The organism is Tahibacter aquaticus (assembly GCF_004363655.1).
Lineage (GTDB): Bacteria > Pseudomonadota > Gammaproteobacteria > Xanthomonadales > Rhodanobacteraceae > Tahibacter > Tahibacter aquaticus.
Genome location: NZ_SNZH01000022.1, coordinates 1 through 57671 on the forward strand (window position 1 = coordinate 1; position 57671 = coordinate 57671).

Below are 57671 nucleotides of genomic sequence, written 5' to 3' on the forward strand. Positions count from 1 at the left end.
GCGCCGATGGTAGTGTGCATCCGCATGCGAGAGTAGGTCACTGCCAGGGCCTTACACCTCAAAACGCCATCCCGATAGGGATGGCGTTTTGTTTTGTGCGAAATTTGATGCTCGCGCAACGAGAATCTTCTAAACAGCAAAAAATCTTTGTGGATCTCAGTGTCTGTAGAGGTGCGACTCCAGACCTGCTCAGGTCAAGCTCAGGACTGAACGGCACTTTGCCGTTTTCCTTATCGGCCATAGCGCGGCCGACAAACTTTTGAGTAGCCAGGCCAAGCGTCTTCCTGCTTTGCTCCGTTTCGCGTTATCTCCGGGCAAGTGCTGTTGCCAGAACTGCATGGTCGATGCGTTGCAATAGTCGCGACGGTTTTTCTTCTGAAAGCCGATTTCGCTTTCGGCCCACCGAGTGATTGTTGCGGCAGCAAGCTCGATTGAATAGATATCGCTGGACGAGGTCGCGGGTGAGAGCGTAAAGCCCAGGCGATCGTCGTCAGGACTGAAACGCAGCGAGTCGATCACGCGCGTCGGAAGCGTCGGCAACGACAGCTGCTCGCGATCGTGCAGACGCGCCAGCGGTCACGCATGGGCAACGTGTGCCAGCGTTTCCTAGCCGCGTTTGGCCAGCAGCAGACTGCGCAACTCGGCCTTCTCTGCATCATCCAGGCTCGCCTCGCCCTGGCGTACAACAAGGTCGTCTATGCGTTGTTGCATGGTTTGCAGTTCCAGCCGGCGCAGAGAATCGGTGAACTCCTGGCGCATCGTTTTGGCGTCGCCATGCAGGTCGAGCACGGCAAGCTTGCGCAGTGCGGCGGCCTCTTCCCTGTCCCGGTAGTGTTCCAACAATGTGGCGCTGTTGGCGTTCGGTCGTGCGCGGCAAACGCCCAGCAACTCCACCAGCAGCGCGATGCCGGGTTTGCGCAGCGCGACAAAGGTATACGGCGGCTGGAAGTTCTCGGCGAAGGAAGGGTTCTGCAGCAGCAGTGCGACGGCCTGACGCACAACGCTGCGCTGGCCATCGCCGGCGGTGGCCGCGTTACGCGTAAGCGGCGCAGGGCTAGCCGTCGGTGCGACGGGGCCGCGCAGCTGCGCCACACGTTCTTCCAGCATTTCCTCGACACCTTCGCGCATCTGCGGGGAAAGGCTGGCGGCAAGCGACCAGCGGATCGCGGTCTTGTCGGTCAGGATTTCCTGCATGCGGTCACGGAACGCGCCCTCGGGGATGCCGGCGATCAATTCCTTGCAGCGCTCGGCGAGGCGCGCACGACCGTCGGCGGTGCGCAGGTCAGTGCCGGCTTCCTGGTGGGCGAAGAAAAACTCGCTTAGCGATGTGGCGGCGAGCAGGCGTTGCTCGAAACCGCTATGACCTTCCTGGCGCACCAATGAATCGGGATCTTCGCCGTCAGGCAGAAACAGGAAGTGTGCCTGGCGTCCATCGCGCATGCGTGGCAACACAGACTCTACGGCACGCCAGGCAGCCTGGCGTCCGGCACGGTCGCCATCAAAACAGAAATATACATCGGCACAATTCCGGAAAAGGATTTCCGCATGCTCCCGCGTCGTGGCGGTACCCAGTGTGGCTACTGCTTGCGGCAGGCCGTGCTGATGCAAGGCGATCACGTCCATGTAGCCTTCGACTACAAGAATGCGACTGATCTTCTGCTGCGACTGACGCACCTGCCACAGGCCGAACAATTCGCGACCCTTGTGAAACAGCGGTGTTTCCGGCGAATTCAGATACTTGGGGCCGTCGCTTTTCTCCAGTACGCGGCCACCGAAGGCGATGACGCGACCGCGTCTGTCCTGGATCGGAAACATCACCCGATCGCGGAAACGATCGTACGGCGAGCCGCGTTCACCACGTATCAGCATGCCGGCCTTTTCCAGCAGCGCAATGCGCTGCGGCGTATTGCCCAATGCGTTGCGCAGGCCCTCGTAGGTATCCGGCGCGTAGCCCAGGCCGAATGCGTTCTGTGTGGCAGGGTCCAGGCCGCGACCGTCGAAATACGCCCGCGCCGTGGGGCTGTCGTTGAGTGCATGCTGGAAATAACGCGCGGCCTGGTCCAGCACGGTGTACAGATCGGCCGTATCGGCCTGTACCGGCGCGGCCTGGCGACCGCCTTCGTAGGGAACCTTGAGGCCGACGCGGCCAGCGAGCTCTTCGATCGCATCGGGAAATTCGATGCGGTCGTAGTCCATCAGAAACTTGATCGCGCTGCCGTGGGCGCCGCAACCGAAGCAGTGATAGAACTGCTTGTTCGGGCTGACGGTGAACGAGGGCGAGCGTTCATCGTGAAATGGGCAGCGGGCGCTGTACTCGCGTCCCGCTTTCTTCAGCGGAATGCGCTCCTGGATCACGTCGACAATATCGACGCGGGCGAGCAGGTCGTCGATGAAGCTATCGGGGATGCGGCCGGCCATTTCGCTAGCATGCCGGAAGCGGGCCGGCTTGGGCAGAAAAAACCGGAGCTGTTGCTCGGCTCCGGTTACTAAGTTTCAGGCCAGGGTGGCCAGCTTGCGCTTGACCAGTTCAGACAGGCTGCCCATGTCGGCGCGGCCTATCACTTTCGGCTTGACCAGGGCGATCACCTTGCCCATGTCCTTGGGGCCGGTGGCTCCGGCCTCGAGCACGCTGTCGGCAATGATGGCGTCGATCTCCGCTTCGCTCAGCTGTGCGGGCATGTAGCCTTGCAGCACGCTGATTTCGTAGCGCTCCACCGCGGCGAGGTCTTCACGGCCGGCAGCTTCGTACTGGCTGACAGAGTCCTTACGCTGCTTGAGCATCTTCTCCAGCGCGGCCAGAACCTGGGCGTCGTCCAGGCTGATGCGTTCGTCGACTTCGCGCTGTTTGATCGCGGCATTGATCAGGCGTATCACACCGAGGCGATCTTTTTCGCCGCTCTTCATCGCGGCCTTCATGTCATCGGTAAGGCGTTGTTTCAGGGACATGGCACGTTTCCCAAAAGTCGGAAAGCACAACGCCGGCACCACTTGCGTGGTACCGGCCGGCGGAGCAACCCGCAGAACGGGGATGTCGGGGCAGGCCGGTTAAGCCTGCCCTGAAAACTCAGTACAGGCGCTGGCGCTTGGTGACGTCGCGGGAGACGCGACGCAGGTGACGCTTGACCGCAGCCGCGCGCTTGCGCTTGCGCTCCTGGGTGGGCTTTTCGTAGAACTCGCGCTTGCGGGTTTCGGCCAGGACGCCGGCCTTTTCGCAGGTGCGCTTGAAGCGACGCAGGGCAAATTCAAAGGGTTCGTTTTCGCGAACTTTCACGTTAGGCATGGGATCTCCGCTGTTACACTTGCGCCCCGTTCTTGGGCGAGCCGCGAAGTTTAGCGTGTCAGACCAGCCGATTGCAAAGCCTGTACTGGGTATCGAGTCATCCTGTGACGAGACCGGAGTCGCGGTCTACGATCTGCAGCGCGGTTTGCTGGCCCACCGGCTGTACAGCCAGGTGCGCCTGCATGCGGACTACGGTGGCGTCGTGCCCGAGCTGGCCAGCCGCGATCACGTGCGCAAACTGTTGCCGCTGGTGCGTGAAACCCTGACCGCGGCGGGACTCAGCGTCGACGATCTCGGCGGCGTGGCCTATACCGCCGGGCCTGGCCTGGTCGGCGCGCTGCTGGTCGGCGCTTGCGCCGCGCGGGCGCTGGCCTGGTCGCTGGAAATTCCGGCGATCGGCGTGCATCACATGGAAGGCCATTTGCTGGCACCGTTGCTGGAGGCAGAGGCACCGCAGCCGCCGTTCGTGGCCTTGCTGGTGTCGGGCGGGCATTCCATGTTGATCGGCGTGGACGCCATCGGCTCCTATCGCCTGCTCGGTGACACGCTGGACGATGCCGCCGGCGAAGCCTTCGATAAAACCGCCAAGCTGATGGGGCTGCCCTATCCAGGTGGACCGGAGCTGGCGCGCCTAGCGGAACAGGGCCAGAGCGGACGCTTCCGCTTTTCCCGGCCCATGACTGACCGGCCTGGCCTGGATTTCAGTTTCTCCGGCCTAAAGACCCAGGTTCTGCTGGCCTGGCAAAACAGCGACAAGACCGTGGCGACGCGGGCTGACATCGCGCGTGGCTTCGAAGAGGCGATGGTCGATACGCTGCGTATCAAATGCCTGCGTGCGCTGGAGGCCAGCGGCGCGAAATCGCTGGTGATTGCCGGCGGCGTCGGCGCCAACAAACGCTTGCGCGCACAGCTGGCCGAGGCGGCGCAGCGCCAGGGCTTCAAGGTGTATTTTCCACGGCCCGAGTTCTGCACCGACAACGGCGCCATGATCGCCCTGGCCGGTGCTCTGCGCCTGGCGGCGGGCCAACTCGACGACGCGCAGATCAGGGTGTTTCCGCGCTGGGACCTGCAGCAGTTGCGTCCGCTCCAGCCGGCAGGCGGCGTCTAAAAAGGGAGAAATACAACGATGGACAGAGTATTCATCGAAGATCTGCGCATCGAAACGGTCATCGGTATCTATGACTGGGAGCGGCAGATCCGTCAGGTCGTCGCGATCGACCTGGAAATGGCGTTCGACAATACCAAGCCGGCGGCCAGCGACAAGATCGACGACACACTGAACTACAAGGCCGTGTCAAAGCGCCTGATCGCGTTTGTCGAAGCCTCGCATTTCGAACTGGTGGAAACCCTGGCTGAGCACTGCGCGCGCATTGTGCGCGAGGAGTTCGGCGTGGGCTGGCTGCGCCTGCGCCTGGCCAAGCCTGGCGCGGTGCGCGGCGCCAAGGCCGTAGGCGTGGTGATCGAACGCGGTACGCGGCCGGACTGAGAACGATGGAATTGGCCTATCTCAGCCTGGGCTCCAATCAGGAGCCGCAGAAAAACCTGTCCGCCGCATTGCGCGAATTGCGCCAGCGTTTCGGCACCTTGCGGGTATCCACGGCGTACCGGTTTCCGGCAGTCGGCTTTGACGGACCGGATTTCGTCAACCTCGCCGCTGTGGTCGAGACCGATCTTTCGCCGCAGGCGCTGAACGACTGGCTGCATGCATTGGAAGACCGCCACGGACGTCGCCGCGATGTGCCGCGCTTTTCTGATCGAACGTTGGACATCGACATTGTTCTCTACGGCGAGCAGATCCTGACCGGCAGCGGCAATCTGCAATTGCCACGCGACGAACTCAGACATGCATTCGTGCTGTTGCCCCTGGCCGAGATTGCACCTGATGCCCGCGTACCCGGCGACGGGCGCAGCCTGCGGCAGTTGTGGCAGCAGCACGCCGATCATTCCGCGCCATTCGCCCCGGTTGCCTTGACCGGCTAGATGCCGAGCGATCGTCCGCCGTCGATGCGGATGACTTCGCCGCTGACATAGGGTGCATCGCGCAGCAACCACAGCACCGCGGCGGCCACATCGTTGGGTGTGCCGGCGCGGCCGAGCGGAACCTTGGCCAGCAAAGCCTGTTGTTCGGTTGTGGTTTTGCCGTTTTCCGGCCAGAGGATAGCGCCCGGCGCGATGGCATTGACGCGCACATGCGGTGCCAGGTCCAGCGCCAGTGCACGCGTCATCATCAGCAGCGATGCCTTGGCCATGCAGTAGATCGGATGGCGCGCCAGCGGCCGCTCGGCGTAGATGTCGACCAGGTTGACGATACCGCCGCGAGACGTCGCGAGAGCAGGCGCGGCGGCCTGGCTGAGGAAAAACGGCGCGCGGGCATTGCTGGCAAACAAGGCGTCCCACTGGGCTGTCGTCGCTGCACCGACCGGGGTCGCCTCGAATGCCGAGGCATTGTTGACCAGTGCATCCAGGCGGCCGAACCGCTCCAGCGCCGCGTCGATCAGGTCGGGCAACATTTCCACTTCGGCCAGGTCGGCCTGCAAGGCCAGCGTGCTGCCTGGGCGCGCCAGTTCCAGTTCTTCGGTCAGCGTATCCAGCTCACGGCGCGAATGGCGGCAATGCAGGGCAAGATCGTAGTTGGCCGTATGCAGGTGCCGCGCAATGGCAGCGCCCACGCGTCGGGCTGCGCCGGTGATCAGTGCGACGGGTCGGGGTTCGGTCATGCGCACCACCTCGGCTATGCTTGCCATTCCGCGATTGCCGCACAAGATACCTGCGAAAGACCACCTTGCGCATCGAATTGCCTGAACCCAGCGCTGCCGAGCGCGAGCATAGTGCGACGCTCGCCGGCTTTATCCGCAACGAGATTACAGCGAAAGGTCCGCTGCCGTTTTCGCGTTTCATGGAACTGGCGATGTATGCGCCAGGCCTGGGCTATTACAGCGCAGGCAAGACCAAGTTCGGCGCCGCTGGCGATTTCATTACTGCACCGGAGCTCGGCAGCGTGTTTGCCCGGTGTGTCGCACGCGCCGCCGCACCGACTTTGCGCGAGCTCGGCCGCGCGGCACAGATGCTCGAACTGGGCGGTGGCAGCGGCGTATTTGCGCGCGACTGCCTGCGTGAACTCGCGGCGCTGGACGCATTGCCGCAGCAGTATCTGCTGCTGGAACCCAGTGCCGATCTGCGCCAGCGCCAGCGCGAATGCATCGCAGCGGAACTGACTGCCGACATTGCCGCGCGTGTGCACTGGATAGAGCGTCCGCCCGAAGACGACTGGAGCGGCGTGCTGTTCGCCAATGAAGTGCTCGATGCGCTGCCGGTCACGCGGTTCAGCCTGCACGGCGGCGAGATCTTCGAAGAGCACGTCATCGACGCGGGCGAACACAGCTTCGCCACTATCGACCTGCCGGCCGACAGTTTCGTTGCCAACGCGGTGCTGCACCTGCGCCGCGACCTGCGTGAGGATCTGCCGGAAGGCTATCGCTCGGAAGTACTGCCGCAGTTGCCGTACTGGATCCAGGCGGTGTGCGGATCGCTGCAGCGCGGCCTGGCCTTGTTCGTCGACTACGGCTATGCGCGCAGCCAGTACTACGATCCGCAGCGTCGCGAGGGCACGCTGATTGCCACTTACCGGCATCGCGCCCATGACGATGTGCTGAGCCGTGTCGGCCTGCAGGATCTCACCGCATTTGTGGATTTTTCCGCTCTGGCCGAAGCCGGCGTGGGTGCCGGTTTCCGGGTTGCCGGAATGGGCACGCAGGCCGATTTCCTTATCGCCAATGGCCTCGACACGGTGTTTGCCCAGGCTTTCGCAGCGGCACCCGACGAGGCTGCACGTTATGCCGTGTCGCAACAGGTCAAGCGCCTGACCTTGCCCGCAGAGATGGGCGAGAAGTTCAAGGTCATGGCGTTCGAGCGCTGAGCGGCGCGCCATGAAAAAGCCCGAATACCGTCGCCACGCCGACAGTGCTCTGCGCGATGCTGCGCGCCTCCTGGTTTCGCCGGAATGTCCATGAAGCTCTCGCCGCGTCCCCTGCGTTATTTCTGGCTATGGCGCGCGATCGGCCGCGCGCTGATCCTGCTGTCCCTGGCCATTGCGCTGGTGCCGGCACCGCGGGTGATCGGCAGTGTGGCGTTCGGCGACAAGATCGGTCACGCCCTCGCGTTTGCGCTGCTGATGCTGTGGTACGCGCAGCTGTATGCCGGCCCTAGCCGCCGCCTTTGTGCGGCCGGCCTGGTCCTGTTCGGGGCCAGCATCGAAGTGCTGCAGACCCTGGTGCCCTACCGCAGTGGCGATCTGTGGGATCTGCTCGCCGACGCACTGGGTGTGGCGCTGGGTTTGCTGCTGGCGCACACACGCCTGGCCGACGTGCTCAGCCGGATCGGGGGTCGGGCGCCGGCTTGAGTGCGGCGATGGCGGCGATACGGTTTTTACGCACGGCCTCGCCGATCGCCGCGCCTTGCAAGCCGCGCGCGACAAAGGGCTTCGCATCGATGGCTGCCGCCGCGGCATAGGCCTGGCGCAGCCAGTCAGCCTGCGGATACGGCGCCTCGCTCAGGCCCAGGCGGCCGCGCTTGTCGGCGCTGCAGACGAGCAGGAACTGTTCCACGCGTTCGCGCTTGCGAAAGCCGTCCAGCTGCTCGAACAGCTCCAGCACGGTGGCCGGACGCAACTCGAACGCACGGTGGGCATTGAGGTGCAGGCGGCAGCACAGCACGGCCAGCTCGACGTATTCGTTGGGCGGGCGATAGCGCTCGGCCAGTGCCCGGATCGGTGCAACACCGCTGGCTTCATGGCCGACATGGCGCGGTAGCTGATCGGCCGGCGTCAGTGCCTTGCCCAGGTCGTGCACCAGCGCGCACCAGCCGATCAGCGTGTCGCCCGGCGCTAGGCGGGCGGCCATGTCGACCACCATTTCGGTATGGATGCCGGTATCGACCTCGGGATGGTATTCGGCCCGCTGCGGCACGCCGTAGAGTGCGTCGATTTCCACAAATAGGCGTGCCAGGGCGCCGCAGTCGCGCAGGATTCGCAGAAACGCCGACGGCTGCGCTTCGCCCAGGGCCTTGCGCGTTTCCGCCCAGACGCGCTCGGGCACCAGGTGGTCGACCTCGCCGTTGCGCACCATTTCCGCCAGCAGTACCTGGGTCTCTGCGGCGAGGTGGAATCCCAGCGGTGCGTAGCGCGCGGCAAAACGGGCAACGCGCAGCAGGCGTACCGGATCTTCGACGAAGGCCTCGGACACATGGCGCAGCACGCGCGCATCCAGATCGCGCTTGCCGTCGAACGGATCGACCAGTTCGCCGGCTTCGCTCTCGGCCATGGCATTGATGGTGAGGTCGCGCCGGCGCAGGTCTTCTTCCAGGGTCACCGTGGCACTGGTATCGAAGGCGAAGCCGGCGTAGCCCCGGCCGCTTTTGCGTTCGGTGCGGGCCAGCGCGTATTCCTCGCCGGTATGCGGGTGCAGGAACACCGGAAAATCCTTGCCGACGGGCTTGTAGCCCTGGGCCAGCATGGCTTCGGGCGTCGCGCCGACCACGACGTAGTCGCGGTCGCTGACCGGACGGCCGAGCAGGCGATCTCGCACAGCGCCGCCAACCAGGTAGATCTGCATTGGTCTCCGTTCCCTGTACCTGTCCAACCATCGAGCTTAGCAGCGCCGCCGGCCGGGCGCGCTAGACTCCCGGACGCTGACGCCTGCCTATGCAACGGGGGAATGCCATGAAGCCAGTGCTGCCTTGCCTGCTCGCCATCCTGTTAGGCGCCTGCGCCTCGACACCACAGCAGGCGTCTGTGAAGAATGACACTTTGTATCAGCGCCTCGGCGGCGCCGCCGGCATCGAGGCAGTGGTCGACGCCTCGCTCAAGCGCGTGCATGGCGACCTGCGTATCAATATCTTTTTCGAAAACACCGATGTTCCCGACTTGCGCCGCCTGCTGATCGAACAGATCTGCGCCGCCAGCGGTGGCCCCTGCGTCTATTCCGGACGCAGCATGGAAGAGGCGCATTCGGGCATGAACCTCAGCGATCGCGACTTCGACATCTTCGTCGAAGACCTGATTGCCGCCATGAACGAGGTGAAGGTGCCTGCGCCGCTGCAGCAGGAATTGCTGGGCCTGTTCGGGCCTATGCGGCCGCAGATCGTCGGCCAGTAGGTTTCAGGCGCCGGGAGCCGCCGCCGCGGCCGGGGCGGCCTGGGCCGTATCGGCCGGCAGCAGCGGGCAGGTGACTGTCTTGCGCGGGGTGTCGCGGCCCGGCGCGGCGTAGTCCTGGCCGTACCGCGGCAGGCGTGCCGCCACCGCCAGGGCCTTGCCGTTCAGGCGCCAGTCGTAGATGACCGAAAAGGCCAGCACGCGCGCGACGTATTCGCGCGTTTCCTTGTACGGAATGCTGGCGATGAAGAAATCCGGTTCCAGCTGGCCGCGCAGGCCCAGCCAGCGCTCGACCGCGCCGGGGCCGGCGTTATAGGCCGCACTGGCCAGCCAGGGCGCACCGTTGTAGCGTTCTGCCATTTGCGACAGATAGCGCGTGCCCAGGGCGATGTTGGTATCGCCGTGGTAGAGGTCTTCGGCGCGGTTGTAGGCGATGCCGGCGTCCTTGGCCACGCGCGCGGCGGTGCCGGGCAGCAGCTGCATCAGGCCGTAGGCGTCGGCACCGGAGCGTGCGTCTTCCACCCAGGCGCTTTCAGCGCGGATGATGGCGTAGGTCCAGGCCGGGTCCAGCCCGGTGTCGTGCGAGGCGCGGCGAATCTGCGGCTCGCGCGCCAGCGGAAAGCGCTGTTCGTACAGTTTCAGTTCCTCGCCCTTGTTCAGGGCGAACACGGCGCGGTCGTACCAGCCTTCGCGGTAAGCCAGATCGGCGGCGAGGCGGCGCCGCGGCAAGTCCAGCTTGGCCAGGGTGTAGTCCCATTCGCGCCGCGCTTCGCGCGGCTCGTCCAGCGCACGCCATTCGAAGGCGCGCGCCAGGCCGGCTTCGTCGAGCAGGCGCTGCTCGGCGGCGCGGTCGCTTTCCAGGCTGGCCGGGCAGATGGCGTAGGGCTTGTCGGTCCAGTCCGCAGCGAGGAAGCCGTAGAAATTGGCTTCGGTCGCGAGCTTGTCCAGGATCGGCGCAGCTTCGCCGGCACGGTCGAGCTTGCGCAGTACGCGGGCGCGCAGATAGCGCCATTCCTCGTCGGCTTTCTGCTTCTCGCTCAGCGCGTCCAGCGCCTTCAGCGAGGCATTCCAGTCGGATGCCGCCAGGGCCACGCGCACGCGCCATTCGCGCGTGGCATCGGTCTGCGCCGCGGCAGGCAGGTCGGCCAGCCGCTTGAGCGCGTCGGCGTCGAACTCGGTGGCGCGGTACAGCGCAAATGCGGCTGCAATGTCGCCGCGTTCGGTTGCGCTCAGCTTGAACTGCCTCGCCAGCGCGGCGTAGTTGGCTTCGGCGCCGGTCGAGTCGCGCCGGGCCTGCCGAGCCAGGGCGATGGCCACGGCGCGGCGATGGCGCGCATCGTCGGGCCAGCTCTTGGCCTGTTTCAGCGCAGCAGGTGCATCTTTCAGTGCCAGCGCAAGGTGGCCGGCGGCGGCGCGGTCAGCGGCGCCCAGTCGCGGCGCCAGGTTCTCGATCATCGCCGGCTTGCCCGCGGCGAGGCCGCGCTCGATGCGCTGCCAGATCCTGGCGGCATCGAGCAATTTGTTCTGCTGCGTCCAGTCCAACGCCGCATCGCAGGCAACCGGCAGCGGCCGGTCTTCGGCCCAGAGCTTTTCCAGGTCTTCCAGCCAGTTCACGGTGCCACCGCCGGCCAGGCGCGCGGCCAGCGCATGACAGCGCAGTTCGCGGTCGCCGGTATCAACGTATACGGCGAGGAAATCTTCCCATTGTTTCTTTTCTGCGCGGGCGATCAGCCAGTTCTTGCGCAATTCCTGCGTCGACAGCGTGTCGGGCCAACGGGCGACGAAGGCGAGCACGTCCGCCTTCTTGAGCTGGTCCAGCTGGCGTAGCAGTTCGCGTGCCTGCAGGGCCGGCAGCAAGGGATAGTCCTGCAATTCGGCGGCTTCGGCTTTCCAGTCGCGGCCTTGTTCGACGGCGGCCAGGGCGCGGCGGAAAACGATGCGCTCCTGCGGGCGGTCGATGGCGGCGGCAACAAGGGGAAGCAGGGCGGCGAAGCCGACCAGCCAACGCGACCAAAGTCGCTGGCCGGGGCGAGAAGACGTACTTGCGCGGGACATGCGCGAATCTTAGTGTCCTGGCGCAGAAGTACCAACAACTAATTGCGCGAAACCATCGTGTTTTCTCGTTTTTTCCGCAGTGCGCCGCGTTTGTCGCGGTCTTGTCGCAGAACTGCCGCGGCCGGCCTGCCGGCGACTGCAAGGAACCCGCATGATTCTGGATATTGCCCTGTATCTCGCCGTTGGCGCCGCCGCCGGCCTGCTCGCCGGACTGCTCGGCGTCGGCGGCGGACTCATCATTGTCGCCGCACTCGCCTGGCTACTGCCGTTGCGCGGATTTCCCGCCGATCACGTCATGCACGTGGCATTGGCGACATCGCTGGCGAGTATCGTGATGACTTCCCTGTCCTCGACCCGCTCGCACTGGAAGCGGGGCAGTGTGCTGTGGCCGTCGGTTGCTGCGCTGGCGCCGGGCATGGTTGTCGGCGGCCTGGCCGGAGCCCAGCTGGCCAGCCATATGCCCAGCGACGTGCTGCGTTACGTGGTGGCCGGCTATTGCCTGATTGCCGCGGCGCAGCTGCGCTACGGCCAGGTCAAGGCTGGCCGCGGCGAAACCGATGCCGCGCCGACCGGTGCGCTGCTGTTTGGCGCCGGCATCGGCATCGGCATGTTTGCTGCCATCGTCGGTATCGGCGGCGGCAGCATGACCGTGCCCTTGCTGGTCTGGCTGGGCGTGGCGCCCGTTCGCGCCGTCGGCACTTCGGCCGCCTGCGGCTTCGCCATTGCCATCGCCAGCGCGGCCGGGTTCGTCTATGGCGGCCATGCCGTCGCGGCCAGCCTGCCGGCGGGAAGTCTCGGTTTCGTCTACCTGCCTGCAGCCGCCGGCATTGCGCTGGCCTCGGTACTGGTCGCACCGCTGGGTGTGCGTCTTGCGCATGCCTTGTCGGGGGCGACGCTGAAACTGGTATTTGCCGGATTTCTGGTGCTGATGGGGCTGATTGTGGCCCTGAGCAGCCAGGTCGCCTGATCGGTCGCACGGCCGGGCATGACTTCCGGCTGAGGGGCCTGGTCTAGTCAAGTCCGGACAAAGTGTTTTACATTCCCTTAACGCCGCGCGGCGACTGGAGTTCCGCGAGGCGTTTTGATGGGAGCGCTGCGCGCTCCTGCCGTGGCCATCGGGGGATGGCGGCGGCAACAGAATCCGGTTTGTCGAAGGCGTGGAGCGCTGCATGGCGCTGTGGGGACTACGTCAGCGGCAAGCCTAGCGTCCACTCGGTTTTCGGGTCACCAATTCTTGGGAGTTACCGATGAAAGTGCTGCAACGTCATAAGCTTGCCCTGAGTATCCACGTCTTCACAGCGGCCTTGCTGGCCGGCGTGGTAGCCCATCCCGCGCTTGCCCAGGGCGACCGTTCTGGCGACGACACGACCAAGCTCGAAGCCGTCGAAGTTACCGGTTCGCGCATCAAGAAGGCCGAACTCGAAGGCCAGACGCCGGTGGTCACCATCACCGCGCGCGACATCGAAGCGACCGGCCTGGGTTCGATCGGCGACGTGATCCAGCGCCTTTCGGTCAGCGGTTCCTCGCTCAATACCAAGTTCAATTCCGCCGGCAACTTCGGCTTTCCGGCCGACGGCGGTGGCGTAGGTTCGGGTTCGACCACGATCTCCCTGCGCAACGTCGGCGCCAAGCGCACCCTGGTGCTGGTCGACGGGTTGCGCTGGGTCGGCGAATCGTCCGGCTCCGGCGTATCCGCCGCGGTCGACCTCAACACCATTCCTGCCAGTGCGGTCGAGCGCATCGAAATTCTGACCGATGGCGCTTCCTCGCTGTACGGTTCCGATGCCATCTCCGGTGTGATCAACATCATCACCAAGCGCAAGCAGGAGGGCATGAGCGCCAACGTCTACTACGGCGACTATTCCAAGGACGGCGGCGAAACCACCAGCGGCAACCTGTCGCTGGGCGGCAGCACCGACCGCCTCGATTTCTTCCTCGACATCAGCCACTACGAGCAGAAGTCGATCAGCTCGGCCGACTGGGCCCAGTCGTCGTTCCCGACGCCGGGTGCCGGCCTGGCCGGCGGCAGCTCGTACATTCCGTATACCCGTACCATTTTCCTGGCACCCGAAGGCGAGACCTACGGCGGCCTCTGCCCCGGCGGGGTCTGCAATATCGCCGCCAATGGCACCACGCTGGGCGTGCAGCCCTTCCCGGGCGGTTTCCATCGTTTCGGTACGCCTGACCGCTTCAACTTCGCACCGTACAACCTGTTGCTGACGCCGAGCACCCGCGACGGCCTGTTCGGCCAGGCGCGCTACAAGGTCACCGACAACATCACCTGGTACCTCAAGGGCAGCTACACCACGCGCAAATCGAAGAACCAGGCTGCGCCGGAACCGATCGGCCTTGGCTCCGCGCTGAACACCAGCGACCTGGGCCTGACCACCGGCGTGGACGTGACCAACCCGTACAACCCGTTCGGCTTCACGCTCGATCCGAACAGCAACCTGCTCGGCCTCGGCCGCCGTCCGATCGAAGGCGGTCCGCGCATCTTCACGCAGGATGTCGACACGCGTTATTTCGCTACCGGCCTGGAAGGCAGCTTCGGCACCGCCGACCGTGACTTCTACTGGGACGTGAACTACGTCAACGCCGTGAACAAGGCGACCCAGACGGTCAACGGCACTTACAACATCGCGCATATCGCGCGTGCACTGGGCCCGGTCGCCGGCTGTACCGCGCCCTGCGTACCGCTGAACATCTTCGGCGGCCCGGGCTCGATCACGCCTGAAATGCTCAACTACATCAGCTTCATCGAAACCGACCGCAGCGAAAACGCGCTGGAAGTCTGGTCGGCCAATATCTCCGGCGACCTGTTCCAGCTGCCGGCCGGTTCGCTTGCCTTTGCCGCCGGTTATGAACACCGCGAGCAGGACGGCTACTACCTGCCCGACGCCATCGTCGTCGCCGGCGAGAGCAACGGTGTGCCGTCGCTGCCGACCACCGGCCAGTTCGACGTCAACGAGTATTACCTCGAACTCAACGCCCCGCTGCTCAAGGACGTTGCCGGTGCCAAGAGCCTCGACCTGTCCGTCGCCTCGCGCTATTCGGACTACTCGACCTTCGGCGGCACCACCAACAACAAGGTCGGCCTGCGCTGGCAGCCGGTCGACGACCTGACCCTGCGCGGTACCTGGGCCGAAGGCTTCCGTGCGCCGTCCATCGGCGAACTGTACGGCTCGCCGGCGCGTTTCGACGCGCAGATCCAGGATCCCTGCAACGGCGCCACCGGCCAGTTGGCGACCAACTGCATCGCCCAGGGCGTGCCTAACCCGGCCACGTTCGAACAGGCCAATCAGCAGATTTCCACGCGCACCGGCGGCAACCTGCTGCTGACGCCGGAAACCTCTACCTCGATCACTGCCGGCGTGGTCTACAGCCCGAGCTGGGCCGAGAACACGGGCTGGTCGTCCAAGCTCGATCTCGACCTGACCTTCTGGAAGATCGAGATCGACGATGCGATCCAGGCGCCGGACGCGCAGACCCAGCTCACCCGCTGTGTCGAACGCAACGACGCCAACTGCGCCGGCATCGTGCGCGGCGTGTCGGGCGACATCGTCAGCTTCAGCAATATCCTGCGTAACCTCGGCACCATCGAGACGCAGGGCTACGACATCGGCCTGAACTGGAACAGCCCGGAATGGGGCTTCGGCACCCTCGGTGCTTCGGTGCAGACCACGTACGTGGACAAGTACAGCTCGATCAACGAAACCGGCGAAGCCGAACCGCTGAGCGTCGGTATCGAGACTGCCGACAAGGCAATCAACAAGTGGCGCACCACCGCCAGCCTGAGCTGGGCCTCGCAGGACTGGAGCGCTCGCTGGACTGCGCGCTACCTGTCCGGCCTGACCGAACGGTGCAACCCCGACCTGACCGAAGCCGGCGCTGTCTGCAGCAGCCCGAATGCGGACCTGTCCGGCGGCTTCAATCACCTGGGCGCCACCACCTTCCACGACGTGCGCCTGAACTGGAAGCTGCCGACCAGCTTCAACTTCACCCTGTCGGCCGGCGTCAACAACATCTTCGGCAAGGATCCGCCGATCTGCGTGTCCTGCTCGCTCAACGGCTACGACGCGGGTACCTACGACCTGCCGGGTCGCTACAGCTACGTGCAGGCCAGCGTGAAGTTCTGATCGATTCAAGCATTGCTGGGGGAATCGGCCGGGCTGCGCAAGCAGCCCGGTTTTTTTCTGCCCGGTGCTGGCGGCCGGCGCAAAAAACCTGCCGAAATCCAGCGCCGCTAGGACATCCGGCCCTTGTCGTGGTTGCCGATTGTGCTAATTTGGCTACAAGCTTTCCCCCGGCAGTGCGGAGGTCGTCATGCGACCGTTGAACCTGCAATTGTCTGTGTTTGCCCTGGCCTGTGCCTTCCCGCTGCTGGCCCCAGCACAACCGGCTGCAAAACCTGCAGCCACGCCGGCAGTCACCGCCGACGAAGCCGAGATTGCCCTGGCTGTGGCCGATCTCGATCTGTATCAACGCGGCCTGCAACTGGAAATCGACGCACTGCGCCTGGCCCAGCAACGCCTGGCCGCCGCGCGCGAAGCCCGCGACGACGTATCCGAAAGCGCAGCCCTGCAACCGGTGCTGACACGCCAGTACGAGCGCAACGCAGCCAAGAGCCTGAATGTCGATCTGCGTCGCTATCGCGCGGTCAAGCAGCGTCTGGGCGACATTCTCGTGCTGGGCGAGTACATCGATCAGCTGAATGCGCAATTGGAACAATTGCACCAGACCGGCGTCAGCGCGAAACAGCGCGCCGACCAGCGCAAGCAGATCGAGGATCTGCGCGCCAAGGCGATCGATCCCTATGCCGTGCTCGACGTCGCCTTGCGCGATGCGTTGAAGCAGCGCGCGGATGCCCTGGTGCGCATGCGCATCAACAACCGCGACCTGTTGCAGGAACTGACCAGCCGCTAGAAAAACCGGCGGCGGCTGGCGCAAGGTCAGGGGCAGTGCCGGCCGCGACGCCTGCTAACACCTGGGCCTGTTGCGCCTGGTGCACGTGCGCTGCGTGCCATGCGACCTGCAGGCCGCGGGCATTGGCGGGCATCGGTAGTCGACGCGCCGGCAAATCCGTTGCTCGGGTTTGCCACGCACCGCTCAGGCTGCGCGGCGCAGCTCCATCTGCAGGCCGCGGGGCAGGGTGACGCTCGCGGCCACTGGCAGGTGGTCGGAGAAGGCCTGCGGCAAAGTCCACAAGCTGTCAATCTGCAGACTTTCCGAAACGAGGATATGGTCGATCGCCCGTCGCGGCCGCCAGCTGGGGAACGTCGGCGGCGGCGCTATCGGCGGGCTCAGCGCAGTCTTGCGATACAGCTCGCGCAGCTCTGCGCTGTCGGCGGCGCAGTTCAGATCGCCCATCAGCACCGCGTGCGGTGCATCGGCCAGCAGTTCGGCAATGAAGCCGAGCTGGCGCATGCGCGCTTCTGGCCCCAGCGACAGATGCGAAATCACCACGGTGAGCGCGTCGCTGCCGCTGCCGAAGCGTGCCAGCAGCGCGCCGCGGCCGGGGATGCGGCCGGGCAGCGGATGGTCGATCACTTCGCTGGGTTCGATCCGGCTGATCAGACCGTTGGCCGACTGGGCCAGGCGCGATACGCGCCGGTTGGGCTGGTGGCTCCAGTAGGGAAAGCCGGCCGATTCCGCCACGTACTGGGTTTGATTGACGAAGCCCGAGCGCAAGGTGCCGGCATCGGCTTCCTGCAGCCCGACCAGATCGAAATCTTCGATGGAGCGGGCCAATGCTTCCAGGTTGGCGCGTTTGCCCGGATGCGGCAGCCAGCTGCGCGTGACGTAGTCGCGATAGCGGCCGACACTGGCTCCGGCGACGATGTTGCAGCTGAGCAGGCGTAGCCGCTCGAAGCTGGTGCTGTTGGCGGAGCCCTGCGGTGCACTCATGGCTGCAGCCTATGTCGGGCGCGGCGGCTACCGCAAGCGGCAAAAGACAGGGCGACTTGCGCCGGCGACGTCGAATCGTACGGTGGCGATGACCGATTCCAGACCGTCGATTCGTGAAGAATCATTGCCGGCGCGGGCTGGCCGCCGCGCCGGCAATGTCTTGCGCGATTTACTTCTTCGCGCTCTTGAGTTCCTTGTCGACCAGCCATTCGGCCAGTGCGATGGCCTGTTCCTGGCCGCCGGCCGAGGACGCATCGAGGCGGTACTTGCCGTTGACGATCAGGGTCGGCGTGCTCTGGATTTCATACGCCAAGGCCAGTTCGCGGCCCTTGTTCAACTGGCCTTCGACCACGAAGGACTGGGCCGTGCTGACGAAGTTCTTCGGGTCTACACCGAGCCCGCCGAAGAAGCCGCCCAGTTCCTCGATCGTACGCAGCGGCTTGTGGTCGCGGTGCAGCGCATCGAAAAGAGCCTGGTGCGACTTGTCCAGCACGCCCAGCGATTGCGCCGCATAGAAGGCGCGGGCATACGGTTCCCAGGACGGGTTGAACACTACCGGCATGTAGGTGAAGGTGACCTGCTTGGGCAGCCTGGCCTTGAGCTGGTCGACGAAAGGCTGGAAATGCGCGCAATGCGGGCAGGCATAGGAAAACACTTCGGTCACGTCGACCTTGCCCGGAGCTGGCGGCTGCGGCTTGGCCAGCACGAAATAGTTCTGGCCTTCCTTCCAGTCGGTCTTGGCCGGGGCGGCCTTGTCCTGGGCGCCGCAGGCGCTCACGGCCACGAGGCCGGCAAGCAGGAACATCAATCGTTTCAACATCGGCTTTCTCCGCAGAGGCTAGGGAAACTCTGAACACGTCGGAATCTGGTTCTGAATCGGCAGCCCGCTTGAGTCAATCGGGCTGCCGAATGCTGGCAATGCATGGGGCCGGCGGGATTGTGGCGACAAGCCATCGGACAGAGGAACGCGCACCCGATACTTGTCCAAACGTTGCAGATGCTACTTGGGCGCCGACTCCTGCTTTACCAGGTACAGCACGATCGCTTCGACGTTTTCCCAGCTGCCGGCGCTGCGGCCGTCGAGGCGGTACTTGCCGTTGACGACGATGGTCGGCGTGGACTCGACCTGGGCCGACTTGATGAAGCCATCGGCGCGTTTCATCTTGGTATTGATCGCAAAGGAGCTGGCCGTGGCCGTGAAGTCAGCCGCCTTGCTGCCGTACTTCTCATAGAACGCGGCCACGTCGTCGATGGTCGGCGCCGGCGTCTTGACCTTGCCGTTCACGACTACAGCGAGCGGACCACCGCCCCAGATGGCCTTGAACATGTCGTCATGGGCCTTGTCGGCCACGCCCAGCGCCTGGGCGGTGAAATAGGCGCGCTGGAACAGCGGCCATTGTTCGGCGGCGTTCCATGCGGCCGGCACGTAAGTCATCACCGCGTTGGCCGGCAGCTTGGCCTTGAGCTGGGCCACTTTCGGCGCGGCCGACGAACAGGCGGGGCAGCCGTAGGAGAACACTTCGGTCACTTCGACCTTGTCCGCCTGCGCAGTGGGCAGGGGCGGCTCGATCTTGAAGTAGTGCGTGCCTTCCTTCCATTGGCCATCCTGGGCCGAGACCACGCTGGCGGCAACAAGGCCGAACGCGGCTAGGGCGAGACGCTGAAACATCCGGATCTCCTGGTTTTGACGCGGCCGCTGGCGGCCGTATGCGACGGGTACGACCGGCAGCCTAAGCGACATTGCCAGAGACCAGGCCGGCCGGACAGCAAAGACACGCCGGACCGGGGCGAGTTCACGCCAGACGGCGCGGCTGCCCCGGCCGGTTCAGGCGTTTACTTGGCGCTGGCCGTGGCGATCGGCTTGGCCGTATGCAGGCCTTCGGCATAAGAGGCCACGGCGTTGATGTCCTGCTCGCTGAGGCGCTTGGCAATCGCCGGCATGATCTTGGAGCGGTCGTCTTCGCCCCAGGTGGTGCCGTTCTGCCAGTCCTTGAGCTTGGCCACGACGTAATCGGTCCACTGGCCGGCGATCTGCGGATAGCCCGATCCCGGGTTGCCGCGGCCGGACGGGCCATGGCAGGACATGCAGGCAGGAATGCCACGCTTGGCGTCACCGCTGCGCCACAGCTGCTCGCCGCGCGCCTTCAGGGCCTGGTCGCCGTTGCCCGCAGTCGCCGCCTTGGTGGCGAAATGCGCGCCGAGGTCGTGCATGTCCTGCTCGGACAGGGTCGAGGCAAAACCCAGCATGATCGGGTTGTTGCGTGCGGTCGATTTGAACAGGGACAGCTGGCGCGCGATGTAATCGGCCTGCTGTCCGGCGATCTTGGGGTACTGCTTGTCGGAGGAATTGCCATCCGAACCGTGGCAGGCGCCACAGGCGGCGGCCTTGGACTCGCCCGCCTTGGCATCGCCGGCGATGGCATGCGTCGCGGCCGTTTCCGCCTGGACCGAACCCACTGCGAGCAAGCCCGCCAGAGCAACTACGTGCCGAAAACTCATTACACTCGACTCCAAAGGCTGGAAACGTGGCTATCCCCCGGGGTTGAGTCGGAGTGGGGGACGGAAACCGCGGAATTGTACCAGCGCCCCCCAGACGGTCAAACCGACCACCGCGCCCCGGCCGCGGTCCGAGCACATGCCATGTCCCCTTCCGTCCTGTTTCGCCGCGCCCGTTTTCGTCTGGCTGCGCATGAATTGCGTCAACTTCCCGATGATACCGGCGCTGAAGTCGCCTTTGCCGGCCGCTCCAATGCCGGCAAGTCCAGCGCCCTAAACCGCATCTGCGACCAGGTCGGCCTGGCACGCACGTCCAAGACGCCCGGGCGTACCCAGCAACTGGTGGTGTTCGACCTCGACGGCGACCGCCGCCTGATCGACCTGCCCGGCTACGGCTATGCCAAGGTGCCCACTTCCCTGCGCGACCACTGGCGCGAGCTGATCGATGCTTACCTGGGCGGGCGCCAGTCCCTGCGCGGCGTGGTGCTGATCATGGACAGCCGCCATCCGCTCAAGGATTTCGACCGCCTGATGCTGCAGTACTGCCGCGACATCGGCCTGCCTTGCCACGTGCTGATGACCAAGGTCGACAAGCTGTCCCGCGGCGACGCCGCCAGCACCCTGCTCGCTACGCGCAAGGAAATGGGCTTGCTCTGCCCCGGCGCGACCATCCAGGCCTTTTCCTCGCTGGACAAGATCGGCATCGACGAGGCACGCCGCGCCATCTATGCGTGGCTGGCCGACGACGCCAGTCCTGGCGAAGCGCACACTGCGTCCTAGCCCGGACGGCGGCGCCGTCTGCGTCGGCCAGGCGCGCTTGCGCAACGTCTGGTCGCGTTCGCCACGATTGGCGGCAATGCCCCCTTTTGATCGCAATGCCTGCCCCCAACCTCGCCTCTCCCTCCTGCCAGCGAGCTTCGTATGTCCGGTCCCAGTGCGGTCAAGGAAGTCCCCATCACGCGGCGCGAGCAGCTGATCGAATACATGGCCAGCGGGGCCCGGCCCAAGGACGAGTGGCGCATCGGTACCGAGCACGAGAAATTCGGCTTTCGCCTTGATGACCTGCGCGCCCCGACCTGGGAAGGCGAGCGTGGCATCGGCGCCTTGCTCGAAGGCCTGACCCGCTTCGGCTGGGAGCCGGTGCGCGAAAACGGTTATCTGATCGCGCTGAGCCGCGGCCTGGCTTCCATCACCCTGGAGCCGGCCGGTCAGCTGGAATTGTCCGGCGCACCGCTGTCCACCGTGCACGAGACCTGCTGCGAGGTCACCAGCCATCTGCGCGAAGTGAAGACCGTCGCCGACGAACTCGGGCTGGGCTTCCTCGGCATGGGCTTCCAGCCCAAATGGGCGCGCGAGGAAATGCCGTGGATGCCCAAGGGCCGCTACGCCATCATGCGCCGCTACATGCCGCTGAAGGGCAACCTCGGCCTGGACATGATGACCCGTACCTGCACGGTACAGGTCAATCTCGACTTCGGCTCCGAAGCGCAGATGGCCAAGATGTTCCGCGTCTCGCTGGCGCTGCAGCCCATCGCCACCGCGCTGTTCGCCGATTCGCCGTTTACCGAGGGCAAGCCGAACGGTTTCCTGAGCTTCCGCTCCAACGTCTGGACCGATACCGATCCTGACCGCACCGGCATGCTCGACTTCGTCTTCGAAGACGGCTTCGGCTACGAGCGCTACGTCGACTACCTGCTCGACGTGCCGATGTATTTCAGCTATCGCGACGGCAAGTACATCGATCTGGCCGGACAGTCCTTCCGTCGCTTCATGGACGGCAAGCTCGACGACCTGCCCGGCGCCACGCCGACGCTGAAGGACTGGGCCGATCACATGACCACCGCCTTCCCCGAGGTGCGGCTGAAGAAATACCTGGAAATGCGCGGCGCCGATGGTGGCCCGTGGAATCGCCTGTGCGCCTTGCCGGCCTTCTGGGTCGGCCTGCTCTACGACGACACGGCGCTCGATGCGGCCTGGGATCTGGTCAAGGATTTCAGCCTGCCCGAACGCCACGCCCTGCGCGACGGTGTGCCGCGGCATGGCCTGAAGCTGCCGTTCCGCAACGCCAGCGTGCGCGAACTGGCGCTGGAAGCGCTGAAGATCTCCGGCCACGGCCTGGCCCGGCGCGCCCAGCTCAATGCCAACGGCGCCAGCGAAGCGGTATTCCTGGAGCCACTGATCGAATTCGCCCAGGCCAACCAGACCCCGGCCGAGCGCAAGCTGGAACTGTTCCACGGTCGCTGGGGCGGCAGCATCGATCCGCTGTTCCGCGAATTCGCTTACTAGCCGAAGCCCGGCAATGACGTAGGGTGCGATGAGCGAATGCGAATTGCACCGCAAGGCGCTGCAGCCGGCCTGCAGCGTCGAAGAAGGCGGCGCAATTCGTTGCGCTTGTCGGCCGCCTGCGTCTGGCGTGACGGAACGTCCGGCGCCGTCGCCAGAAAATTTTCGGCTTGCGTGAGCGTTTTTGCGGCGATTCCGTGCGTGTACCCGCACGGACGCCGGTGTGGATCAACCCGCCGCGTCCCCGACGCCAATCACCGGGGAAATCCACATGCAAACCGCAATGCTCTTCCGCACGACAGTCCTGCTCGCTGCGCTGCTGCTGGCTGGCACCGTCCAGGCGCAATTCGATGCCACTACCGGCACGCCGCCCGACAGGCTCTTCCGCCACGGCATCGACGGCCGTCCGGTCAGCGGCCAGATCGTCGTCAACGGCTATCCCATGCCATTCCCGGCCGGTTCCTACGTCAATGGCGCGCAGCAGGCGTCGCCGGCGGTCTATGGCGGCCAGTTCAGTTTCCCGGCCTCGACCCTGCAGTCCAACGTCAACGGCCTGGGCCTGGTCACTCTGACCACCCGACTGCAGAACATGAGCGGCAGCTACAACCCCCTGGTCGGCGGCAATCTGGCCGGCCTGCAGATCTACGACGTCTATCTGCAGCTGCAGTCGGCCACGGTCAGCGGTATTCCGGTGTCGCTGGGCAGCGACTGCCGCTTCGGCCCGTTCCTGGTCAGCGCACAGGGCAGCTGGAATGCGACAACGGCGACGGTCAGCGAAACCGGCTTCACCATTCCGCCGGTGGCGCCGACAGCCTGCAACGGCTACGGCGCCACCTTGAGCAACTCGATCGCGGGCAGCAACAATTCCATTACCGTGAATATTGCTTTGTAGCCTTATTGCCTGGCCGGCGGCGGCAGCCTTGCGGCGGCTGCGGCGCGCTTTTCCGCCGAGCGCGGCGACAGGCTGCCGTCGCGCTCGAAGGCATCCCAGATGGCGACCGCGGCGCGATAGGCCGCCGCACTGCGCGCGTGCTCGGTCGGTGCTGCCCGCCAGGCATCGCCCAGGGCGGCGTAGGCGTCGGCCAGCTCTTCGCGATAGGTCACCGCGTCCGCATGCAGCGCGATCAGCCGTTCGAACTCCTGCGCCGCCGCGGCGAGGTTTTCCCGTGCCGCGGCGACCCGCCCGCTGGCCAGCTCGATGCGGCCGATATGCAGAAGCGACAGGTTCGCGCCCAAGGCGTATTCCGGCGCCAGCGCAGCCAGTTCCTGCTGTATCGCCAGCGCCTGGCGATGCGCGGCGAGGGCGCCGGCATGGTCGCCGGCAGCATGGCGCTGCTCGCCCAGGCGGCGGTAAGCCAGGGACAGGCCGAAGCGGATATCCGGATTGTCCGGTGCCGCGCGCAGGCGCTGTTCGTTCACCGCTATCTGGCGCTGGATGATGGGCAAGGCCTCGCCATGACGGCCCGCCTTGATCAGCTGGCGCGCGGCCCAGCCGGTGGTCGAGGTCACGCCCTGGCGTATCGCGTCGTTGGCCGGATCGCGCGCCAGCATGCCTTCCATCAGGGTCAGGGCCTTCAACGCGGTATCGACCGATTCGTCCAGCCGGCCCAGGGCATCGCGCACCTGCACCAGCCGGGTCAGCACCACGCCGACTTCGCGCTGGCGAAAGGCATCGTCGCGATCGGCCGCAGCCAGTTGCTCGATCGCGGCCAGCGCTTGGACGAAGCCCTGTTCGGCCCTGGCCATGTCGTTCTGCCCGGCCCAGTATTCGCCCTCGCGCAGCAGGCTGCCATACAGCGCATAACGCAGGCGCGGGTTGTCCGGCTCGCGGGCCAGTGCATCGGTGCGCAGCTGCGCCGACAGCTGGTGCAGACGCCGCGCACCCGGCGCATCCAGCAGCGAACTCTGGCCTTCCCGGCTGAGCAGGTCGCCGTAGAAATCCAGCGCATCGGTGTATTCGACCAGCGCATCGGGCCTGGCCAGGAACTCCCCGGGCAGCTGCTGAAACAGCGCAACTGCCTGCGCATAGCGGCTGCGGGCGAGTTCCAGCTGCGTGTCCTGGTGGGCCAGGTGCGCCTGGCGGGCCAGCAGCCGTGCCTGCTCAAAATGCAGGGCCGTAATGTCGGGGTCGGCCGTGGTGCGCGCCAGCGAGTGCGCCGCCGCCTCGTAGCTGCGCGCCGCACCGGCGAAATCGCCGAGATTGGCCAGATACGGATTGCCCTGCACATCGCCGACCTTGATGTAGCCCGTCGCAATATCGCGCCATAGCGAGGCGTCTTCGCCGGCATCGGCCTGCAGGCCTTGCAGATAGGCGAGCCCGTCGCGCACCAGGCGCTGCTGCATCGGCAGCGATCCGGCCAGCTTCTGTATGCCTTCGTGGTAGTCGAACAGCACGGTAGTGGCGAAGCGGCGCACCTCGGCGGCGCGCCGTTGCGCGCGGTCGCCCTGTTCCAGGGCAAGGTGTGTCTGGCGCAGCGCCACGCCGCCGGCCAGCAGCAATGCGAGCAGGGCGATGCCGGCGGCCATCGCGGCGGCGCGATGGCGGGCGATGAACTTGCCTGCGCGATAGCTCCAGCGGTGCGCCTGCGCCGCGACCGGGCGGCCGTCCAGCCAGGCGCGCAGGTCGTCGGCCAGCGCACGCACCGAGGGATAGCGCCGCGCCGGTTCGTGTTCGATGGCCTGCAGCACGATATTGTCCAGATCGCCCTTGAGCTCTGCCGCCCGGCGCCTGTCGCTGCAACGCAGGCTGGGCCGCACCGCCTCGCTGTCGTCGAGCCCGCGCAGCAGCTCGCGCCCGGCGCTGCCGGCCTGGCGAAACGGATGGCTGCCGCTCAGGGTTTCGTACAGCACAAGGCCGAGTGCATAGACATCGGTCGCTGTCGTCACGGCTTCGCCGCGCCATTGTTCCGGAGCCGCGTAGGCCGGCGTCAGCGCGCGGCCGCCTTCGCGGGTCACGGTGGAGTCGCTGCCGGCGAGCAAGGTGGCGATGCCGAAATCGAGCAGCCGCGGCACGCCGTCGCGATCGACCAGGATATTGGCGGGCTTCAGATCGCGATGCACCAGCAGATGCCGGTGCGCGTAGTCGACCGCATCGCCGATGCAGAGGAACTGCTCGACGCATCGGCGCAGGTCCGGCTGTTCCTCAGCCAGCCAGGCGTCCCAGGTGCGGCCGTCGATGTATTCCAGTACCAGGTAGGGTGTGCCGTCGTCGCAGCTGCCCGCATCGAACAGGTGGGCGATATGCGCGTGATGCAAGCCGGCGAGAATGCCGCGCTCGCGCTCGAAGCGCCGCACCAGGCTGGCATCGGCCCGGGCGTGCAGCAGTTTCAGCGCGACCACCTGTTCGAAATCGTTGATCCGGCGCGCCTTGTAGACCGTGCTCGACCCGCCGCTGCCCAGGCGCTGTTCCAGCACGAACGCGCCGACCTGCCGGCCTATCCAGGCCTCGCCGCCGCCGTCTGCGATGGTCTGCATCAACAGCGCGGCGGGCAGGTGCTCAGGCACGGCGTCGCGGTGGGCGAGCAGCGCGCGGGCCTCGGCCAGCAAGGCCAGGTCGCCGGCGCAGGCCTGTACCAGTGCGCTGTCCTGTTGCGCAGCCGGTAAATCCAGCAACGGCGCCAGCAGCACCTGCAGCTGGCGCCAGCGCGCCGCATTCATGCGGCCAGCTCGCGGCCCAGCCACAGTCGTGCCAGGCTCCAGTCGCGCCGCACTGTGGCGGGCGAAATACCCAGTACTGCTGCGATGTCGTCGATCTCCAGCCCGGCAAAGAACTTCAGCTCGACCACCTGTGCCTGGCGCTCGTCCAGGCCGGCCAGTACTTCCAGCGCCTCGTGCAGTGCGAGCAGATCGATGTCCTGGCCGGCCACGGCCTCGGCCTGCGACAAGGTCAGCGGCGCCAGCCCGCCGCCGCGCTTCTGTGCTGCGCGATCGCGCGCGTGATTGACCAGGATGCGCCGCATCATGCTGGCCGCGAGGCTGAAGAAATACGCCCGGCCCGGCCAGTCCGGCACGGCCTGCGCCACCAGGCGCAGATAGGCCTCGTGCACCAGGGCCGTCGGCTGCAGGGTGTGTCCGGGCCGCTCGCGCTGGAGCGCCGCACGCGCCAGCCGCTTCAGTTCTTCGTATACAACGGGAAAAAGCGCATCGAGCGCCGTGGCGTCGCCAGCGCGCGCCGCTCCCAGCTGCTGCGTTATGTCCTCGACGCTGTGCATCGCCTGCCTCCCCTGGGGACGCAGTCAAGCAGGATGCGTGCCCCAGGTAAAGCGGGCGATGCCACGCCCGGGCCGGCTGGCGCCGCAGGACAAGAGCCGCAGCGGCAGCAGCAGGTGCATAACCAATCGTCCTAACCACAATCGCCCGCCTGCGCTTGCCAGCAAGCGCCGCGACCGGCTATTCCTGGCACTTCGCCGCCCGCCGTGATGCGCATGACTGCCAACCCCGAACCCAGCAGCCACGAAGTGCTGCGCGAAGTCGACTTTCCCCGCGCCGACCAGTACCTGCGCGAAGACGTCAAACGCCTGGGCGCGCTGGTCGGCGAAATTCTCGCCGACCAGCTGGGCAGCGATTTCCTGGCCCAGGTCGAGGCCGTGCGCGGCGCGGCCATCCGCCGGCGCGAACAGCGCGCGCCGATTGCCGAACTGGTTGCGCTGCTCGATGCCGGCGCCGACCGTGCCACCGATCTGGCGCGCGCGTTCGCCACTTATTTCCAGGCCATCAATATCGCCGAGCGCGTGCACCGCATCCGCCGCCGCCGCGACTACGAACGTGCCGGCGCGGCGCCGCAGCCCGGCAGCCTGCGCGAAGTCATCGCCGATCTGCGCAAGGACGGCGTGTCCCGCGATGAAATCCTCGCCCTGGTTGCGCGTCTGCGCATAGAGCCGGTCTTCACTGCCCATCCCACCGAAGCCGTGCGCCGCTCGCTGCTGGACAAGGAGCAGGTGCTGGTCAAATGCCTGATCGCCGACATCGACCGCCAGCGCACGCCGGCGGAACGCCGCGCCGACCAGGAGCGCATGCGCGTCGCCCTCAGCGCCGGCTGGCAGACTGCCGATGCGCCGAGCGAACGGCCGACCGTGCACGATGAAATGGACCATGTCAGCTATTTCCTCGCCGACGTGCTCTATCCCATGCTGCCGGTGTTTTTCGAAGTGTTCGAAGACGTACTGAGCGAGCTGGGCGCGGTGCCCGAGCTGCCGCCGCTGCTGCGCTTCGGCACCTGGGTCGGCGGCGACATGGACGGCAACCCGAATGTCGGTGCCGATACCGTGCGTGCAACGCTGGTCGCCCAGCGTGGCCAGGTATTGGGTGCGTATCGTCGCGAAATCGTGCAGCTGGAGCGTCTGCTGAGCCAGTCGGTCTCCCGCGTTGCGATCGACCAGGCCGTGCTCGACCGCCTGGCCGACTACCGGCAGCGCCTGCCCAAGGCTGCCGCCAGGCTCAAGGCGCGCTACGCCGACATGCCGTACCGGCATTTGCTCAGCCTGATCAGCGCGCGCCTGTCCGCCACCGCCAACGAGCGCGACGAGGCCTATGCCGATGCGGCCGCGTTCCGCGCCGACCTGGAACTGATCGCCGCCAGCCTGCTCGCCCATCACGGCCGCCACGCCGGCTGGCTGGCGCTGCGCCAGCTGCTGCAGCGCGTGGACACATTCGGCTTTCATCTGGCCACGCTGGACCTGCGCCAGGAGTCGGGTGCGCACGACCAGTCCCTGGCCCTGCTGCTGGACGATGCGCAATGGCCGCAGCGCGAAGCGGCGTCGCGGCGCGAGCGTCTGGTCGCGCTGATCGAAGGCGCCGCCGCGGTACAGCCTGCGGCCGCTGGCGCCGCAGCGACGCTGGACGTATTCCGCACCGTGGCCTGGGCGCGCCGCAGCTACGGCGCTGCCGCCATCGGCCCCTACATCATCAGCATGAGCCGCAGCGCCGCCGATGTGCTGGCCGTGCTGGCGCTGGCGCGCCTGGCCGACTGCGTCGACGCCGCCGGCAACGTGCCGCTGGATGTGGCGCCGCTGTTCGAAACCATCGCCGACCTGCGTGCCGCACAGGATGTACTGGTGCAATTGTTCGATGACCCCGTGTACCGCCAGCACCTGCGCGCCCGCGGCGACTGCCAGATGGTCATGCTCGGCTATTCCGACAGCGCCAAGGACGGCGGCATGTTCGCCTCGCGCTGGGCCTTGCAGCGCACCCAGGTACTGCTGACCGAACTGGCCCAGCGCAGCGGCGTGCGCATCGCCTTCTTCCACGGCCGTGGCGGCTCCATCAGCCGCGGCGGCGGCAAGACCGAGCGCGCGGTCATCGCCGCGCCGCGCGGCTCGGTAGACGGCTATCTGCGCCTGACCGAGCAGGGCGAAGTGATCCACCGCAAATACGGCATCCGCGCACTGGCCCTGCGCAACCTGGAGCAGACCACCGGCGCCGTGCTGCGTGCCTCGCTGCGGCCGCGTCCGCCTGAGCCACGGGAAAACCAATGGCGCGAAATGGTCACGCACATGGCCGAAGTCTCGCGTACCCACTACCGCGGCCTGGTGCACGAATCCGCCGGCTTCGTGGAGTATTTCCGTGCCGCTACGCCGATCGACGTGATCGAGCGCCTGCGCATGGGCTCGCGCCCGCCGCGCCGCGGCGGCAGCGCCGGCGTGTCCAGCCTGCGTGCCATTCCCTGGGTATTCGCCTGGTCGCAGAACCGCGCCGGACTTACCGGCTGGTACGGTATAGGCACGGCGCTGGCCGACGGCATCGACCGCTACGGTGTGGAACCGATGCGCGAAATGACCCGTGACTGGCCGTTCTTCGCCACCCTGATCGACGATGTCGAGATGGTGCTGGCAAAAAGCGACATGGATATTTTTGCACTTTATTCCGAACTGGCCGGCCCACTGCATCGGCAGTTCCATCCGCGCATCGCCGCGGAATACGGCCTGACCCTGGCGGCCATATTGCAGCTCAAGCAATCCGACCACCTGCTTGCCGGCGACCGCCGCCTGCGCCAGTCGATACGCCTGCGCAATCCGTACGTCGATCCGATCAGCCTGCTGCAGGTCGACCTGCTGGCACGCTGGCGCGAGGCCGAGCGGCCCGAGGGCGAACTGTTCCAGGCGCTGGCGGCTACGGTCAACGGTATCGCGGCCGGCGTGCAGAACACTGGCTGACGCCGTAGATTTCCGCCTGCCGACGCAGCAGCACTGCGTTGCGCAGGGGGGCGATGAGCGCCCGCGAATTGCACCGCCGAAATCCCGTGGACAGCGGGATCTCCGGACAGCGCGGAAATGCCCCCGGACAACCGGGGCGAACGCCTTGAGGAACGTATCGTCAGCGCAACACGCGCGGCCTGTCGCGTCCGGCAGGGCCCAGGGCTCAGCCCAGCTTCTCGACGATTTCCAGCACCGCCCTGTAGGCGTCTGCTTTGTCCGGCTCGCGCAGCATGCCAGTAATGCAGGCGGCTACGCCGGCGAGCTGCACGATGCGCAGCAGATTTTCGCGGTTGGCGCCGTTGATCCGCTCGATCGACGCGGCCAGCGCGTCCGCGCTGGCGCGGGCACTGTAGGTCACATCGCCGCTGTGGAGCCGCGTGCTGTCGAGGGTGTTTTTGATGACCTGCTCGATCTGGCCGTCGATCCCTGCCGGAGCAACGGCGAGCGGGGCCTGCGAGTGCCGGAACTGCTGCAGCACGCTGTCCAGCGCAGTGAGGTTATCGGCGATACCGGTCTGCGCGACTTTTTCGGTCGCTCCGGCCGCGGCCGTGGTGTCCAGCGAATAGATCTGCATCACGCCCTGGTTGGCCGCGGCCTGCGCCAGCGTGTTCTGTTGCTGCTGCGCGGAAACGGCATTCTCGAACGGGATGCCGGTCGCGTGGGCCAGGTTCTGGTAAATCGAGCCCATGGCGATTGCCGGTGCGTCGGCCAGCACTTTGGCGTTGGTCTGCGTCGCCGCGTCGGTGATCTGCGAATTGACGGCTGTCGGGAAGGCGTCGGTAGTCGGTGCCGGCGTATTGGACATGGAAGCTCCGTGCAGCTTCGGTTGGACAGTCGCCGCCGCTGCGCTGTGGCGACAATGCGTTGTGGATTCTGCTGCAGTGTGCAGCAGCGTCCGAGTACGAGCGCGGTGGCGGGACGATTCCCGTCATGCGCTTGCGCCGGCGCGGACAGGAATGGGTGGTCCGGCCGACGAGCGGGCAGGGCCGTGCGCTGAACTGCTCACGGGTTTGCAGAACCAGCCGCTGCAGCGGCGCAAGATCGCGCCGCTGCATACCGCCGGGAGAGGCTGCCATGACCGCGTTCCGCCCGTCTTGTCGCACTGGCCGCAATGCCGCTGCCGCGGCACTTCTCGCGCTGCTGGCGTTGGCCGCGCCGGCTGCCGCGCAGGATGCCCTGTTCCGCAACGGCTTCGACCTCAAGCCCGCACCTGTCATCGTCGTCGCGCGCGACGACCGCGTCGCCACGGTGGACATGGACTACAACGCCGCCAGTCCCTGGGGCCAGTTCTGGGTCATGAGCGGCGCGCTCAGCGACGATGCCGGCTTCCTCGTCACCTGGTGGCCGCAGGCCGCTGCGGCCGACCAGCCAGCACGCGGCATCGCCGGCAACGATTCCGCCAGCTGTCTCGATCCCGATCACCTGAAAGCAGCACTGCCGCCGGCGCCGACCGATCCGCTGCCGCCGGGTGCACGCTGGCTGGTCACCGCCAACCGGCGCGTGCAGCTGCAGCCACTGCTCAACGACACCGCGTACAGCGTGCGCGTGCAGCGGCTCAACGCCGCCGGCGCCATCACCAGTCTGGCGGCCGAGATCCCTTTCAACGGCGGCGACGGCGCACGCGTTGCCGCGCTGCGCAGCGGTCTGACCTATTTCGACGACTTCAACCTGCCGCTGGGGCCGGCCGACGAAACGCTGTGGAACAACGCCGCCGTCACCTCCACCGATGCGCGCTTCAACCTGTTCTTCATCAACGACCAGTACCACGCGCATACGCTCAACGGCACGCGTGTGGACGCCACCGGCGACAAGTCGCAGACCTCGCAGCGCTTCCGCAAGAAGCTGCGCGTCGAAGCCGGCACACGCCGTCGCATCGTGTTCGACATGGATTCGCCGCTGAGTCCGCGCTCGGTCTGGTACCTCGACCTCAACCCCATTGCCACGGAACTGACCGCGCATGCGAGCTTCTTCGACGAGGAAGGCGCCACCGGCTTGCCGGCCGGCATCCTGCGCCTGCGTGCCGCCGGACAGGATCTGAGCGTGAGCCTGGTCGATGCGCAGGGTGCGGCGCATCGGCTTGCGGCCGTCAACATGGAAACGCTGGGCCTGCAGGCGATCTCCAACGTACGCCGTGCCTTCGACGTGCGCGTCGGCACCGACGGCGTCGAGGTGTCCATCGACGGCAGGCCGGTGCTCTCGACCAGCTACGCACCGTACAGCTTCGCCGCCGGCGACTACGAACTGCTCTGGGTCGGTTTCGGCTACAACACGCCCAAGGACGCCAATCCGTACTACCTCGTGCACTGGGACAACTTCGGTTTCGACGGCCCCGTGGTCGACGCGCGCCGGGTACACAACTACGTAACCCGCATCGCCGGCACCGACTACCGCAAATCCAGCCGCGGCAGCGGCGAATTCCCCATCTTCACCGTGCGTATTCCCGACGACCTGCGGCCGCTCGCGGCCGCCGCCGTGGCCGAGGCCTGGCTGGTATACACCTACCAGATGGGAGATTATTCCAATTTGAGCGTACGGCCGGACGACACAGTCAAGGTCAACGACGCTATCGCCCATCCCCTGCCGCAACCGGCCAACAACAGCGCGCCGCTCAATGCGTCGCTCATGAGCTGGGGCATGCCGCATACGGCGCGCATCAAGCTCGGCGAACTGGTGCAGGGCGGCGGATCGCCGCTCCTGGTCGGCGACAACCGCTTCCAGTTCTTTGCCGACAACGCCGGCCTGCTCAATGTGCACGTCGAAGTGCTGTACCCGCCCGGCAGCGCGCCGGCGTATACGCCGCCGGCGGCGATTCACCACTTCCCGCTGCATGCGGAACTGCCGCGGCAGGGGCCGCCGGTGCGTTTCCAGCGCATCGCCGGTAGCGATATCGTCGAGGAACACCATCTGAGCGCGGCCACACCGGCTGTCATCGCCGTCAGCGGCCTTGTGCCGCTCAACATCGAGGCCGGCAATCGCAGCTGGGCCGGCTGGGCGCCCGAGCTGATGCACGTGCCGGTGGTCAGCGCCGAAGTGTGGAGTTCCGGCGGCACCAGCGGCATCGCCCGGGTGGAAGTGTTCGCCAAGCCCGCCAGCAGCGCCACGATTCCGGGCGAGCGCGTGCTGCTGGTCGAAACCGCCCGAGATGCGCCCGCGTCGCAGGGACGCTATCGGCTGAACTGGGATACGCGCGGCCTGCCCGACGGCGACTATGACCTGTTCGTACAGGCGACCACGCCGTCGGGCCTCAAGAGCGTGCCGAGCTACGGCGACGAGACCCATCATTTCGATGCCGCCGCACTGTCCGGTGCCTATTACCCGATCCGCGTGCGCGTGGACAACTGAGACAGGCGTCGCGTCGTGCGCATCACCCGGCGCGCCATGAGCGACCGGCCCGGGTGCGGTGGCAGTGTCGCCGCGGCAGTGTCGCCGCGGCAGTGCGCCGGGTTGACGAAAATGCCGATAAATCGATTTGCCTGCTGCTTGCCGGCTGCGCGTGCATGTTTGGTATTCGCGCAAGCGCTACCGCGATGGCAGACCCCTGTCGTTCCAAATGCACCGTTTGCGACGAATGCCGCTGGCGACGTCCTGCCTGCGCCGCACAGCGCAGAGAACCGGAAGGCGCTTCCAACCGCCACGACGCTGCGATCGAATCGATGGCTGCTGTAACTGCCAGGTCCGCCCAGTGCTGACGGCACCGCGGCCCGCTGCCCCAGTACCGCGCCGTTTGCCACTCGGCTTGCCGGTATCGTTGCCGACAGGCAGTGTGCCGGGCTGGGCGTGATCCTGTCTGCCGCGTCCTGCCGATACCTGATGCAGTGCGACGGATAGGGATATGTATTGATGATCGACCTGATTGCCCTGGCGCTGGCCATTGTCCTGCTGCTGCAGCTGCAGCGCCTGCGCGCCGTGCTTTCCCTGGCGTTCGCACCGCTGCGCGCGCGGCGCATCGACAGTCCACGCCTGCCCGAAGCCTTTGCCGACCTGCACGAACAGGCAACGCGGCAGCTGCTTGCCTTGGGATTCGCGCAGCCGCAGTGGTATCTGATCGACAGCGTGGCCGATGCCGGCATTACCGCGCAGCCGGCTGCGGCCTGGCGCCAGCGCGACAGCGGCGATGTCGCCTGGCTGTTTCCGCCACAGTCGGCCGAGCGGGCCAACAGCCTGCTGCTGTATTTCGTGCGGCGCCTGGCCGACGGCCGCCACGCCGTCAGCCAGCCCTACGACAGTTTCGCGGAAATCGCTGCCACGGCGCAGATGCCGGCGCAGACCATCGCTGGAAGCGATCTCGCCCAGCAATGGCAGCTGCATCGTGACTGGTGCGATAGCCAGGGCAGCACCGATCTGGCCGGCACCGACGAAGCCAGCCTCGATTGGCAATCCAGCGAACTGCATAACCAGCGCAGCGCCGCCCTGCTCGCTGCGGGCAAGCTGTATCGCGACAGCCGCGGCCTGCTGCGCCCACGCCTGCGTTTTGCGCTGCAGATCCTTGCTGCGCTGTGGCGCCGTCCCAAGGTGCCTGCGCTGCAACAGCCCGTGCCGCCGGCCCGCTTGGCCTGGCTGGCGCAGGTCGCCCAGCGCCAGACCACGCGGCCGGTGCCGCGGCGCGTACAGGCCGGCCTGTTCGGCCTGAGCATCGTGCTGTTCCTGCTTGCCGGCGGCTGGCTGTGGGGGCTGCAGTTCGCCGTCATCCTGTTCGTCGTCGTCGGCATCCACGAATTCGGCCACTACCTGGCCATGCGCGCGTTCGGTTATCGCAATGTGCAAATGTTGGCATTGCCCCTGGTCGGCGGCGTCACCATCGGCCACGAGGCCAGGCCCGACGCGGCCCGGCGCGCCTGGATGAGCCTGATGGGGCCGTTGCCGGGCATCGTCATCGGCTGGGTGCTGGTTGCCTGCCTGCTGTTGTCTGCAGAACACGGCTCGGTGCTGCTCAACCTGCTCGGCGGCAATGGCGGCAATGCCTGGCTGTGGCAGGCCGCCGCGGTCTTCCTGTTCTTGAACTATCTCAACGTGTTGCCGGTGCCGCCGCTGGACGGCGCCCACGTCGTACAGGCCCTGCTGCCGGTCGGCGGCGCCCGGCTGGCGGCGGTCTTCATCGTCGTGGCCTGCGTGATCGGCGCGGCGCTGGCGATCTGGGCGGGCTTCTACCTGCTGGCCGTGCTGGCGGCATTCCAGCTGGTCAATGCGCGTACGCGCTGGCAGCTGGCGGCGGTACTGCAGCGCCTGCGCGGCGATCCGGCCATCGCGCCGGGCCAGCCGGCGGGCTTGCGCCAGCAGCGTGTCTTCGAGGTCTACGATGCAGTCGCTGGCCCTGCCTTGCAGGCGCCGCTGCGCATCAGCCTGGGCGGCGAAGCGCTGCGGACATTGGACATCAAGCCGATGCGCATGGGGCAGCGCGTGGCGATCAGCAGCGTCTACACCTTTCTGCTGGCCGGGCCGGTGTTGCTGGGCGGTGGCTGGCTGTACTGGCAGCTGCAGATGGGCCAGATCGCTGCTGTGGCCCCAGCGCGGTCGGTGGACTACGACGGACTCAAGTACAAGCTGCTGGCCCAGGCCAAGACGCTGGAGCTGGCCCAGCTGATCGCCGATATTGACCGTCTGATGGCCCGCGAAGATGGCAGTCAGTTGCCTCGTGCCGAACCAGCGGCCAGCGAAGAATCCTTGCAGCAAGCGCAGGCCCGGTTGGGGCTCGCCTTGCCCGAAGACCTGCTGGCTTTCTATCGTGTCGCCAACGGCGATCCGGGCCTGTCGCTGTTGCCGCTCGAATCGATAGCAACGAACCCGCCCAAGGAAAAAGTGGATTTCGAAAATTCAGCGGTCGATGGAGAAATATTTTTCTCTTCAAATATCGATGCGTCGGCGGTAGTGGCGACGCTGACGCCGGCGCAAGCGCGTTCGCTGCTGCTGATCGGCCAGTATCCCGACCGGGATTCGATCCTGCTTTACGACGCAGGCACATCACCGCTCAATGCGGGCTTGCGCTGCTATCACATCGATCAGGGCGACAATACCGCCTCGGCCGGCTTGCGCCAGTGGCTGGAGTCGGCCTGGGTCATGATGCAGCTCGTCGACGAGATGTCCCGCAGGCACACGCGCTGAGGCCTAGCTGTGCATAATTCCGTCTGGCCGACAGCTGTCGTGCCAGGCCATTGCGCGCAGGAGCCCAGAGCCGCAGTCGAAAAAATGGCGGGGTTTCCCCCGCCATTCGTATCGACGCTGTTGCTTCCGCCTCAGTGGTTATGCAAACCCATGCCCGATTTCGGGCAGTGGCAGGGCACGGTCGGGCCGTATTCCGTGCCGAAGGTGCGGCCGTCGCGGTGGCGCTGCCAGTAGAAGGTCGGTGCCGGGCGCTGCTTGCCGCCGACTTCGGCCATGTCCGCATCCACGTCGAACAGGCGGCCGTTGACCATCACGTAGCGCGTGTCGATGGTGGAGCGGATGTTCTCCAGCGGATTGGAGTTCAGCACCACCAGGTCGGCACGCTTGCCCGGCACCAGCGAACCGATCTGCTTGGACAGGCCAAGCAGGTCGGCACCGTCGATGGTGGCTGCGCGCAGGGCTTCATAGTTGCTGAAGCCGCCCTGGGTAAGACTCCAGGTTTCCCAATTGGCAGAAAGTCCCTGCAACTGGCCATGCCCGCCGATCTGGATGCGGATGCCGTTGTCGCGCAGTTTCTTCGCTGCCTTGGCCACTTCGATGTGGTAGTAGTCCCAGTCCGGCGCGGTTTCGCGGCGGATGGAGCGCGCGTCCAGCGTTTCCCGTGGGAAGAAGCGCGACAGCTTCTTGTCTTCCCAGACGTTGTCGCGGGCATACCACCAGTACTCGCCGGACAGGCCGCCGTAGCTCACTACCAGCGTCGGCGTGTTGCGCACGTCGGTCTGCTTCCACAGGCTGATCACGTCGTTGTACAGCGGCGCCACCGGAATGTTGTGCTCGATGCTGGTCGTGCCGTCGAGAATCATCGGCATATTGAAATTGAAGGTCGAGCCGCCTTCTTCCACCACCAGCATGCCGAGCTCGCGCGCGGCCTGGTTGATCTGCTGGTGCTGTTCGCGCCGCGGCTGGTTGTAGCTCTTCACGCTGAAGGCACCATTGGCCTTCATGCGTTTCAGATGCGCGCGTGCGTCGTCGAGCGAATTCACCACGGCTTTGAAATCGCCGTCGGCACCGTACAGGATGGTGCCGGTCGACATCACGCGTGGTCCCACCATGTCGCCGGCCTTGACCAGCTCGGCCTGGGAAAACACAGTTTCTGTGGTCGCCGACGGATCGTGCATCGTGGTGATGCCGAAGGCGAGGTTGGTGTAGTACGCCCAGTTTTCCTGCGGCACCACGCCGCTGGTGAAATGGTTGGCATGCGCATGCACGTCGATGTAGCCCGGCACGATGGTCTTGCCGCTGGCATCGATCACGCGTGCATTCCCCGGCACGGCTACGTTCTTGCCCAGTGCGACGATGCTGTCGCCTTCCACGACCAGGGTGCCGTCTTCAATCACTTCCTCGCCGTTCATGGTGACCAGGCGTGCATGAGTGAAGGCGACGACGTCCTTGGGCGCGTCCACGCCGAGGCTCAGGCCCAGCGTCGTGCCCTTCAGCGTGGCCGGCTTGGGCAGGTCGGCCGGTGCGCCGGGCAGGAAGGCGAACGCGTCTTTCAGTTCGCGCGTGAAGTATTCGTTGCCGACCATCCAGTGCAGGCTGTTGCTCTGGCCGCCCCAGTGCAGGTACGAGCCGACATAGTCGGATACGCGGGCCACCGGGATCGCCGTGGTTTCCTTGCTGAGTTCTATACTTTTACCGGTCTGTGGCAGCGGTGCCACATAGGCATTGAACAGTTCGGTGAAGGCGACCCACTTGCCGTCCGGACTCACGGCGACGAAGTCGGTGTATTTCAGGTCGAACACGTCGCGCGGCTCTTCGCCGTTCACGCCGATGCTCTGCAGCTTTTTCTTCAGGCCGCCGCCGGTGAGGAAGAACACGCGCTTGCCGTCGGCGCTGAACTGCGGTTCCACGCCGTCGTTGCTGATGCGGCGCGGCGCCGTGCTGCCGGCTGCCAGTACATAGATGCCGGCATCGCCGCCGTTGAGCGAACCGGTCAGCGAAGTACCGCTCTGCTTGGACCAGACCACCGAACGGCCGTCCGGCGAGAAGCGCGGCGAGTAGTAGAAACCCGGTGCGCTGGTCAGCACGCGTTCGCTGTTGGCGGCAAGATCGCGCTCGACGATATGGCCCTGCTTGTCGTCCGACCAGGTCGTGTACAGCAGCTTGCGCCCGTCGGCGCTGAAGTTGGGCTGGTATTCGAAGCTGCCGCTGGTCGCGGTCAGGCGCTGCGGCGCGCCGCCGCCGGTCTTGGTCCACAGATGGCCGACGGCATGGAACACCACGGTCTTGCCGTCCGGGCTGGTGGCTACGTCGCGGATCATCTTCGGTGCGAAGCTGCCGCGGTCGATGGTCTGTTCGAAGCGCAGTGGTGCGGTGACGGTCTGTTCGACGTCGGCGCTGAAGGCGATCTCGCTGGGCTTGCCGCTCTGCGCATCGACGCGCCACAGCTTGCCCTTGGCCCATACCACGATCTGTTTCGAATCCGGTGTCCAGGCGAAATTCGCATACGGGCCGAACACCGCCCAGGCTTCCTGCATGTCGTGCGACAGGCCGTCCCAGAGCGGGCGCACATCGCCCGAATCCAGCGTCAGCAGGTGCAGCACGCTCTTGTCGCGCACGCGCTTGACGAAGGCCAGCGACTTGCCGTCCGGCGACGGCTGCGGCCGCACCGCCCCGCCCGGGGTGGATACCAGGTCGATGGTTTCGCCGGTTTCGCGGTCGAGGCGGCGGATCGCGTACACCGTGTCGTGCACGTTCTTGTTGTACTGGAAGAACGGACCCTGGGTGACATCTTCGGAAAAGTATACATAGCGGCCGTCCGGGCTGACCGCCGGTTCGCCCTGGTCCTGCTGGTCGTTCTTCTGCTTGGTCAGCTGCAGGCCGGCGCCGCCGGACTTGTGGTACATCCACAATTCGCCCGCACCCAGCGAGCGCTGGCCGGTGAAATGCTTGCGGCCGATCAGGTATTCGCCGTCCGGTGTCCAGGCAGCGTTGTTCAGCAGGCGGAAATCTTCCTTGCTGACCTGGTTGGCATTGCTGCCGTCGGTGCGTATGCGCCAGATATTGTTGCCGCCGCCGCGGTCGGAGGTGAAGGCGATTTCGCGGCCGTCGGGGGAGAAGCGCGGCTGCACGTCCCAGGCGGCACCGCTGGTGACGCGCTTGGCCTTGCCGCCTTCGATCGGCAGCAGATAGAGGTCGCCTAGCAGGCTGAAGACCACCTGCTTGCCGTCGCGGCTGACGTCCAGGTCCATCCAGGTGCCTTCCTCGGTGCTGAACTTCACCACCTTGGTCGGGCCGTGGGCCGCGTTGACGTCCCATTTGGCGTCTTTTTTCTCGTCTTTCTTGTCGGCGGCGAAGCCGGGCAGTGCAAGCAGCAGGCCCAGGGCCAGGGCCAGAGGATGGCGCAACATCAGGTATCTCCCCGTTTTGGTAAGACCTTAATCCTAGGCCAGCCGGGCCCGTCCGGCCCGGGACAGAAGTCCCGGTTACGCCCATGGTCGGGGCCGGTCTACGCCGCTGCGGTTACCACCGGGCAATCCTTGCAACCTGCGACGCCGTCATCACAAACCTTCGCGCTAGACTGCCAAAACAGTGGAGCCCGGCTCTGCCCCAGGAGAATTTGATGGCCACAGTGCAACGTTTCTTCCTCAGCATCGGCGACCTGTCCCAGGCCCGCGGCGAGTATGCGCAGCTGTCTTTCGACGGCATCAGCCCTGCCAGCTTCGCCAGTACCCTGCAGGCCGCCTTGCGCGAACCGTCACTGTGGCAACGCTGGAAAGCCCTGCAGCCCGATCCCGATGCGGTCGATCCGCAGCTTGGCGCCAGCGACCCGAATGCCCGCGTCAGCGCGGAGCAGTCCGACCTGCACACCGAAGTCGAAGTCGTCACCACGCTGCCGCATGCCATCGTGAAGCATCGCCTGAACCTGCTGGCCGGGCGGGTATGGAAGCTGCACGACGTGCAGACAGCCTGAGGCAGGCGGCGCTACGCGCACCGCTCGCGCTGTCTCGGCTGCTCCGCCTTCCAGGCCGCCGGCCGGCGGCCTGATGCCTACACGGGTATTGCCCCGCGCGTAACGCGGCTCGCGTTGCCTTCAGCCGGCCAACCGCGGAAACAAGGCCGCCAGCCGGGCCGGCAGCTGGTGCAGCAACGGGTTGTCGGTGCCGGCCCTGGCTGCGGGCGGCGACGCACTTTCGGCAATGGCGTTCTGCTCGGCCAGCGGTTCGGCCAGCTGAGGCAGCAAGGGTTCGCCGGAAGCGCTGTCTGCTGCGCTGTCGCCGGCAGCGTCGTCATTGCTGGCGATCGCGTCGGAAACGATCCGCGTCGGCTGGGCACCAGGGGATGGTGCCACAAGGTTTTGCAGCTGCAGGCGGCTGGCGGTTTCGGCGGGCAGTGCGGTGACGCGTATCCGTGGCCTGCGCGGCGGTCCTACGCGGGCCAGCAGATCGGAAATATCGCCGGACGGAAGCAGTGCCAGCACGCGGGCGATGCTGGCGATGTCGTCGTGCACGAAGAAAACCGCCGAGCCCTTCACCAGCACGCTGCGGGCACCGAACGCGACGGAAATATCGTACATCGCGCTTTGCCGCGGCGCCCACCAGAACGCCTGCCTGACATGGCAGTTCAGACCCAGCTCGAACAAGGGCTTCAGCAGCAGTTTGAGCGGCGAAAAACCGTAGCGGTAGTTGGCGGCCAGGCCGATGTCGTAGAGCACCAGGCGCGGCTTGCCGCCGAGCAGCGACTGCAGCCGGGTCCAGTCCTGTACGTCCAGGCCGGCAAGACTCGGCATATGACGGAAGGTGTCGAGTGCCTCGCCGGCCATTGTGATGCGGCCCCAGGCATAACCGCCGACCACACCGGATTCGTTGGCGAGTATCGAGGCGCAGGACTGCAGCCCGAGTTCGCGCCTGAGCCGCTGCCGTACCTGGGCGGCGGAGATCGGTGCCAGGCCGCTGGCCTCATCGCTGAGCGAGGGCAGCAGTTCGCATACCGCATCGGCATAGCCGCGGTGGTCCAGCGCGGAAAAATTGCTGAAGAGGCTGACCGAACGCGAGCTTTCCGGTGTTTCCGACTTGCGCAGGCGCCAGGCCTGCAACTTCCAGAACAGGCGGGTGCGGTAGTTGGAACCGGTATCGGCAGAGACGCAACGCGTAGTCATGGTGATTCCGCAAACTGAGGCTGGACCGTATGGTCTGGGCAGCGGAACACGCATGCCAGTCAACAATCGTGCCAAAAGTGTATGTTTACAAAGCGATACGATTCGTCAGTTAAGCCGGCGTGTAACTGAGGAAAAGCCATCGGGCCGGCTGAGGGAAATCCCGATGGACCGGTCTCGGGGTGTGATGCCGCATCGACCTTGGTCTAAGGCTTGCCGCGTTGCTGCAAAGCCCTTTCCCGGCAGGCTGGCCGGGTGGGGAGAGAGAATCGAAGCCATCGCTCTCGCAGAACACGTTGTCGCGCGCCGGCCTTGTCCTGCGCTTGGCCCGGAAACAAGCAGGTCGCTTCAGACGCTTTCGGATCCGCCATTCATCCGAGCGCGACCCACGCCGTTGCTCAGAAATCCGGTACCACGCGTGGGTCGAACTGCTGTGCACGATTGTCCGCGCTGCAGCCCCACAGCTGCAGCTTGGTGCTCGCGGCGGAACTGCCATCGGACACATCCATGCAGAAAGCCCAGTTACCGGCGCGGTTGGCGAACAGGCCAGCCGGCGAAATGGCCCATTTTTCCGACTCGCCGCCATCGCAGTTCCAGATGTTGAGCTTCTCGCCCGCCTTGCCCTTGCCGCCGTCGACATCGGCGCAGTAGTTCTTGTCGCCCTTGGGCCGCAGCTGGCCTTCCGCGGTATAGACGAAGCTTTGCGCCGCGGTCTTGTTGCACGGGTACTGGATCAGATCCGTGCCGTTCTTGTACTTGCTGCCGCTGACGTCGACGCATTGGCTATTGAAGCGCGTGACCAGTTCGAAATAGCCGGCGAGGCTGCGGCGCCGGCCCACCAGCGGGATGCTGTCCAGCCAGTCGGGCTCGAATACCTGGGTGTCGCTCAGCGTCTCGGTCACGTCCCAGCCTATGGCGCTGGCGCCGTGGGCGACCGAAATATAGCTCCAGGCGTAGTCGGTGCTCTTGAACGCGCCGGCAGCGCCCCACTGGTGGATCAGCTGGCGGTATTCGGCCGAGCGGTTCAGCACGTACTGGTCGTTGTCGCCAGCTTGCATATTGGTACAAAAGTAAAATGCAGAATCAGTGGCGCTGATGCCGTCGATGGTGCCGGAGATCTCGTCCGGGTCGCTGCTGTCCACATCCGGGCAAAGGAACGCGGTGGGGCCGCCCTGCTCGGCGGCGACCATTTCCTTGCGGGCATCGTTCATGCGCGAGTTCACGTCGCCGTAGTAGCCGCCGGTGAACAGCACGATGATCTTGCCCTTGAGCGCGGACAGGGCCGGCCAGCCCTTTGTTTTGAGGCCGCTGCGATTGGGATTGCTGCCCAGATAGGTCTGCAGGTCGCGGTAGGTGTACAGGCGGTCGCCGAGATAGCTGCGGATGAAGCCGTCGAGCTGGGTGATCTCGTCGGGTTTCCACGCGCTGGCCGGGTCCGAGTTCGCTTTCATGTCGACGAAGATCAGCAGCGGCACGCCGATGTCGCGGTTGGCGTCCAGCCACGTCGTCACATCGTCGAGGCAGTCGCCGAGGCGGTCATTGTTGGCCGCACTGCAGTTGGTGTTGCCCGGATTGATGCTGTGTGCCACATACGGGCCCTTGGGCTCTTTCTCCCAGTCGCCGTTGTCGATGACGTCGAGTTCCAGCGTGCGATAGCCGGCGTCGAGCCAGCTGGCCAGCTTGTCGCTGTGCAGATACGTGTTGTGCGGCTGCGCGTAGTAGATCTGGTCGAGCCGGTCGCTGGACTGCGGTGCGGCCGCACGCAAAGGCAGCGCGGCGCTGGCCGCAAACGTGGACGACAGCAGACACAGTGCCAGCAGTGCAGCCGGCACGCAGCGACGCAGTTGGTCAGGTGACATGAGCGGTATCTCCCCTGGAAAACGCTGCTCGACGGCAGCGCAGGCACGACTGTGCATAATGTCCACAAGCGGATTTTTTTGCGGTGGGCTATCACCGGCTGCGGGGAGCTGCAGCAGCACTGCTGCCGTGCAGGAGCGGCGGTTCGCGGGTTCCGCCAGGCACGGATTGCGCGCGTACCAGCCATGCGCCGGCGACTTGGCAGCCGGCATTGCGCCGGCACGCCGCCGGTATAGACTCCCGCGTCCGGCGGCGGAGATCAGGTGCCGCCAGTACGGCCGTCATCGCCCTCGTCGCTGCCGGCCGATCTCACACGGTGTTGGGGAACCCAGGCATGCATTGGCTGCGTATTGCCGCATTTGCGGTAGCGATCGTGTTCTCGGGGATGCTGGTCGGCTTCGCCATTGGCCTGAGCATGAGCCATTGGGAGATCTACGGTTCGACCATCGGGCAAGCCATCGATAACAGCCGGCTGGTGTGGTACCTGGCGGCGTATGGCGCCGCCATGCTGCTGTACGGGTGGTTTGGTGTTTCGCGCCTGCGCCTGCTGCAGGTGCTGGCCGTGTTTGTTCGGGTGCAGCTGCTGGGCGCGGCCCAGTCGCTGGCCTTCTTCAAGACGGCTCCGCACAATCTTTTCGATTCCTGGGCTTTGCTGCGCGGTCTGACCGCCGCACTGCTCGGCTATGCGCTGGCCAGGCTCGGTTTGTTCTCTTTGCTCTCTTCTTCCACGCCGCCATCGCGCGATGCGGCCTGAACCCGGTGTCGACTCCCCATGAAACGGATCGCTACTGCTGTGCTTTCACTGTGCCTGTCGCTGTCTGCCTGGGCGGGAGCCTGGGGTGAAGGCAGCTTCGACAACGACGATGCGCTCGACTGGGTCGAGGTCTGCGCCCAGGCTGCCGGCCCGGAAGTCGTCAGCGAGGCGCTGCAAAGCGCGCTGAAGAGCGAAATGATCGAAGCGCCCGACGGCTCCGTCGCGGTGGCCGCGGCCGAAGTCATCGCCGCGGCCAGGGGCAAGGCCAGTCCGGCCTTGCCGGCGCAACTGCAGGCCTGGCTGGACAAGCAGCCGAAGGAAAAGATCGCCGCGCTGGCGCCGCAGGCCAGCGAAGCCCTGGAGCGGGTGAAAGATCCGACCGTGTCCGAACTGAGGCAGCTCTGGTCCGAAGGCAAGGCCAGCCCATGGCTGGCCCGCATTGCCGAGTTGGAAGCGCGGCTGCGGCGCTGAGCCGCTTCTGCTAGGTCTGCTGCCCGGGCGGCCGCGGCGTCGTTGTCCGCGCCTGCCGTCCGCGCAACCAGAGCACGGCGGCGAGAAACACGAACGTCGTCACGGCGGCGGCCAGGTAGGGTATCGACGACAGCCCGGTCTGCAGCCGGCCATAGCCTTTGCTGTCGTATTCGCTGGAGCGGCTTTTCGCCACCGCGTCGCGCACCTGACTTTCCAGCGCTGCAAACGCCGCCGCGCCGGCGGGGCCGCTGTAGGAGCAGGGCGCGATTTCGCCGCCGGCGGTGGCGAAGAACCAGTATTCCTGCGGCACTTCCACGCGCAGTCCACAGGCCGACGGCACTGCGGTTTCCAGTTTGCTGAACGGTGGTTTGCCGCCCTTGAGCGGAATGATTTCGCTCAGGTACATATCGGTAGCAAAGCCGCCGCTGGTGCGATTGACCTCGGCACCGACGACGACGGCGCGAAAGACGTAGCTGCTGCCGGCCATGGCCTGGTCCAGGCTGGCGGCTGCGCCGGTGCAGCTGCAGTCGGCTGTTGCCGCGGCGCTTGCGCTTGTTGCCAGCGCGAATGCGGCGGCGACCAGACGTCGGACTGTCGACATCGCTGAGATTCCTTGCCTGTAGCGCCATCCTGCCGGCCGACGATCGGACCCGGGTCGGCGGCCGCAATAGTAAACGTTAGCCCCGCTGCGTGCGGCAAAGCCGGCGTTCGCTTGCCTTGCCGCTGCGCATGCCGGACCATTGCCGGCTGTCTCCGGTGGTCTGGAATTTCGTGTCCCGAAGCACGTCCGACGACGGCCTGCAGGATTTCCTGCGTCCCGGCCTGCTCGTCAACGACATCCCCGCGTTGTTTCCGCTGCGCAAGGCGCGCGAACTGCTGCGTGCGTTTTCCACCCTGTTTCACGGCGGCGAAGACGCGGTCATGGTGCGCCTGCTGGTGCTGCGCACCATAGGCGAACGCGGTTCGGCGCCGGACTGGAGCCCGCAGGAACTGCGCGAGCACTTCGCCTATGTCGATGCGACCAAGCTGGATACCGTGCTGCTGCGCCTGCGCGACCACAGCCTGCTGACCTGGGAAAGCGAAACCCAGCGCTACCGTGTCAGCCCGGTCGGGCGCCAGGCATTGTCGGCACTGAGCCTGCTGCTGCAGTTCCAGGGCGAGAACGACGAACTCGGCTATGTCACTGCGCAGATTGCCGCGGGCGAATCCACCGGCCGTGTCGGCAGTGAAGATCTGCAACACCTGCTGTCGCGCCTGAACGAGCTGCGCGACGATTTCGACCGGGCTGTACTGAGTGGTTCGGAACATCGCATCCGCGCCGCGGCGGCGACACTGAAATCGGTCTGGCGCTGGGTGGAGAAGGGCACGGCTGTCGTGCGCCTGATTGCCCAGGACGGCGAACTCGATCCGGCCACGCACCGCGTTGCGCAGCAGATCGGCCGTGCCCAGAGCGCCATGCTGCGCCAGGCGTCGGTATTCCAGCGCGCGCTCAACCAGCTCGACCGCCACCGCGTACACCTGGGCGGCAGCGGGCTTTCCTCGTCGGACGTGAACCAGTGGCTGCGCGCAGCCGACCGCGACGCGCTGGTGCGCCTGAGCGAAGACGTACTGGCCCTGCGCCTGGCACCGGCCTTCGTGCTCGGCGATATTGCGCTGGACGTGGCCGACTACGAACTGGTCGAGCGCGAACGCGAAGTCGGCATCGTCGAAAGCCTGCCCGAGGCGAGCACGGCGCCGGAGCAGCACGATGCCCCCGTCGCCTCCAACGACTACGGCCTGGCCCAGGCCTGGCAGAGCCAGCTGGCCGAACTCATTGCCGCCGCGCCGCTGGCGCAGCTGGTGCCCAGCGACAATTTCGCCGTGTCAGCGTATCGCCTGTCGCTGCTGGGATTGCTCGGCGATCCGGCAGCCGATTCGCGTGAAGGGCCGCTGGCCGAACTCGCGCGCCTGCCGCTGTATCTGCAACTCAGTGGCGAGCTGGAAACGCTGGACGAGGGCGAAGTCGGCCAGATCAGCACCGGCCGCCTGGTTCCGCTGCTGCAAGCTGTCGCGCCCGCGCCCGCGCCCGCGCGTACGCGCCGCGCAGCCAAGGAAAATCCGCATGAATGACCCTGTTGCCGCGCTGATCGCGCGCCTGCTGGCCGAACGCTGGCTGCCGCGCGAGGACGAACTCGCCCGCCAGGCCCTGACCGACGCCGGCTTCCGTGAAGAGCTGGACCGCCGCCTGGCCGCCGCCGGCCTGCGCCTGCTCGATCACCCTTACGCTGCGCATGTCGGCATTGCCGTGGCCAAGGCGCAGGAAGCCGCCGTATTCGCCGGGCCCAAGGCCTGGTCGGCCAGCAACCTGGCGCTGGACCGCGACGCCGTCGCGCTATTGGTGGTTTTGTGGAGTTTGCTGATTCTTCCCAAACGCCAGCGCCAGATCAGCCGCGTCGACGCCGATCGCGGCCAGGACCAGGGCCAGATCTTCGCCGAGATGAAACCGGTGCCGGTCGGCAGCGAAGTGGCCGAGCCCCTGGCCGAGCGCACCCTGCTGGCCGATTTCGGCGAAAAGCTTGGCGGCAAGATGCGCCTGAACATGAGCCTGGGCGTGCTGGCGCGGCATGGTTTCATCGTGCGGCGCAAGGAACGCATCTACGAAGGGCCTTTGCTCGACCTGGCTTTCGATTACGAACGCACGGCGCGGCGCGTGCTCGACGGCGCCCTCGCCTTCGTGGTGGAACAGGCGCGCCAGAACGCGCGGGAAGAAGCGGCGGAAGCCGACGCGGAGAACGGCAATGTTTGAATTCCGCGCGCTGGAAGTGGTGCATTGGGATTACTGGCAGCGTTTCACCCTGCCGCTGGATGCGGCCATCGTCACCGTGGTGGGGCCGAACGGTTCAGGCAAGACCACGCTGCTGGACGCCTTGCGCACCTTGCTGGCGATCGAAGACCGCGAAACCGCGCGCGACTACAAGACCTATCTGCGCCACAACGGCAAGCCGCTGGCCTGGCTGCGCGGCGTGGTCAGCAACCGGCCCGACCGCAACGGCCGCCGGCCGTTCTTCCCGCTGATGGACGCGGAAGTGACGTTGGCCTGCCGCATCCGCAAGAAGGGCGGCGACTGGACGCGCGACTACCAGATCGTCGGCGGCGACAGCAGCATCGAGGCGATAGAAGCGCAGGGCGGCGAATGGCTGGGCCTGCGCGACTACCGCGTCCGCCTGGAAGGCGCCGGCCTGACCCGGGCAATACGCCGCGTGCTGACCCTGGAACAGGGCGCTACCGACAAGCTGTGCCAGTACCCGCCGCGGGAACTGCTGCAACTGGTCTGGGATGTGTTCGGCGAGAAGCCGGTGCTGGAAGACTACCAGCGCGCCCGCGCCGAGCAGTTCGCCACCGAACAGGAGCTCAAGGTTCTGGGGCAGGATCTGGCCGCCTTGCATACGCGGCTGGAAGCGGCCAAGTCCGACGTGCGCTCGTTCGAGGAGTACGGCGAGATCGTGCGCGAGCGGCATAGACTAGAAGTGGAAGTTGCACCAAAAGTATCCCTGGCCGAGCGCAAGGCCTCGCTCGACGGCAGCCGCCCGCGCCTGACCGGCCTGCGTCGCAGCCTGCGCGACTGCCGCGAACGCGAGCGCGCGCTGGAAACCGCCGAAGCCGCGGCAGTGGCGAAACTGCAGCGTTGCGAGCAGGAGCTGCAGCAGGCGCAGGCACGCGCGCTGCGTGCCGAAGGCGAATTCCTCGTCGCGCGCGATGCGGCGCGCGACGTGGAGCAACTGACCAAGCGGCGCGAACAGCTGGAGCGCGTCGCCGCGAGCCAGGGTTCTGCCGACGTGCCCGCGCTGCTGCGCGAGGTGGAGCAGGACCGCCGGCGCCAGGCCGAACTGAAACTCGGCAACGAACGGGCGCGCGAACGCAAGGCCGAACTGGACGCGCAGATTGCTGCGCTGGCCAGCGGCCAGCGCTATGCGCCCGGCTTCGAGCGCGAATTCCGCAGTGCGCTGGACGTGGCCGGCATCGCCCATCGCATGCTGGCCGACGTGGTTGAGGTGACCGACCCGGCCTGGGAGGCCGCGGTCGAGGCGGTGCTCAATCCGTATCGCCACCTGGTGCTGCTGGCGTCGCCCGGCGACGCCAAGGCCGCGTTCGCGCTGGGCGAGCAATGCCAGTACCGCCATTTCGTCGTGGCCGAGCGCGCGCCTGTGGAACAGGCCAGCGCCGGCTCGCTGCTGGAAGTGCTGCGTTTCTCCGCCGATCCGCCGGCCTGGCTGCCGCGGCAGCTGGACAAGCTGCGCCGCGTCGCCGACGTGGCCGCCGGCTCGCGCCTGCCGGCAGGGCAGGACTGGATCACGCCCAAGGGCTATCTGCGCGAACACCGTGGCGGCCGCCATATCGGCACGGAAGAACGTAATTTCGGCGCCAGCGCGCGCCAGTCGCAGTTGCAGGAACTGCAGCGCGAGCACGCGGCGCTGCTGCAGGCGCAGGACACACGCAGCCAGGAAAGCAGCGCCCTGGTGCTGCGCCTGGACAGCAACCAGGCGCGCCTGCTCAAGCTCGATGCAGCGCAGGAACTGGTCACGCGGGCCAGCGAGTTCGCCGCCGCCGACGAAGCGCTGGCCGCGCTGCAGCAGAGCGCGCAGGACAGCGCGGCAGCGCTGAGCGCTGCGCGCGATGCCGTCGACGCAGCACGCCAGGCGCACAAGCAGGAAGAAATGGCCGCCGGCGACCGGCGCGCCCAGCGTGGCAACCTGCAGCGCGAGCACCAGGAAAAAGAACAGCAGCTGGCGCAGGAGCGCAACACCCAGGTGCGGCGCATTCTCGAATACCGCCACCAGCGCCATCTGCTGCCGGCGGCCTGGCGCAAGCCCGAGGCATTGGCCGCCGCGCATGCGGAATTCGAAACCCACCACGAAGTGCAGCGCGAGCTGGAACGCCTGAGCCATCGCATCGAACGCGGCGGCTTCGTCACCGACGATACCTGCGTGGCCATGCGCGACAAGATCGGCGCCGATCATGAGACGCTGGAATCCACCCTGAGCCGGCGCGATGCGCACCTGGCCCGGGCCAAGCGCATCACCGACGAGGCGCGCGGCGCGTATATCAACGTGCTGCGCGCGACTGTGCGGCAGTACGCCAAGAACCTGCGTGCGCTGGGCGAGCTGTCGGGCATCAATGTGGAAGTGGACCAGCCCGAACTGGCCAACGATGACATCGCCCTGGCCCAGGCCGGCCTCAGCGTGCGCTTCGACTTCGACCGCAAGGGCTGGATCGGGCTGGACGACGGCGAGGCGTCCGGCGGCCAGCAGGTGATGAAATCGCTGCTGCTGCTGGTGGCGCTGCTGCGCGATGAAACCCATCCCGGCGGCTTCGTCTTCATCGACGAACCGTTTGCCCATCTGGATGTGTTCAATATTGAAAAAGTGGGCAGTTTCCTGCGCGCTACCGAGGCGCAGTACATCCTGACCACGCCGATCACCCACAATCTCAACGTGTTCAACCCCAGCGACCTGGTGCTGACCACGACCAAGCGCCGTCCCAACAGCGCCTGGGCCGAGCCGGTGGCGGTGCTCAAGCGCGCCCGGCCGGAAGCGGCGGCAAAGGTGGCCGGCGCATGAGCAGCAAGCCGTATTCAGCCGCCTGCGAACGCAACCGCGAGCCGATACTCGGCGTGCTGCGCGGCGTCTTTGCCGGCAGCCGCCAGGTGCTGGAGATCGGCAGCGGCACCGGCCAGCACGCCGTGCATTTCGCCGCAGCCCTGCCCTGGCTGCGATGGCAATGCGCCGACCGCGAGGAAAACCTGCCGGGTATCCGCGCCTGGCTGGACGAGGCCGCGCTGCCGAACACGCCGGCGCCGCTGCCACTGGATGTGGCGACCGGGCCGTGGCCGGCAATGCCGTTCGATGCGGTGTTCAGCGCCAACACGCTGCACATCATGAGCTGGGCCGAAGTGCAGCAGATGTTCGACGGCATTGGCCGCGTGCTCGGCGCCGGCGGTGTCGTGGCGATCTACGGTCCGTTCAATATCGACGGCCGTTTCAGCAGCGAGAGCAACGCCGCGTTCGATGCCGCGCTGCGCGCCGCCGTGCCGCATCGCGGCATCCGCGATCGCGCGGCGGTGGCGGATCTGGCCGCGGCGCAGGGCCTGCAGCTGCAGGCAGACCACGCTCTGCCGGCGAACAACCGCCTGCTGGTGTTCGTGCGCGGCTGAGCCGCAGTCTGCAGAACAGCGCGGCATTCCGCCTTCGCACTGCCGGCGGCCTGCACGCCTGGGCCCGGCAGGGCGCCGGCGGCAGCGCAGCGGCAGATCAACGCCGGTGTGCTGGCCTTTTTCCGGCCGCCGTACGAGGCGCCGGTGCGGCTCAGGAATCGATGCCGAACAACTCGGCCAGATCGTTCTCGTCGAAGCGCAGGGCCTGGGTCGTGCCGCCTTCGAGCACGGCCTGGGCCAGGTCGGCCTTGCGCTGCTGCATGTCCTGGATTTTTTCTTCCACGGTTCCAGTACAGATCAACTTGTAGACAAACACGGATTTGTCCTGGCCGATGCGGTGGGCGCGGTCGGTGGCCTGGGCTTCGACCGCCGGGTTCCACCAGGGGTCGTAGTGGATCACGGTATCGGCCATGGTCAGGTTCAGGCCGACGCCGCCGGCTTTCAGGCTGATCAGGAATACCGGCACCTGGCCGGCCTGGAAAGCATCGACCAGCTCGGCGCGGTTGCGTGTCTGGCCGGTCAGGGTCTGGAACGGAATGGCTTCCTCGACCAGCGAGCGTTCGATCAATTCCAGCATTTCTGCAAATTGCGAGAAAACCAGCACGCGGCGTCCTTCGGCGACGAGTTCGCGCAGCAGGTCCATCAGCAGGTCGAGCTTGGCCGATTCCGGCGCCTTGCGCGCGCGTTCCAGCTTGACCAGGCGCGGATCGCAGCAGACCTGGCGCAGCTTCAGCAGCGCATCCAGCACGACGATGCCCGACTGGGCCAGGCCGCGTTCGCGGATCGCCTCGCGTACGCGCTCGTGCTGGGCCAGGCGCAGCGATTCGTACAGTTCGCGCTGCTTGCCGATCAGTTCGACGCCGCGTTCGATCACGGTCTTGGGCGGCAGGTCGGTCAGCACGTCTTCCTTGCGCCGGCGCAGCATCAGCGGTGCGATGCGCTTGTGCAGCTTGCTCTGGCGTTCGGGATCGGCGTGTTTCTCGATCGGCGTGCGGTAGTGGCGCACGAAGCTGCGTTCATCGCCGAGCAGGCCGGGTTCCACCGCATCGAACTGGGCCCATAGCTCGCCCAGGTGGTTTTCCAGCGGCGTGCCGGTCATGGCCAGGCGCCGCCGCGCATCCAGCTCGCGCACCACTTTGGCGGCCTGGGTGCGCGCGTTCTTGATCGCCTGCGCCTCGTCCAGGATCAGCAGCGAGAAGCGCTGTTCGATCAGTATGTCGCGGTCGCGCGCCAGCAGCGGATAGGTGGTGATGATCAGGTGTTGATTGCCGATCGCGGCGAAGTTCGCCTCGCGCGCCGCGCCGTGCAGGATCAGGGTTTTCAGCTGTGGCGCAAAACGCAGCGCTTCGGCGCGCCAGTTCCACACCAGGCTGGTCGGCGCCACCACCATCGCCGGCAGGTTCAGTTCGCCGCGCTGGCGCATGGCTTCCAGATGGGCCAGCACCTGCACGGTTTTGCCCAGGCCCATGTCGTCGGCGAGGATGCCGCCCAGGCCCGATTGGCCGAGGAATTCCAGCCAGGCCAGTCCGTCGCGCTGGTAGGGGCGCAAGGTGGCACCGAAGCCTTCCGGTTCGCTGACCGGTGCGCGTTCCGCACGCAGCTGGGTGAGCATGTCGCGCAGGCGATTGGCGCCGCGCCAGGGCAGGGCGGCCGCGCCGTGGCTGAGTTCCTCCACCACGCCGGCCTGGGCGCGGCGCAGCTGCAGGCTTTCGCGCGCATTGCCCTGCTCCAGCCACTCCAGCAGCGGCGCGATCAGCGCGCGTACACGCGCCACCGGCAGCGGCACGCGGCGGCGCTCGTCCACTGGCGCCAGCCATACCGCGTCGGCGGCTTCCTTGGGCAAGGGGCTGAGGGGAAATGAAGGGTCGGTCAGCGCGCGCTGCAGTATCGGCAGCAGGTCGACGCGCTCGCCGGCGATGTCGATGCCCAGCGACAGGTCGAACCAGGCATTGCCGCTGTCGCTGACGTCGGCATGCCAGGCGTCCGGCGCGGGCAGGATTTCCACCGGCGAGCCCGCGTCGAACTCGAGCTGGAAGCCGTCGGCCTGCAGGCGCATGGCCAGGGCCAGCAGATGGTCCGGCGGCGCCAGTTCGTTGCGGCCGCGTTCCAGCACGAAGGTGCCTTCCTCGTGCTCGCGCAGGGCCACCGCATGGGCATAGGCGACATCGTTCACCTCGACCAGCTTGTGCCGGTCCAGCCGTTCGTAGGCGGCGATCTCGGCGCTGCGGTCGCGCTGGATTTCAATCACGCGGCCGTCGACGAAGCGGCGTTCCCGCGGCTGCACGCTGACGCCGACACGATGGCCGGCGTAGTCGAAACTCAGGTGCAGGCAGCCGGCGACGTAGTTCGACGCGGCACCGCGGGTATGCAGCCGCGCGCGCAGCGTGCCCAGGCGCAGCACCGGCGTCGGCGGTACCTGCACGAGTTCGATCTGGCCGTGGTCGGCCGGCATCGGCACGGCCGCCAGCGATTCGGTGTTCTTCCAGCGTTCGCGCAGCAGCGGTGCCTGTTCCGGCTGTACCGCCGGCGCGCGCAGCAGGCGCTCGGCCATGGCGACGTCGCCGTCGACCGGGCCGATCTCGTTGCTGGCCGCATCCCAGTACCACAGCCCGGCAATACGCAGCAGCTGGGTGTCGGCGCCGGCGCCGACCACGCTGGCTGCCATGCGCTGGGTGCCGTCGGGCAGCGGCTGCCAGTTCCAGTTCACGTCGCGGCGTGGTCCCAGTTTCAGCGCGGCGCTGCCGGGCTTGCCGAAATAGCAGGGCGCGTTGCTGAGCACTTCGAGCAGCCAGTTCTCGTGCCGCGGCGAGGCCAGGCGCTGCCAGCTGCCGTTGCGCAAGTATTCGGCCTGGGCCATGCGCAGCTCGGCGATGCGCATGAATTCGTCCGGCGACAGGCCTACCCAGGGGTCACCGCGTCCGGCATTGGGTTGTACCGGCCGCGGCGACACCAGGCCGCCGCGCTTGCCGTGGCGAAACCACACGGCTTGCGAGCACAGCCCGGCCGGGCGCGAACTCGGCGAGGTTTCGAACAGAAAGCCCAGTACGCGGCTTTCGGCCGAGCCGCTGGCCGCATCGGCCGGCAGGTTGAGGCTGGACAGCCATTGATCCCAGGGCCGCAGATCGGGCTTGAGCTGTTGCGGCGACGGTGGCGGCACCAGCGAGAACGGCACGGTCTCGTCGTCGTCGCCCCAGTCCTCGCCCATGGTTTCCAGCACCATGGCCGCGACGTGCTTGCAGGCCGAGCCGACCGGACAGCTGCAGAAACTGTCCACGTCCAGCTGCCGGCCGCCCCGCGGCAGCATGCGGAAACCGCAGTGGTACGGCGCCGTGGAATTGCCTTGCACCAGGCCGACCAGCACGCCGGCCTGGCCTTCGGACTCGTAGTTCTTGGTCAGCACGCGGCCGCTGTCGACGTAGTCGGAAGCCCGCTCCAGCGTGTGCAGGCTGAACAGGCTGCCGAGGTCGAAATGCTCAAGCAGCTGAATGAACTGCGACCGATCCATGGGCCTCCGGGCGATGCAGCACGCAGAGGCGAACGACGCTTCGGCGTGACAGAGAAACGCCGATTATGCAGAGATTTGTAAGCTTTGCGCGGCTCGCCCCGCGCGCGGCCCTGGGCCGCTGCGCGGGGCGATGCCGTACAGCCTTGCGCGGCGCTCAGGCCACCAGCTTGACCGCCACTGCCTTGGGATTGCGCCAGGTCGCCAGCAGGTCGTTCCACTGCGCCCTGGCCTTGGCTTCGTGCGCTTCCTTGACGTGGCCGTAGCCGCGGATCTGTTCCGGCACGCGGGCGATGTCGACGGCCAGCGCGCGGTTGTCGGCGTTGAGGGTGCGGACCAGTTCTTCCACCGCGGCGAAGTAGACGACGATCCACTGGCGTTCCATGCGCCGCTCGGCGGTCTTGCCGAAGATGTCCAGTGCGCCGCCGCGCAGGCCCTTGAACTTGGTCAGCAGCTTGAACGCGCTCAGCACCCAGGGGCCGAACTCGCGCTTGATCAGGTGGCCTTCGCTGTCGCGCCGCGACAGCAGCGGTGGGGCGAGGTGGAAGTGCAGTTTGTAGTCGCCGTCGAAGGTGGCTTCGATCTGCTCGCGGAACTGCGGCAAGGTGTAGAGGCGGGCGACTTCGTATTCGTCCTTGTAGGCCATCAGCTTGAACGCGTAGCGTGCCACGGCCTCGGTCAGTGCCAGCGTGCCCGGCAGGCGGGCGGCTTCGGCGCCGCGCACCTGGTCGACCAGGTTCTTATACTTTTGTGCGTATGCTGCATCCTGGTACTGGGTGAGGAAGGCGACGCGGCGCGCGACGACGGTTTCCAGGTCGGACGAGATCTTGCGGTCGTCGAGCAGGCTTTCGCCGCCCAGGGCCAGGGCATCGGGCAGCTCCGGCTGGCTGTTCTTGCCGGTGGCGGCGAGTACCGCGGCGACGTCGTGAGCGGCCAGGCGGCCCCAGTTGAAGGCGGCACGGTTCTGTTCGATGGCCGCGCCATTGAGCTCGATCGCGCGGATCAGCGCGTCCAGGCTCAGCGGCACCCAGCCCTTCTGCCAGGCATAGCCGAGCATGAACAGGTTGCCCATGATGGAGTCGCCCAGCAGCGTGGTGGCCAGGCCGGTCGCATCGACCAGCTCGGGCGCCTCGGCGCCCAGCGCCACTTTTACCGCATCGATGATCTGCGCCGAGGGGAACTGCATGTCGGGACGCGTGGTGAAGGTGCCCGGCATCGCCTCGTAGGTATTCAGCACCGCATGGGTGCGGCCGGCGCGGATCTTCGACAGCGCCCAGTAGTCGTTCACCACGACCATGTCGCAGCCCAGTACCAGGTCGGCCTCGCCTGCGGCGATGCGCACGGCGTGGATGTCGGCCGGCGTGCGCGCAATGCGCAGGTGGCAGGTGACCGCGCCGCCTTTCTGCGCCAGGCCGGTCTGGTCCAGCACCGTGGCGCCCTTGCCTTCCAGGTGCGCGGCCATGCCGACCAGCGCGCCGATGGTGACCACGCCCGTACCGCCGATGCCGGTGACGAGGATGTTCCAGGGCTGGTCGAGATTGCTGGCGAAACTGGGCTGGGGCAGCGCGTCGAAATCGACCTTGCCCACGCCCTTGCGCTTCTTCAGGCCGCCGCCGTGCACGGTGACGAAGCTGGGGCAGAAGCCCTTGACGCAGGAATAGTCCTTGTTGCAGTTGGACTGGTCGATCTCGCGCTTGCGGCCGAACTCCGTTTCCTTGGGCAGCACCGACACGCAGAACGATTTCTTGCCGCAGTCGCCGCAGCCTTCGCAGACCTGGGTGTTGATGAAAACGCGCTTTTTCGGATCTTCCATTTTGCCGCGTTTGCGGCGGCGGCGCTTTTCCGTGGCGCAGGTCTGGTCGTAGATGATGACCGTGGTGCCGGGTACTTCGCGCAGGCGCTTCTGCACCGCGTCGAGTTCGCCGCGGTCGAGGAATTCGACGCCGTCGGGGAACAGTTCCGGACGCGTCCATTTGCCGATGTCGTCGGACAGCAGCACGATGGTCTTGACGCCTTCGGAACGCACCTGGTGGGCGATGTCGGGCACGGTCAGGGTGCCGTCGACGGGCTGGCCGCCGGTCATCGCGACCGCGTCGTTGTAGAGAATCTTGTAAGTGATATTGACCTTGGCCGCGATCGCCTGGCGGATCGCCAGCGAACCCGAGTGGAAATAGGTGCCGTCGCCGAGGTTCTGGAATACGTGCTTGGTCTCGGTGAACGGCGCCTGGCCGCACCAGGTCGTGCCTTCGCCGCCCATCTGGGTGAAGGTTTCGGTGCGGCGGTCCATCCAGGTGACCATGTAGTGGCAGCCGATGCCGCCCATGCCGCGGGAACCTTCCGGCACCACGGTAGAGGTGTTGTGCGGGCAGCCCGAGCAGTAGTGCGCGGCGCGCGGGAAGCTCGCGCGCGGCTGCGCCAGTTCCTTTTCCTTGGCGGCGAGGAAGGCGAGGCGGCTTTCGATCGTCTCGGAGGTGAAGAAGCGCGCCAGGCGTTTCGCGATCACGCGGGCGATGCGCGCCGGCGTCAGCTCGTTGGTCGAGGGCAGGATCCAGTTGTCTTCCTCGTCGTACTTGCCGACGATGCTCGGACGCGTGTGGTGATCCCAGTTGTACATGTGTTCCTTCATCTGCGATTCGATGAAGGAACGCTTTTCCTCGACCACGATGATGTCTTCGAGGCCGCGGGCGAATTCGCGGATGCCGACGGGTTCCAGCGGCCAGGTCATGCCGACCTTGTAGACGCGCAGGCCGATGTCGGCCGCTTCGCGCTCGCCGATGCCGAGGTATTCCAGCGCCTGCAGTACGTCGAGGTAGCTCTTGCCGGTGGTGACGATGCCCAGGCGTGCCTTGGGCGAATCCATCACGGTGCGGTCGATGCGGTTGGCGCGGGCGAAGGCGACCGCGGCCTGCACGGCGTACTGGTGCAGGCGCATTTCCTGGTCCAGCGGCGGGTCGGGCCAGCGGATGCTCAGGCCGCCCGCGGGCAGGATGAAATCTTCCGGTACGACGATGTCGAGCTGGTGCGGATTGACGTTGACCGAGGCAGACGATTCCACTGTCTCGGCGATGGTCTTGAAGCCGACCCAGCGCCCGGTGAAGCGCGACATGGCCCAGCCGAGCAGGCCCATGTCGAGGATGTCCTGCACGCCGGCCGGGTTCAGTACCGGCATCATCGCGGAGACAAATTCCAGTTCGGAACCATGCGGCAATGTGGAGGAACGGCAGGCATGGTCGTCGGCGGCCAGCGCCAGCACGCCGCCGTGTTTCGAGGTGCCCGCGGCGTTGCCGTGCTTGAACACGTCGCCGCAGCGGTCCACGCCTGGGCCCTTGCCGTACCACATGGCGAACACGCCGTCGTATTTCGCACCGGGGAACAGGTTGGCCTGCTGCGAGCCCCATACCATGGTCGCGCCCAGGTCTTCGTTCAGGCCGGGCTGGAATTCGATATTCGACGACTTGAGGTGGTTGCGCGCTTTCCACAATTCCAGATCGAAACCGCCCAGCGGCGAGCCGCGATAGCCGGAGATGAAACCGGCCGTGTTCAGGCTGGCGGCGCGGTCGCGCATCTGCTGCATCAGCGGCAGGCGTACCAGCGCCTGTACGCCCGACAGATAGATGCGACCTTCGCTACGTGTGTACTTGTGTTCGAGACTGTAGTCGCGATCGATCGCTGCGGCTGGCTGTATGGCTGGCACGGACATGGGTGAAACCCGCTGGCTCGCTGGGAAGCGCGGAGTTTAACCGTCCTGTCATGCGGCAACGACGGGGGCAGGTCCGGACAACTGGCAAATGCGCCGGCGCACGCTCAGCCGGCGGCCGTGTTTTCCGCCGCGCTGCCGGTGTTCGCCGCGTCTTCGATCCAGCGCGGCCATTCCGGCCAGAAGAACCAGGCCGACGGGGTCAGGCGAATCGCCCGATCGAGAATGTCGGCCAGGATCTGCAAGGTAGCTGGATCGGCCGGGTCCAGCGGCTGGCCTATGCAGAAGCGGCGCGTGCCGCGGGCCAGGTCGAATTCCATCCAGTACGGCACCACGGGTACACCGGCCGCCTTGGCCAGTTCCAGCGTGCCGTCGGGAAAACTGGCCTGCTGGTCGAGCAGGCGTACCGGCTTTTGGCCGCGCGGCGCCATGCGCGGCGGCATGTCCAGCACGCTGACCACGGCGGCGCCCTGTTCCAGCGCCTGCGCCAGCTGGGCCTTGGCGCCGGGACGGAACACCACCGGCCGGCCGCTCAGACGCTCGACGTCGCCGCCGCGCAGGCGGCCGTAGTAGTAGCGCAGGGGCAG

Annotated in this window: 42 protein-coding genes and 1 pseudogene (1 of these 43 running past the window's edge); 22 read left to right on the forward strand and 21 right to left on the reverse strand. The window is 66.4% G+C overall.

All coding sequences use genetic code 11. From position 1 onward, the window contains the following. Positions 1–189 precede the first annotated feature (189 nt). The 4 genes from DFR29_RS25860 to rpsU form a co-directional block, all read right to left on the reverse strand. The gene (locus DFR29_RS25860) at positions 190–519 is read right to left on the reverse strand and encodes a hypothetical protein (RefSeq protein WP_133821545.1); all 330 of its coding nucleotides are present in this window, start codon (positions 517–519) and stop codon (positions 190–192) included. 87 nt (positions 520–606) lie between these two features. Then, positions 607–2418 carry a DNA primase gene (gene dnaG / locus DFR29_RS25865; protein ID WP_133821546.1) on the reverse strand — a complete coding sequence of 604 codons (1812 nt, stop codon included), beginning with the start codon at positions 2416–2418 and terminating at the stop codon, positions 607–609. Positions 2419–2493: 75 nt separating this feature from the next. Continuing rightward, positions 2494–2946, reverse strand: a complete 453-nt coding sequence (locus tag DFR29_RS25870; RefSeq protein WP_133821547.1) for a GatB/YqeY domain-containing protein — start codon at positions 2944–2946, stop codon at positions 2494–2496. 118 nt (positions 2947–3064) lie between these two features. Next, positions 3065–3280, reverse strand: coding sequence for a 30S ribosomal protein S21 (gene rpsU / locus DFR29_RS25875; RefSeq protein WP_133821548.1), 216 nt, complete (start codon positions 3278–3280; stop codon positions 3065–3067). Positions 3281–3335: 55 nt separating this feature from the next. Between rpsU and tsaD the strand changes: the two genes are divergently transcribed. Genes tsaD through folK form a run of 3 tightly spaced genes read left to right on the forward strand, consistent with a single transcriptional unit; the run spans position 3336 to position 5260 of the window. Then, on the forward strand, positions 3336–4388 hold the full coding sequence (gene tsaD / locus DFR29_RS25880; RefSeq protein WP_243746185.1) for a tRNA (adenosine(37)-N6)-threonylcarbamoyltransferase complex transferase subunit TsaD: 1053 nt from the start codon (positions 3336–3338) through the stop codon (positions 4386–4388). A gap of 18 nt (positions 4389–4406) precedes the next feature. Then, complete coding sequence (gene folB / locus DFR29_RS25885; RefSeq protein ID WP_133821550.1) at positions 4407–4766, forward strand: dihydroneopterin aldolase; 360 nt, start codon at positions 4407–4409, stop codon at positions 4764–4766. 5 nt (positions 4767–4771) lie between these two features. Further along, positions 4772–5260, forward strand: a complete 489-nt coding sequence (gene folK / locus DFR29_RS25890; protein WP_133821551.1) for a 2-amino-4-hydroxy-6-hydroxymethyldihydropteridine diphosphokinase — start codon at positions 4772–4774, stop codon at positions 5258–5260. Here the strand turns inward: folK and DFR29_RS25895 are convergent. Next, positions 5257–5997, reverse strand: a complete 741-nt coding sequence (locus DFR29_RS25895) for a pteridine reductase (protein ID WP_133821552.1) — start codon at positions 5995–5997, stop codon at positions 5257–5259. The genes folK and DFR29_RS25895 overlap by 4 nt on opposite strands. A 65-nt stretch (positions 5998–6062) precedes the next feature. Here DFR29_RS25895 and DFR29_RS25900 point away from each other — a divergent pair, with 65 nt between their 5' ends. Both DFR29_RS25900 and DFR29_RS25905 read left to right on the forward strand, forming a co-directional pair. Next, positions 6063–7196 carry a class I SAM-dependent methyltransferase gene (locus DFR29_RS25900; protein WP_243746186.1) on the forward strand — a complete coding sequence of 378 codons (1134 nt, stop codon included), beginning with the start codon at positions 6063–6065 and terminating at the stop codon, positions 7194–7196. Between the two features lie 90 nt (positions 7197–7286). Next, complete coding sequence (locus DFR29_RS25905; protein ID WP_166654344.1) at positions 7287–7679, forward strand: VanZ family protein; 393 nt, start codon at positions 7287–7289, stop codon at positions 7677–7679. Here the strand turns inward: DFR29_RS25905 and DFR29_RS25910 are convergent. Further along, positions 7648–8889 carry a multifunctional CCA addition/repair protein gene (locus DFR29_RS25910; protein WP_133821554.1) on the reverse strand — a complete coding sequence of 414 codons (1242 nt, stop codon included), beginning with the start codon at positions 8887–8889 and terminating at the stop codon, positions 7648–7650. The genes DFR29_RS25905 and DFR29_RS25910 overlap by 32 nt on opposite strands. Positions 8890–8996: 107 nt before the next feature. Here DFR29_RS25910 and DFR29_RS25915 point away from each other — a divergent pair, with 107 nt between their 5' ends. Beyond that, on the forward strand, positions 8997–9431 hold the full coding sequence (locus tag DFR29_RS25915) for a group I truncated hemoglobin (protein ID WP_166654345.1): 435 nt from the start codon (positions 8997–8999) through the stop codon (positions 9429–9431). Between the two features lie 3 nt (positions 9432–9434). Here the strand turns inward: DFR29_RS25915 and DFR29_RS25920 are convergent, their stop codons facing one another. Continuing rightward, positions 9435–11483 (reverse strand): transglycosylase SLT domain-containing protein, encoded by a 2049-nt coding sequence (locus DFR29_RS25920; protein ID WP_133821556.1) that lies wholly within the window; start codon positions 11481–11483, stop codon positions 9435–9437. 151 nt (positions 11484–11634) lie between these two features. On the opposite strand from DFR29_RS25920, the gene DFR29_RS25925 reads away from it, so the two are divergent. The 3 genes from DFR29_RS25925 to DFR29_RS25935 all read left to right on the forward strand — a co-directional run bounded on the left by DFR29_RS25925 (position 11635) and on the right by DFR29_RS25935 (position 16406). Further along, the gene (locus DFR29_RS25925; RefSeq protein WP_133821557.1) at positions 11635–12450 is read left to right on the forward strand and encodes a sulfite exporter TauE/SafE family protein; all 816 of its coding nucleotides are present in this window, start codon (positions 11635–11637) and stop codon (positions 12448–12450) included. A gap of 280 nt (positions 12451–12730) precedes the next feature. After that, the gene (locus DFR29_RS25930; protein ID WP_133821558.1) at positions 12731–15619 is read left to right on the forward strand and encodes a TonB-dependent receptor plug domain-containing protein; all 2889 of its coding nucleotides are present in this window, start codon (positions 12731–12733) and stop codon (positions 15617–15619) included. Positions 15620–15806: 187 nt separating this feature from the next. Then, positions 15807–16406 carry a hypothetical protein gene (locus DFR29_RS25935; RefSeq protein WP_133821559.1) on the forward strand — a complete coding sequence of 200 codons (600 nt, stop codon included), beginning with the start codon at positions 15807–15809 and terminating at the stop codon, positions 16404–16406. A gap of 183 nt (positions 16407–16589) precedes the next feature. Here the strand turns inward: DFR29_RS25935 and DFR29_RS25940 are convergent, their stop codons facing one another. The 4 genes from DFR29_RS25940 to DFR29_RS25955 form a co-directional block, all read right to left on the reverse strand. After that, on the reverse strand, positions 16590–17387 hold the full coding sequence (locus DFR29_RS25940; RefSeq protein ID WP_133821560.1) for an endonuclease/exonuclease/phosphatase family protein: 798 nt from the start codon (positions 17385–17387) through the stop codon (positions 16590–16592). A 169-nt stretch (positions 17388–17556) separates the two neighbouring features. Further along, complete coding sequence (locus tag DFR29_RS25945) at positions 17557–18207, reverse strand: thiol:disulfide interchange protein DsbA/DsbL (RefSeq protein WP_133821561.1); 651 nt, start codon at positions 18205–18207, stop codon at positions 17557–17559. 180 nt (positions 18208–18387) lie between these two features. Then, entirely contained in the window at positions 18388–19056 is a 669-nt protein-coding gene (locus DFR29_RS25950) for a thiol:disulfide interchange protein DsbA/DsbL (RefSeq protein WP_133821562.1), read from the reverse strand. Positions 19057–19220: 164 nt separating this feature from the next. Next, positions 19221–19886, reverse strand: coding sequence for a c-type cytochrome (locus DFR29_RS25955; protein WP_133821563.1), 666 nt, complete (start codon positions 19884–19886; stop codon positions 19221–19223). A 141-nt stretch (positions 19887–20027) separates the two neighbouring features. Here DFR29_RS25955 and yihA point away from each other — a divergent pair, with 141 nt between their 5' ends. The 3 genes from yihA to DFR29_RS25970 all read left to right on the forward strand — a co-directional run bounded on the left by yihA (position 20028) and on the right by DFR29_RS25970 (position 23058). After that, the gene (gene yihA, locus DFR29_RS25960; RefSeq protein ID WP_133821564.1) at positions 20028–20663 is read left to right on the forward strand and encodes a ribosome biogenesis GTP-binding protein YihA/YsxC; all 636 of its coding nucleotides are present in this window, start codon (positions 20028–20030) and stop codon (positions 20661–20663) included. A 141-nt stretch (positions 20664–20804) separates the two neighbouring features. Then, complete coding sequence (locus DFR29_RS25965; RefSeq protein WP_133821565.1) at positions 20805–22169, forward strand: glutamate--cysteine ligase; 1365 nt, start codon at positions 20805–20807, stop codon at positions 22167–22169. Between the two features lie 268 nt (positions 22170–22437). After that, positions 22438–23058, forward strand: coding sequence for a hypothetical protein (locus DFR29_RS25970; protein WP_133821566.1), 621 nt, complete (start codon positions 22438–22440; stop codon positions 23056–23058). A gap of 2 nt (positions 23059–23060) precedes the next feature. Here DFR29_RS25970 and DFR29_RS25975 read toward each other — a convergent pair whose 3' ends face one another. Next, positions 23061–25823: a serine/threonine-protein kinase gene (locus tag DFR29_RS25975; RefSeq protein ID WP_133821567.1), complete on the reverse strand. Its 2763-nt coding sequence runs from the start codon at positions 25821–25823 to the stop codon at positions 23061–23063. Continuing rightward, the gene (locus DFR29_RS25980; RefSeq protein WP_133821568.1) at positions 25820–26377 is read right to left on the reverse strand and encodes a sigma-70 family RNA polymerase sigma factor; all 558 of its coding nucleotides are present in this window, start codon (positions 26375–26377) and stop codon (positions 25820–25822) included. The genes DFR29_RS25975 and DFR29_RS25980 overlap by 4 nt, the downstream gene beginning before the upstream one ends. A 213-nt stretch (positions 26378–26590) precedes the next feature. Between DFR29_RS25980 and ppc the strand changes: the two genes are divergently transcribed. Continuing rightward, positions 26591–29317, forward strand: coding sequence for a phosphoenolpyruvate carboxylase (gene ppc / locus DFR29_RS25985; RefSeq protein ID WP_133821569.1), 2727 nt, complete (start codon positions 26591–26593; stop codon positions 29315–29317). 505 nt (positions 29318–29822) lie between these two features. On the opposite strand, the pseudogene DFR29_RS30200 reads toward ppc, so the two are convergent. Next, a pseudogene (locus DFR29_RS30200) lies at positions 29823–30164 on the reverse strand (RebB family R body protein); the annotation flags it as partial. 269 nt (positions 30165–30433) lie between these two features. On the opposite strand from DFR29_RS30200, the gene DFR29_RS25995 reads away from it, so the two are divergent. Both DFR29_RS25995 and DFR29_RS26000 read left to right on the forward strand, forming a co-directional pair. Further along, complete coding sequence (locus tag DFR29_RS25995; RefSeq protein ID WP_133821570.1) at positions 30434–32701, forward strand: hypothetical protein; 2268 nt, start codon at positions 30434–30436, stop codon at positions 32699–32701. Positions 32702–33199: 498 nt separating this feature from the next. Further along, entirely contained in the window at positions 33200–35458 is a 2259-nt protein-coding gene (locus DFR29_RS26000) for a site-2 protease family protein (RefSeq protein ID WP_133821571.1), read from the forward strand. Positions 35459–35589: 131 nt separating this feature from the next. On the opposite strand, the gene DFR29_RS26005 is transcribed toward DFR29_RS26000, so the two are convergent. After that, positions 35590–38868 carry an amidohydrolase family protein gene (locus DFR29_RS26005; RefSeq protein ID WP_133821572.1) on the reverse strand — a complete coding sequence of 1093 codons (3279 nt, stop codon included), beginning with the start codon at positions 38866–38868 and terminating at the stop codon, positions 35590–35592. 212 nt (positions 38869–39080) lie between these two features. Here DFR29_RS26005 and DFR29_RS26010 point away from each other — a divergent pair, with 212 nt between their 5' ends. Beyond that, positions 39081–39431, forward strand: coding sequence for a hypothetical protein (locus tag DFR29_RS26010; RefSeq protein ID WP_133821573.1), 351 nt, complete (start codon positions 39081–39083; stop codon positions 39429–39431). 120 nt (positions 39432–39551) lie between these two features. On the opposite strand, the gene DFR29_RS26015 is transcribed toward DFR29_RS26010, so the two are convergent. Further along, positions 39552–40616, reverse strand: coding sequence for a hypothetical protein (locus DFR29_RS26015; RefSeq protein WP_133821574.1), 1065 nt, complete (start codon positions 40614–40616; stop codon positions 39552–39554). Between the two features lie 395 nt (positions 40617–41011). Continuing rightward, entirely contained in the window at positions 41012–42472 is a 1461-nt protein-coding gene (locus DFR29_RS26020) for a Ca2+-dependent phosphoinositide-specific phospholipase C (protein ID WP_166654346.1), read from the reverse strand. A gap of 332 nt (positions 42473–42804) precedes the next feature. Here DFR29_RS26020 and DFR29_RS26025 point away from each other — a divergent pair, with 332 nt between their 5' ends. Next, on the forward strand, positions 42805–43224 hold the full coding sequence (locus DFR29_RS26025) for a hypothetical protein (protein ID WP_133821576.1): 420 nt from the start codon (positions 42805–42807) through the stop codon (positions 43222–43224). Between the two features lie 18 nt (positions 43225–43242). Further along, complete coding sequence (locus DFR29_RS26030) at positions 43243–43695, forward strand: DUF4259 domain-containing protein (RefSeq protein ID WP_133821577.1); 453 nt, start codon at positions 43243–43245, stop codon at positions 43693–43695. Between the two features lie 10 nt (positions 43696–43705). Here DFR29_RS26030 and DFR29_RS26035 read toward each other — a convergent pair whose 3' ends face one another. Then, positions 43706–44296, reverse strand: coding sequence for a hypothetical protein (locus DFR29_RS26035; RefSeq protein WP_133821578.1), 591 nt, complete (start codon positions 44294–44296; stop codon positions 43706–43708). Positions 44297–44466: 170 nt separating this feature from the next. On the opposite strand from DFR29_RS26035, the gene DFR29_RS26040 reads away from it, so the two are divergent. Genes DFR29_RS26040 through DFR29_RS26055 form a run of 4 tightly spaced genes read left to right on the forward strand, consistent with a single transcriptional unit; the run spans position 44467 to position 49885 of the window. After that, positions 44467–45804: a hypothetical protein gene (locus DFR29_RS26040; protein ID WP_243746187.1), complete on the forward strand. Its 1338-nt coding sequence runs from the start codon at positions 44467–44469 to the stop codon at positions 45802–45804. Further along, a complete protein-coding gene (locus DFR29_RS26045) occupies positions 45797–46480 on the forward strand; it encodes a hypothetical protein (protein ID WP_133821580.1) in 684 nt (227 codons plus the stop codon). The genes DFR29_RS26040 and DFR29_RS26045 overlap by 8 nt, the downstream gene beginning before the upstream one ends. Then, complete coding sequence (locus DFR29_RS26050) at positions 46473–49292, forward strand: AAA family ATPase (RefSeq protein ID WP_133821581.1); 2820 nt, start codon at positions 46473–46475, stop codon at positions 49290–49292. The genes DFR29_RS26045 and DFR29_RS26050 overlap by 8 nt, the downstream gene beginning before the upstream one ends. Further along, complete coding sequence (locus tag DFR29_RS26055) at positions 49289–49885, forward strand: DUF938 domain-containing protein (protein ID WP_133821582.1); 597 nt, start codon at positions 49289–49291, stop codon at positions 49883–49885. The genes DFR29_RS26050 and DFR29_RS26055 overlap by 4 nt, the downstream gene beginning before the upstream one ends. A gap of 151 nt (positions 49886–50036) precedes the next feature. Here DFR29_RS26055 and DFR29_RS26060 read toward each other — a convergent pair whose 3' ends face one another. The 3 genes from DFR29_RS26060 to DFR29_RS26070 all read right to left on the reverse strand — a co-directional run. After that, the gene (locus tag DFR29_RS26060; protein ID WP_133821583.1) at positions 50037–53390 is read right to left on the reverse strand and encodes a DEAD/DEAH box helicase; all 3354 of its coding nucleotides are present in this window, start codon (positions 53388–53390) and stop codon (positions 50037–50039) included. Positions 53391–53544: 154 nt separating this feature from the next. Beyond that, a complete protein-coding gene (locus DFR29_RS26065; protein WP_133821584.1) occupies positions 53545–57087 on the reverse strand; it encodes an indolepyruvate ferredoxin oxidoreductase family protein in 3543 nt (1180 codons plus the stop codon). Positions 57088–57191: 104 nt separating this feature from the next. Next, positions 57192–57671, reverse strand: partial view of a lysophospholipid acyltransferase family protein gene (locus tag DFR29_RS26070; protein WP_133821585.1) — the 3' portion only. It continues 447 nt past the right edge of the window; 480 of the gene's 927 nt are visible here — the last part of the coding sequence; its start codon lies off the right edge, out of view — the gene reads right to left on this strand; its stop codon occupies positions 57192–57194.

Bases quoted from the DNA above. Each gene is read 5' to 3' on its own strand.
- dnaG (WP_133821546.1), bottom strand. From the start codon at position 2,418: ATGGCCGGCCGCATCCCCGATAGCTTCATCGACGACCTGCTCGCCCGC.
- DFR29_RS25870 (WP_133821547.1), bottom strand. From the start codon at position 2,946: ATGTCCCTGAAACAACGCCTTACCGATGACATGAAGGCCGCGATGAAG.
- rpsU (WP_133821548.1), bottom strand. From the start codon at position 3,280: ATGCCTAACGTGAAAGTTCGCGAAAACGAACCCTTTGAATTTGCCCTG.
- folB (WP_133821550.1), top strand. From the start codon at position 4,407: ATGGACAGAGTATTCATCGAAGATCTGCGCATCGAAACGGTCATCGGT.
- folK (WP_133821551.1), top strand. From the start codon at position 4,772: ATGGAATTGGCCTATCTCAGCCTGGGCTCCAATCAGGAGCCGCAGAAA.
- DFR29_RS25895 (WP_133821552.1), bottom strand. From the start codon at position 5,997: ATGACCGAACCCCGACCCGTCGCACTGATCACCGGCGCAGCCCGACGC.
- DFR29_RS25905 (WP_166654344.1), top strand. From the start codon at position 7,287: ATGAAGCTCTCGCCGCGTCCCCTGCGTTATTTCTGGCTATGGCGCGCG.
- DFR29_RS25910 (WP_133821554.1), bottom strand. From the start codon at position 8,889: ATGCAGATCTACCTGGTTGGCGGCGCTGTGCGAGATCGCCTGCTCGGC.
- DFR29_RS25915 (WP_166654345.1), top strand. From the start codon at position 8,997: ATGAAGCCAGTGCTGCCTTGCCTGCTCGCCATCCTGTTAGGCGCCTGC.
- DFR29_RS25920 (WP_133821556.1), bottom strand. From the start codon at position 11,483: ATGTCCCGCGCAAGTACGTCTTCTCGCCCCGGCCAGCGACTTTGGTCG.
- DFR29_RS25925 (WP_133821557.1), top strand. From the start codon at position 11,635: ATGATTCTGGATATTGCCCTGTATCTCGCCGTTGGCGCCGCCGCCGGC.
- DFR29_RS25930 (WP_133821558.1), top strand. From the start codon at position 12,731: ATGAAAGTGCTGCAACGTCATAAGCTTGCCCTGAGTATCCACGTCTTC.
- DFR29_RS25935 (WP_133821559.1), top strand. From the start codon at position 15,807: ATGCGACCGTTGAACCTGCAATTGTCTGTGTTTGCCCTGGCCTGTGCC.
- DFR29_RS25940 (WP_133821560.1), bottom strand. From the start codon at position 17,387: ATGAGTGCACCGCAGGGCTCCGCCAACAGCACCAGCTTCGAGCGGCTA.
- DFR29_RS25945 (WP_133821561.1), bottom strand. From the start codon at position 18,207: ATGTTGAAACGATTGATGTTCCTGCTTGCCGGCCTCGTGGCCGTGAGC.
- DFR29_RS25950 (WP_133821562.1), bottom strand. From the start codon at position 19,056: ATGTTTCAGCGTCTCGCCCTAGCCGCGTTCGGCCTTGTTGCCGCCAGC.
- DFR29_RS25955 (WP_133821563.1), bottom strand. From the start codon at position 19,886: ATGAGTTTTCGGCACGTAGTTGCTCTGGCGGGCTTGCTCGCAGTGGGT.
- yihA (WP_133821564.1), top strand. From the start codon at position 20,028: ATGTCCCCTTCCGTCCTGTTTCGCCGCGCCCGTTTTCGTCTGGCTGCG.
- DFR29_RS25965 (WP_133821565.1), top strand. From the start codon at position 20,805: ATGTCCGGTCCCAGTGCGGTCAAGGAAGTCCCCATCACGCGGCGCGAG.
- DFR29_RS25970 (WP_133821566.1), top strand. From the start codon at position 22,438: ATGCAAACCGCAATGCTCTTCCGCACGACAGTCCTGCTCGCTGCGCTG.
- DFR29_RS25975 (WP_133821567.1), bottom strand. From the start codon at position 25,823: ATGAATGCGGCGCGCTGGCGCCAGCTGCAGGTGCTGCTGGCGCCGTTG.
- DFR29_RS25980 (WP_133821568.1), bottom strand. From the start codon at position 26,377: ATGCACAGCGTCGAGGACATAACGCAGCAGCTGGGAGCGGCGCGCGCT.
- ppc (WP_133821569.1), top strand. From the start codon at position 26,591: ATGACTGCCAACCCCGAACCCAGCAGCCACGAAGTGCTGCGCGAAGTC.
- DFR29_RS25995 (WP_133821570.1), top strand. From the start codon at position 30,434: ATGACCGCGTTCCGCCCGTCTTGTCGCACTGGCCGCAATGCCGCTGCC.
- DFR29_RS26000 (WP_133821571.1), top strand. From the start codon at position 33,200: ATGATCGACCTGATTGCCCTGGCGCTGGCCATTGTCCTGCTGCTGCAG.
- DFR29_RS26005 (WP_133821572.1), bottom strand. From the start codon at position 38,868: ATGTTGCGCCATCCTCTGGCCCTGGCCCTGGGCCTGCTGCTTGCACTG.
- DFR29_RS26010 (WP_133821573.1), top strand. From the start codon at position 39,081: ATGGCCACAGTGCAACGTTTCTTCCTCAGCATCGGCGACCTGTCCCAG.
- DFR29_RS26015 (WP_133821574.1), bottom strand. From the start codon at position 40,616: ATGACTACGCGTTGCGTCTCTGCCGATACCGGTTCCAACTACCGCACC.
- DFR29_RS26020 (WP_166654346.1), bottom strand. From the start codon at position 42,472: ATGTCACCTGACCAACTGCGTCGCTGCGTGCCGGCTGCACTGCTGGCA.
- DFR29_RS26025 (WP_133821576.1), top strand. From the start codon at position 42,805: ATGCATTGGCTGCGTATTGCCGCATTTGCGGTAGCGATCGTGTTCTCG.
- DFR29_RS26030 (WP_133821577.1), top strand. From the start codon at position 43,243: ATGAAACGGATCGCTACTGCTGTGCTTTCACTGTGCCTGTCGCTGTCT.
- DFR29_RS26035 (WP_133821578.1), bottom strand. From the start codon at position 44,296: ATGTCGACAGTCCGACGTCTGGTCGCCGCCGCATTCGCGCTGGCAACA.
- DFR29_RS26045 (WP_133821580.1), top strand. From the start codon at position 45,797: ATGAATGACCCTGTTGCCGCGCTGATCGCGCGCCTGCTGGCCGAACGC.
- DFR29_RS26050 (WP_133821581.1), top strand. From the start codon at position 46,473: ATGTTTGAATTCCGCGCGCTGGAAGTGGTGCATTGGGATTACTGGCAG.
- DFR29_RS26055 (WP_133821582.1), top strand. From the start codon at position 49,289: ATGAGCAGCAAGCCGTATTCAGCCGCCTGCGAACGCAACCGCGAGCCG.
- DFR29_RS26060 (WP_133821583.1), bottom strand. From the start codon at position 53,390: ATGGATCGGTCGCAGTTCATTCAGCTGCTTGAGCATTTCGACCTCGGC.
- DFR29_RS26065 (WP_133821584.1), bottom strand. From the start codon at position 57,087: ATGTCCGTGCCAGCCATACAGCCAGCCGCAGCGATCGATCGCGACTAC.